Here is a 57,671-nt window from a genome sequence, read left to right as displayed (position 1 = left end):
ATGCCCAGATATTAACGAAAAAGTTGCGCAATTTATATCTAAGCTTACTGCGCGCGATATGAACGATCGACCAGATAATGCTATAGAAGCGTTAACGCAATTGCGAAATCTTTCAAAACAATTAAGTGCTGAAGACTGGCAATATAAAATTGATGCTGTTAAGGAAGAGCAAGATTCCGACTCGTTATCTCCTCTAGACAATCTGCGCCTTAAAGATATTGATAAGTCCGATAGCGATAATAAGACTAAAGATTATAAGTATTCTCAAGATTCAGATGATTCTACAAGCGATTTAGATGCTACTCAAGCAATAAGCACTGCCGCTGTAAAATCTGAAGAAAATACTGACTCTGATTCTCAAAGCAATCCGCTTGAAGAATTTGACGACAGCAATATGCCAACTATTGCAATTGATTCACACGAGCTTAATCGCAATAAGACTTCTATAAATCCACTAATTCCAACATTGCAACCTGCAAGCTTTAATTCAGACTCTAAAAAAGATTCCTCTTCTAAAAAGCGAGTAATTGCTATTGCTGGAGGAAGTGTTCTTGCAGTTCTAGTTCTTGGTGCTATTGGAAGCTTCTGGTACTTCCTAGGCCCTGGCAGCTACTGGACGCTTCCTAAGCCGGATGATCTTCGATGCGCAAATCAAGCAGCTTGCAAAGTTAAAGATGTTAGTTGGCAAGAATATGAGCATACTTTGAAGGTTGCTGGAATTCCTTACACGGTTTCCAAAGACTACAGTGATGATGTTGATTCAGGAAAAGTTCTTGCCACTGTGCCTGATGTTGTTGGAAGTCACATTAGTAAGCACTCGAATAGTAAGCTTCGTATTATACTTTCGCTCGGTATTAAAAAAGCTACAATTCCTTCTGATATTACTAATCCAAAAACTCGTAATGGTAAGAAACCATTGCAAGCACTTCGTAAAGCTGGATTTACTCATATTATTCATCGAACTTCACTCGACGTTTACTCTATTGAAATCCCAGAAGGAAGCGTTGTTGACATTACTCCTAAACCGGGCACGCGCATGAATCACAATGAGGAAGTTAGTTTGCTTCTTTCTAAAGGACCTATGCCTGTTCAAATGCCGGATATTGTTAATCACACTAAGGATGATGCTGACGTTGCTCTTAGTGGTGCTAAATTAGACGTAAAGTACGAAGAGGAAAATAGCGATACTGTTGCAAAAGGTAGGATTATTAGTGCTTCTGTTGAACCCGGTACTCAAATGCACTGGGGAGACAGCGTAAAAGTTGTTGTTTCAAAAGGACCTAAATCTGTTACCTTACCAAATGTTTGCGGCAAAAACACTGCAGAAGCTCGTAGGATTATTGAAAGCCTTGGTCTGCAGGTTAAAATATCTGCTCCTCTTGGAGATTATATGCATGTAGTTAGGTTCCAATCCCCTGGAGCTGGCAGCGAAGTTCCTTTGAAGGATTCACACGGAAATCCTTCTGTTATTACTCTTACAGTAATCTAAGATACAGTTTATTTACTGCTTTAAAATACAGTTCATTCACTGTTTCCGCTATTTTTACTGGTTCTTGAGCTTACAGCTTTACAACTGTTACTAACTTGTATTAGTGCACGTTATTGCTTATTAGCTTGATTATCTTTTGCAGCTTGACGCATACGTTCTTTTACAGTTTGAGCATATTCGTCAACGTACTCTTGGCCGCTCATCTGTTGAATTGCTTTCGTTATTTGATCAGTAATTTCACGAAGACGCTCGTGAGTAATCTCACTTTCGTCTTTTACACGCTCTACTTGAATAGGCTCACCATAAATTGCCTGCGTTTTGCCTTTGGCAGGAATTACTTGACCTTGAACCTGCAAATCTCTTGTGCCAATAATTGCCACAGGAATGATTGGGCATCCAGTTTCAAGAGCGAGACGAGCAGCACCAGTGTGACCTCTATATAGTCTTCCGTCTGGGCTTCTTGTGCCCTCAATGTGAATACCGAAAAGCTGACCTTTTTCTATAATCTCACGAGCATGATTTAAAGCTCCAAGCGATTTTGAACCACCAGAACGATCAACTGGGAACACACCAACGGAAGTAAACCACCACTTCTTAAAACGTCCCTTTAAGCCTTTCCCTTCAAAATATTCGGCTTTACCCATAAAGTGAATCATACGTGGGCAAGTTAAAGGAAGTAGCGCATCGTCAATAACAGCAAGATGATTCGCTGCAATAATTGCTCCACCTTTTTTAGGAACATTATGAACGCCTTTTGCTGATGGATGAATCCTCATGCGGGCAATACCCCCAAGACCCTTCACGAAGAACCAGTACAACATAGCATATCCTTTCTGCAAGCAAGCAGGCACTCGCTAATTTACGCACCAAGAATCAGGCATACTTGCTAGAGTATAATTCATGACTTCTTCTAAGGATACCAACGACCCTCACCGTTACGGAAAAGGAATGTCACAATCATCAAATAATGAGAATGAAAAGAATAGTAAAAATTTTGAAGATGATTGGCTGAATTTTATTACGGATCATTCGGATGAATTAAAAGATATTTCTAATTCTCGCGACGCAAAAAGTTTTGAAAAGCATGCTAAGAAGAAAGAGAATGCGCAGAATTTTTATTTGATTGCAAAAAATAGTAGAGGCCCACGCGACAATACTCGCACAAGTTGGCTTGACGTAGATACGACTATGGACGAGTATGGCGATGATTTTGTGCCTCCTAATCCAAAGTTGGAAGATATTTCTCCAGTTACATTTGTTTTATGGACTGTTTTTGCTGTTGGTATTGCTGGTATTATTTTGAGTGCTTTTCTTCCATCTTTCGCAACTATTGTTGGAATTATAAGCGCAATATTAATGCTTTTAGGCGGATTAGGGATATTTTTAAACCGTAAAAAACCAGATCCTTATAAAGAAGATTATAGAGATTATGGGAGTGGAGCTAGAGTGTAACAAAAGCATAAAACGTGTCTTAGAATAAACGCTTTTATTAGATTGCAAAAGTATTTTGAATAAAAATAAAAGTAGAAGGCCAATACAAAACGTATGTAGCCTTCTACTTTACTTTTAGCTTATTTATTTTTAGTTTATTTTTTTCTAAGCTTAAATTTTCACTTAAGTTCTAGCTTAAGTTTTGCTTAGTTTTCAGCTTCATTCTGTCCATGGCAAAGCTTGTACTTACGTCCAGAACCGCATGGGCATTCATCATTCTTGTTAGTTCCTGGGAACGTACGACCATCGGACCAAGGGGTCTTCCACTCTTCGTTCTTTGGTCGCATGCTTAACGGAACATCGCCTTCAGCATGGCTCAAAGGTGCAGGTCCAACAATTCCAGATGGCTGATCTTGAGAATCAACTTCGGCTTCTGCCTGAGCAACATCCTCATCGACAGAAGAATCAGAAGAAGTATCTTCTGTAGAAGCAACCTGCTCAAGATTAATGTGGAACAGAAGCTGCACACTTTCTTCCTTGATTGCTTCAATCATGGAGTTGTACATCTGATAGCCTTCACGCTGATACTCAACAAGAGGATCGCGCTGGCCCATGCCGCGAAGACCAATACCATCCTTCAAGTAGTCCATCTCATAAAGATGTTCACGCCACTTGCGATCAAGCACAGCCAGCACAACACGACGCTCAATCTGACGAATTGCGTCAGATCCAATGCGCTTTTCAAAGATATCGTAGAAATTGTTTACGTTATCAACAATCAAATCTCGCAAAGCAATAACAGCTTTTTCACCTTTAAGCTTAGAAATTGTTTCACGAACCTGATCCCAATCGAGAATAACAGGCATAACTGCTAACAAAGCGTTCTGCAAGCCGTCCAAATCCCAGTTCTTTGGCTTATCAGAACCGTTCATTGCGCCACGAACATAGCTTTCCACAGTGTCACTAATGAACTTCAAGATGTCCTCATGAATATCTTCACCCTTAAGAACCATCTGACGTTCTGCATAGATAACAGTACGCTGCTTATTCATAACATCGTCATACTTCAAAACGTTCTTACGCATTTCAAAGTTACGAGCTTCAACAGTCTTCTGCGCCGTGCGCACACCGTTAGAAACATACTTAGATTCGATTGGTTCGCCCTCTGGCAATCCCTTAGCCATAACACGAGCAACAAGCTGAGTGTTGAATAGGCGCATCAAATCATCTTCCAAGCTTAAGTAGAAGCGGGACTCACCAGGATCACCCTGACGACCAGAGCGGCCTCGAAGCTGATTATCAATACGGCGAGATTCGTGACGCTCAGTACCAAGCACATACAAGCCACCAAGCTTCTTAACTTCTTCGTGCTCGTCCTTAACCTGCTCTTTAACTTCGGCTAAAACGCCTGGCCAACGCTTCTCATACTCTTCAGGAGTATCGTCTGGAGAATATCCTTCAGCCTTCAACTTAGCGTCTGCAAGGAACTCAACATTGCCGCCGAGCATAATATCAGTACCACGGCCTGCCATGTTAGTAGCAACAGTTACAGCACCCTTACGGCCTGCAACAGCAACAACAGCAGCTTCCTTAGCATTCTGCTTAGCATTCAAAACCTGGTGAGGAATGCGAGCAACGTCAAGAAGCGAAGAAAGAATTTCTGAAGATTCAACAGAAGCAGTACCAAGCAATACTGGCTGACCCTTTGCATGACGTTCTGCAACATCGCGCACAATAGCAGTAAGCTTTTCTTTCTTAGTGCGGAAGATTAAATCATCCTTATCCATACGAATAACTGGACGATTAGAAGGAATTGGAAGAACACCAAGCTTGTATGTTCCCATAAATTCTGCAGCTTCAGTTTCTGCAGTACCAGTCATACCAGCAAGCTTGTCGTACATGCGGAAGTAGTTTTGCAAAGTAATCGTAGCAAAAGTCTGATTTTCTGCCTTAACTTCCACGTTTTCCTTAGCTTCAATAGCCTGATGCAAGCCTTCACTGTAACGACGTCCTGGAAGAACACGACCAGTATGCTCGTCGACAATCAAAACCTCACCATTAGTAACCACATAATCGCGGTCAAGAAGGAAGAGTTCCTTAGCTTTAAGAGCATTGTTCAAATAACCAATAAGAGCAGTATTAGCTGGCTCGTAAAGGTTATCAATACCCAAGTAATCCTCAATCTTAGCAATACCAGAATCGAGAATACCTGCAGTTTTCTTCTTTTCGTCAATCTCGTAATCAGCATCGCGATTAAGCTTCAAAACAAGCTTTGCAAACTCGCGATACCAGTGAGTTACGTCGCCTTCAGCAGGACCGGAAATAATCAATGGTGTACGAGCTTCATCAATAAGAATGGAATCAACCTCATCGACAATAGCATAGTGATGACCGCGCTGCACAAGCTCGCTCTTTTCCCAAGCCATGTTATCGCGCAAGTAATCGAAACCAAACTCATTATTTGTACCGTAAGTAATATCAGCATTGTATTGCTTACGACGCTCAGGTGGCTGCTGATCGGTAATAATGCAGCCGACGCTCATACCGAGGAATCGGTAAATACGACCCATAAGCTCACTCTGGTAGCTTGCAAGGTAGTCGTTAACTGTAACAACGTGAACGCCCTTGCCTTCCAAAGCATTCAAATAGCTTGGCAAAGTTGCAACCAGCGTTTTACCTTCACCAGTTTTCATTTCTGCGATATTGCCCCAATGCAATGCCGCACCGCCCATAAGCTGAACATCGAAGTGACGCTGGCCAAGCGTGCGCTTTGAAACCTCTCTAACAGTAGCGAAGGCTTCAGGCATCAAATCATCCAGTTTTGCACCATTATCTAAGCGCTGCTTAAATTTAGCGGTTTGCCCCTTCAATTCTTCATCGGAAAGCGCAGAAATTTCATCTTCTAACGCATTCACAGCCTTGGCAACGTTCTCAAGGCGCTTTAACTGACGGCCTTCACCCATACGCAAGGCTTTATCGACGATATCTACCACGTTTTGCTCCCTTAGGTCATGTCTATGAAGACGGCCTAGCCAACATAGACGTAAACTGTGCCTATATTACGCGACGGCAGCGATTTTTATAAGCACGCGAGTCGATGTAACAAATAAAATGCCCGCCTAGCCATCTAGCAGACGGGCATTTTGTTAATCTAACTTAATTTTTACAAACTCCTAAATACTTTATTACTTTTCGTAATTATTTTATTATTACTTTTTCTTAGCAACATTTTCAGGCGTATCAATCTCAAACACGCCATAGCTCCATCCATGCCTACGATACACAACAGATGGTCGCATTGTTTCTTTATTAACAAACAGGAAGAAATCGTGACCGATTAATTCCATCTCGTACAAAGCTTCATCAATGCTCATTGGCTCTGCAATATGAAGCTTGCGTCGAATAACAATAGGCGTATCACCAACGCTAACTTCTACAGACTCACCAGGGCCTAAATCAGAAGCAACAGCTGCATCCGCACTATTGACAACATCCTCACTAGGCTCCTCAATTTTCATGTCAATTTCTGGCTCAACAGCGCCCATATCAACAGGAACCATTTCCGTGTATCCGCGGCGATGATCCTTGCGGCGATCACGCGTGCGGCGCAAACGTAGCGTCAACTTATCTAGAGCCATGTCAAGAGCACTGTACTGATCAGTGCTAGAAGCTTCTGCGCGAATCACGGTGCTACCTGCAACAACAGTAATTTCAACTCGCTTTGCAGTATCTGCCTGCCTTGGATTACCTTCATGAGTCAACACAATTTGAACGCGCTGCGCATCAGGAGCAATAGCGGTTACGCGATTCATCTTACTTTCTACAACGTCACGGAACCTTTGATTAATCTGCGTATGACGACCAGTAATGACGATTTCCATGCGAAACCTCCCCATGTAGATTCGAACTTTAGGTTCGATTTGTATCAGCCGACTGCCACGATGCCGTCGGTGCTTCTATTATATCTGCTAAATCAATAAGAACCTAGCAAGTTATTAAATTTAAGCAAAAAAATTTCATAATTATTTCGAAAATTTACGCAAAACAACTAATTTTTTACGAGATGAACAATATCTGCTATACTTGGGAAGGTTGAGGTTTCACGATGGCCGCGGTCACAATGTTCATTCGGAGTGACTGAGGAACTTCCGGGCTCCACAGAGCACAATGGCGGATAACGTCCGCCCAGGGCGACCTGAGAGATAGCGCAACAGAGAATAGACCGCCCGAACGTTTCGTTTGGGTAAGGGTGAAACGGCGGTGTAAGAGACCACCGGACTTCTGGTAACAGTTAGTCGCATGGCAAGCCTCATTGGGAGCAAGGTCAAGCAGAAGACGCTTAAAGGCTGCTCGCCTGAGTCTTCGGGTAGACTGCTAGAGTTTGGCGGTAACGTCAAATCGAGATGGATGGCCATCCGTGTGCACTTGTGTACGCGACAAAACCCGGGGTATGTGAAACCTCATCAACTTTTTGGAGCATCTTCGAAGTTGGAAAATACTTCTAAGCATTTCCTAAATGGCAAATCTAAATCATTTTTTGAGCATGATTCATCTACAACACCGTATGTTTTCATTCCAGCTTGTTGAGCAGAATTTAGCGCAGTTGCAGAATCTTCAAAAACTGCACAATCTTTTGTAGCAACCTTAAGAGTTTCTGCTATATCAACATAAGTTTTATAACTGTGTTTTCCTTCTTTAGATAAATCTTCTCCAAATTGCAAAAAATCAAAACAATCTAAAATATTAAGCCTTCTTAACGCAGGCTCGCATAAAGTTTTGGAAAGAGTTGTAATAAGAAACATCTTTACTTTTTTAGAACGCAAATATTTAACATAGTCATAAGCTCCCTTTCTAAGAGGAAGATGATTAGCATAAGCATCAAACGCCATATCTGACCACTCCTTCATTAGTTCTTCAGGAGATTCACTAAAACCGTAATGTTCAATAACATAATCCGCAATTTGTCGAGGATTCATAGCTGCTGTAGTATTTGCAAAAATATCCGGAACACTTAAGCCGCGTTTTGCGAAACTCTTTTTATCAATATCATCCCAAACTCCAAGAGAATCAATAAGAGTTCCGTCAAAATCAAAAATAGCAGCCTTAAAAAACGAATTATTATTCTGCAGCGTCATCAATTATCTTTCTACTTGTTTCCAACAATTCATGCGCATGTTCAAGCGAAGTTTTAGAGTTACTTCCAGCAAGCATACGAGCGATTTCTAACTCGCGAGATTCACCTTCGAGTAGATTAACAGTAGTATCTGCTTCTTGACTTTCAAAATCACCATTATTAACAGGTGAAATATTTTTTTGCACAGCGTATTGCGCATCAGCAAAAGAGGCGACTTGAGGCAAATGCGTAACAACAATCACTTGCGAATGTTTAGCAAGTTTAGCCAAACGCTTTCCTAATTCCACTGCAGCAGCGCCACCAACTCCTGCATCAACTTCGTCAAAAATAAAAGTCATGTTTTTATCATCATGCTCGCGCATTCTTGCAACAACAAGTTCCATTGCAAGCATCAGCCTACTTAGCTCACCGCCAGAAGCACTTTTGCCCATTGGTAAATCTGGAGAAGCTGGAAATGGTTTGAAAAGAAACTCAATATCGTCAATACCGTTTGAATCGAGATCAACTAAACCATCTTGATTTTCACTTCTAGAATTTACTCGAACATTTAATTGAGCGCCATCCATTGCTAAAGAAGATAGCTCACTAGTAACATCATCACTAAGCTTTTTAGCTGCTTTCACACGAGTTGCAGATAATTTCTTAGCTAAATCAAAAGCTTCATCGTAACGCTTATTACAAGCGGCCCTAGCACGCTCAATAGCTTCTGGAGAATCATCTAAATCTTCAAGTTCAAACTGAGCTTTTTGCGCCCAATTAAGAACATCGTCTAAAGTAGGCCCCCATCTTCGCGTAAGCTCACTAAGATCGTGTATTCTTGCGTTTAAAGAATCTAAATCTTCCTCACTTGCATCAAAATCAATCTGCTGAGCAAGCTGCATTACAATATCGTCAAGTTGCGCATGAATATCATCAAGCTGTTGAGCAAGTTTACCAAAGGAATTATCAACTCTAATATTTCGCAATGCTTGAGCAGCCTGATCAATAAGCTCTCTTGCGTCTAAAGATGACGATGAAGCACTATAGTCGATTTGACTAGAGTCAAGCGAGGATAAAGCTGTGCTCACAGCGTTAATAATTTGTGCAGAATTTTCAATGCGCTCTCGCTTTGAACGCAATTCTTCATCTTCATTAGGCTTTGGATCTACTTGTTTTATTTGCGCTAAAGACTCTCGCAAATAGTCAGCTCTCTGACGAGCAGAAGATTCTTGGTTTTCAAGACGATTACATGTTTCTTGAGCATCTTTTAAAGCTTGATAAGCTTGAAAATACTTATTCGCTAATTCACTATTCTTAGCCACTAAATCTAATATTTCACGCTGTTTTGCGCTAGTTGCTATGCGTAATTGATCACTTTGACCATGAATTGTGACCATTTGTGAGCATACGTCTTCAAGCAAAGTTTTTGGAACAGCGAATCCAGATATTGTTGCTCTTGAGCGACCCTGTTTAGGAACAGTTCTTGCAACATACATATCTGACTTTGTTTCATCAATTTCTGAAGTTTCAAGCTCAATACCTGCTTGATTAACAGTTTCTTCCACTTCGCTTGATTTTGGAATGCTAAATACGCCTTGTACCCACGTTTCTTTAGCATTTGGCGAAATTCTAGCAGAATCTGATTTCGAACCAGAAATAAGTTTTATGGCACTTAAAAGCATTGATTTTCCAGCGCCAGTTTCACCTGTAATCGCAGTCATTCGTAAAGAAGGAGTAATAAGCGCGTGTGAAATTGGCCCAAGATTGCGTATTTCTAATTCTTCAAGCACACTATACCTCGTTTTTACTGCTATTAGTTAAGTAGATTATTTACGGTTTGACTGATTACTGTTATGTTCTCGCCAACCAACTACCGGTAGATCAAATTTTGTAACCAAACGCTTAGTAAAAGGCGCTCCCGAAAGTCTAGCTAGCAAAAGCTCATCTTTAGACTGTCGAACTTGAATCCTTGATCCTTGAGGAAGAGCACGCTGACGCCTGCCATCGCAGCAAATCCAGCCACCCGAAGAAGATTCTTCAAGAATATCAATTGTAAAAGTAGATCCTGAGCCAATAATAAGCGGACGAGCAAAAAGCGCGTGAGCAGCTAAAGGAACTAATTGCAAAGCCGCAACATTTGGCCACATAATTGAGCCACCGGCAGAAAACGCATAAGCTGTTGAACCAGTAGGAGTTGAAACTATTACACCATCACAGCCAAAAGATGACATTTCAACATCATCTACTCGTATTGAAAGCTCTACCATTCGCCCACGATCTGCACGATCAAGCGTAATATCATTCAAAGCCCAGTCTCTTAAAGGCTCACTTTCGCCAGGAAGCCACACGTCAACATGGGCTTCCATACGTCGATCGATTGAATAATCCTTATTTGCGATTCTTCTAATTGCTTCATCAATTTGGAAGCTTTCAAATTCTGCCAAAAAACCAACGTGACCAAGATTTATTCCAATAATTGGCACTGTAGTGCAATGCACTAATTCTGCAGCCTGAAGCATGGTGCCATCTCCCCCAAGCACCACAACGATTTCAGTATGCTCATCAACTAAATTAGTAGGCGTTTTAGAAAAATCAGAAACGGCAGCACTGTGAAAAACATCAACTAGAAAACCCGCTTGAGTAAGCTGTGAAGTAACTTGATTCACTACAGCACTGTGGCAATCAAGTCTCGCATGAGTTACTACAAGAGCGCGTCGAGGCGCAGAAGCAGTATTTTCATCGAAATGTTTCTGCATCACAAATACCCTTCGTACTGTTTTCAAATAACAGTACTATTGTAATTCTTCTACGTATATTAGGCGCAAGTATTTGTATTATCAGCCTTCAAAATGCGCATAAAGCAAATATTCTACGTTTCCGTGAGTGCCTTCAATAGGAGATTTTACTGTTGAAACAATCGTTAAATTATTATCTTTAGCACAATTTTCAACATTCTCTAACGCTTTAATACGCAAAGATTCGTCTGTTACTATTCCACCTTTTCCAAGATTTCCTTTTCCAACCTCAAACTGAGGTTTAACAAGTAAAACAACATCTGCATTATTCTCAGCAATGCGCGAAATTACCGGAATAACAAATGTTAAAGAAATAAAAGAAACATCCGAAACTATAAGATTAGGTTTATACGGCAAATCTTCTTCGTAAACGTTGCGAATATTTACTCCGCTCATTTCAATTACTCTAGGATTATTCGCAATTTTAGGATTAAGCTGCCCATGACCAACATCGAGAGCAATAATATGCTCAACTCCTCTTTGTAAAAGCATGTCGCAAAATCCGCCTGTTGAAGCGCCAATATCTAATGCTCTAGTTGACTTGGAAGTAGATAAACCGTATTTAGAAAACGCTTCAAAAGCTCCTTCTAGCTTAAGAGCTCCGCGAGAAACATATTTAGCAAAAGAGCTTACGCCTTCTGATTTAGAAATAACTATTTCTTCTGAATCGTCTACAAGAAAAGAAGATTTTTTAATAGTTTTATTATTTACGTTTACAGCACCATTTTGAATTAGACGCTTAGCTATTGTTCTACTTTCCGCTAATCCTCTGGCAACAAGAGCACAATCCAAACGTTTATGTGAAGAAGAGTTTACAAAAATTCGCAAATCTTCATTAAAACTCATAATGAAAACTCCGGAAGAGTATAGTTTTCAAGAGATTCACCATTATCTTGCAAACTCCATGTCAACGCGCATGCAGCCCTTAAAGCATTGCAATCATTAAGATTATTTACTTCAATAATGCGATTATCAGTAAGCTCAGCTTTTGCATTTTCGCAAATAAAAGTATGCTCGTCCACTTTCTCTGGGCAGTTATGAGACTCGTTGAGTCCTCGCAAATCTTTAGAAACAAAGCTTGGTCGCAAATGTTTCGGCGCAAGCATAAGCATTCTAGGATTCGTAACTCCAGTAAGAACAAGCAAAGACTCGTAGCCTCCCCTTGTTCCGGCTTCAATATCAGTATCTAAACGGTCTCCTACAGCAAGAGATTTAGAAATACTTATTACAGGATTTCCAAACTCGTCTTTTTCAGTATATTGTTCGTCCTCTGACTCAAATTCAGTTTTTGCATGTTCAGCATTTGCTGCAACAAGCAGTCGAGCCTCGTCATACATTGCAGATTCAGGTTTTCCAGCAGACGAAATAGGCTCAACCCCTGTAGCATTAATAACAGCCTGAATCATGGATCCGCATCCAGGAGCTATGCCAAGCTCTCTAGGAATTGTTAAATCACGATTTGTAACAAAATATTTAGCTCCGTGCTCTACAGCGAAAGAGACTTCTGCCATTTCTTGCCAAGTCATCTGAGGATACCAGCCTTGAATAACAGCTTGCGGATTATCTTTGCAAGAATCTACAGGCTGTAAACCTACACGCTTAACTTCCTCAAGCAAATGCTCAGCACCAAGAACTAGAACACGAGCACCTGGCTCAACATGACGCGCAACCATGCGAGCTGCAACAACAGATGAAGTAATAATCTGCCATGGTTTTACGCTCAGACCAAAACTTTCCAATTGTTTGGCAACAACAGCTTGAAAACGAGAAGAATTATTTGTTGTGTATTCAATAAACATTCCGCGTTTTTGAGCACACTCAATCGATTCAGCAGCATACTCAACAGAATTTCCACCTCTGTAAACAACACCATCCAAATCAAGCAAAGCTAAGCTAAAAGCTTCACTTAAAGGACGAGTACTTGCAGAAAAATTCTTTCTCGTTTCAAGTTGCATAAAAATAGCCTTAAATGATTTTAATCCTCAGATTCATCTTCTTCTGGAGCGAATTCGCAATCATCTTCACTTACACCAATCTCATCCATCATGGCGTCGTTCAAATGTTCCAAATCGTAGTCAATAACAATATCATCTGGGTTAATATCGTCATCGTCAGCATCAGCATACTGATTTTCAAGACTGTCAAGCAAAGATTCTAATTCTACAGCTTCATCACTTCTGCCTGCTTCTTCTAAGAAGTACTGCTCAGCTTGAACGGCACGCATACGATACTCTCCAGGTAAGCCCTTTGAACGGCCCATTGCATGAACGAGATCAATAGCTTTATCTGAATGACCAGTATCAAACAAAACACCTGCGTACACTAAGAACATTTCGGCTTTAACTTCGCCCTTAAGGCTTTTTGCTTCATCTGACATGCAAATCTCTAAAGCTTTATCGAGATTGCCCATGCCGCGCTCGCAATCTGCAATAAATGGCAGGTAGTCTAGATAACCGTTCATGCGCATTGCAGTGCGGAATTCTTTAGCTGCAAGCTTGTAATCACCTTGACGATAAGCTACAAAAGCTAAGGTTTCGCGGGCAAAATCAATTCTTGAAGCCTGCTTAGCAACCCATTTTGCGTGCTCCAAAGCAAGATCAGGATTCTCTTCCTGCAAAACGTAGGCTGCAAGAATATGAAGACCAATATTTTCAGCATGCTCTTTGGAAAGTCCACGCAAACGCTCACGGTCTTCCTTAGAAAGCATTGCCCACTCTAGGCCCTTTGGCATTTTAGGCTCGCCAGGACGGCGCGCGGTATAAGGGTTTTGTGATGGATATGAAACTGTTCCGTCAGAATTGCGACGAGGTCCATTTTCAAATCTGACATTGCCATGCGCATTGCTGTTTCGACGCTCAGAGCTGCGATGTTCGTCGAATCGACGATTTTCATTGCGATTATTGCGTTCGTAACGGTCATTGCGGTCATTGCGATCGTAACGATTATTATGACGATCGTCAAAGCGACGATTTTCGCTGCGATTATCACGACGATTATCGCCAAAATCACTTCTGGAATCTTTATGGAAATCCTTGCGGAAGTTTCCACCGCGATTATTTTCTCTGCGATTCTCGTTGTGATTATTTCGACGGTCGAAACGTTTTTCACCATCAAACTTCTTGTAGCGCGGATTTCCGCCTTCTTCACCGCTATGCTCAAAATCGCGTGAACGACGATCATCACGGCGATCATCAAAGCGACGATTACGGTTAAAACGATGTTCTCCATCGCGATTTTCAGAGCGGAAACCACTTCTCTTAGAACCACTCTTGTGGAATCCATCTTTATGGAAACCACCGCGTCTTTCGCCACTTTTACCACCGTTTCGATGGCCAAAATTACCACGATTACCAAACGACTTGCCACTACGTGATCCGCGCTCTTCGCCCATTATCGGCATACCTTTCAAATTCTAATAAACAATAAAATAATATTAATCTAATATTAAAAACAAATCATGCGCGCTCTACAGCACCAATAGCTTTCTTACCGCGGCGAAGCAAAGCAAAACGGCCGTGCAAGAAGGAAGCATCAGAAAGAACATCGTCAACGCCTTCAACACGTTCATTATTTAGATACAAACCGCCAGCTTCAATAGCGCGACGAGCTTCGGAAATCGTGCGGAACAAACCTGCAGCAACCGCAGCTTCAACAATACGATCCCCATTGTGAGACTTCGCAAAATCTAAGCTACCGTCTTCTGACTTTACTTTAACACCATCTAAAGCGGCTTCAAGAGTCTGCTCGTCAATATTCTGCAAATCTCCACGGCCAAACAGTGCAGAAGAAGCTTCAATAGCTTGGTTGGTTAAATCTTCACCATGAACAAAGCTAGTAACTTCCCAAGCAAGCACACGCTGAGCTTCACGGCTTCCTGGATCTTCCTGAATTTGCTGGGCTAAACGCTCAATCTCACTCTTTGGCAAGAATGTGAAAACTTTAAGTAACTTAACAACTTCATCATCAGGCTGATTAAACCAGAACTGGTAGAAACGATATGGGCTTAACATTGTTGGGTCGAGCCACATTGCGTTGCCTTCAGACTTACCAAACTTGCGTCCCTGATTATCCGTAATAATCGGGCTAGTAAATACGTTTACTGAAGCTCCGCGAACCTTACGAATAAGATCCATACCAGAAGTCAAATTACCCCACTGATCAGATCCACCAAGCTGCAAAGTAACATTGTAATTATCGAAGAGATACAAGAAATCGTTTCCTTGCAAAACCTGGTAACTAAACTCTGCGAAAGAAATACCTTCATCTGAGTTCAAGCGACGAGCAACAATATCCTTAGCAATCATTGTGCCAACGCGGAAGTTTTTGCCAACATCTCGCAAGAAATCAATAGCAGACATCTTAGAAACCCAGTCGTAATTGCTAACAAAACGAACAGGATTTTCGCCATCAAGAGGAAGAATACGTCCAATCTGATTGTGCAAGCGTTCAGCCCATGCAGCAACAATATCTTTAGAATTTAAAGTTCGCTCACCGCTTTGACGAGGGTCGCCAATCAAGCCAGTTGCTCCACCAACAAGCGCAATAGGATGATGACCTGCTGCCTGCAAGTGGCGCATGTTAATAAGCTGAACAAGATTTCCAATATGCAAAGATGCAGCTGTAGGATCATAGCCGCAATAATACGTTAATGGTTCTCCGTCAAGTGCTTGAGCAAGCTGTTTCTCGTCTGTAGATTGAGAAATCAATCCACGCCACTTTAGCTCTTCAAACAAAGAAGCAAAACCTGCTTCCTTGTAATTCCTGACCTGAGCCATTCGTATCTCCTTATTGCAAAAATTCCGAAATATCGGGCGCTATGCGCGTCCGCAAGCCTTTTAATTTTTGCAGTACAGGCAGACACTACTATAAAGCCGTCAAAACTATAATCACAATATTTCAATTTTGCACAATATTATTTTGAAGATGAACTATAAGCAGAACCGTCACTTGCAGAAGAAGCAAACTTACTATATTCATTTACTTTAGATTCAGCTTCATTTATTTGTTCAAGAACTCGCACAAGCGCAGTTCCACCTCTAGTGCAACGAGACGCAACAGATCCGTCACTTGAAAGCAGCTTTCTAAGATTAGTAATTTGGCTGCAATCAATAAATCCGTCTAAAATATTCGCAAAATCATCGTCGCTTAAATCAGCAAGATCTCCGCCAATTTCTTCTGCTCGCTTTACACACAAACCAGACAAAGTATGAGCATTGCGGAATGGAACACCTTGTTTTACCAGCCATTCTGCAATATCTGTTGCGAGCGCAAAACCTGTGGCTGATTGCTCACGAAGACGCTTAAAATCAAACTGCATAGTTTTTAGCATTCCCGCGAATGCTGGAAGTAGCACTTCTAAAGTGTCAATTTGGTCAAAAACAGCTTCTTTATCTTCTTGAAGATCTCGAGCATAAGCAGTAGGAAGACCTTTAAGAGTTGCCATCAATCCTGTTAAGTCGCCAATTAATCTGCCAGACTTTCCTCTTGCAAGCTCTGCAATATCTGGATTCTTTTTCTGAGGCATAATAGAAGAACCGGTTGAATAAGCGTCGTCCAAGCGCACAAAAGCAAATTCTTGCGTATTCCAAATAATAATTTCTTCACTTAACCGTGAAATATCAACGCCAATCATTGCTGAAATAAATGCAAATTCAGCAACAATATCTCTGCTTGCAGTTGCGTCAATAGAGTTTGCGCAAACAGCGTCAAAACCAAGCTCTTTAGCAACGCCGTCAGCATTTAAACCAAGAGTGTTTCCGGCTAAAGCTCCAGCACCATAAGGGCTTTCGTTTGCTCGTGAATCCCAATCTATAAGTCTCTGAATGTTGCGAAGTAGTGGCCAAACGTGAGCCATTAATTGGTGCGCAAGTAAAATAGGTTGAGCATGCTGCATATGAGTTCTACCTGGCATTACAGCATCTTTTGCATTTTTTGACTGAGTAATTAGAGCTTTGCAAACTGTTAGAAGTAGCTTTGCAATAAATCGAGCATGTCGGCGCAAGAACATGCGTATAAGCGCTGCAATCTGATCATTTCTAGAACGACCTGCTCTAAGCTTTCCTCCTAACTGGCTTCCAGCAATTTCAAGCAATCCTCGCTCTAACGCAGTTGCCTCATCTTCGTCTTCTTCAATAGGAGTAAAAGTTCCTGAATCAACTTGCTTTTGCAATTCGTTTAATGAGCAAATCAGTTCTGAATACTCTTCTTTGCTAAGAAGACCTGCACGATACAACGCAAACGCGTGAGCTCTGGATCCTGCAATATCATCATCAGCTAATCGCCAATCAAACTGTGTCGATTTGCTTAATGCAGCAAGCTCTTTAGATGGGCCGGAGCTAAAACGCCCGCCCCACAATGCAATCGGATTGCTAGCGTTTTTTGTTGTATCGTGCGAAATCATTATTACCTCAAATCCAAATTAATTGTTTTTTGAAACGCGCATGTCACGAGCTGCAGCAACAGTATTTGACAATCCGTAAATTTCAATAAAACCGTTGGAAGCACGCTGATCGAAAGTATCGGAAGAATCGTACGTAGCTAAGTTAAAGTCGTACAGAGACTCTTCGGAGCGCCTACCGGTAACAACAGCCTTTCCAGCGTACATAGTCATTCGAATATCGCCAGAAACATGTTCCTGAGTTTCGTTAATAAACGCATTCAAAGAACGCACAACTGGAGAGAACCACTGACCGTCGTAAACAAATTCTGCCCACTTTTTATCAAGATCACGCTTTAGCCTGTGCTGTTCACGTTCCAAACAGCAGTTTTCAAGCTCTTGATGTGCAGTAATAAGAGCCTGAGCGCCTGGAACTTCATACAATTCGCGAGACTTGATGCCAACTAAACGATCTTCAATAATGTCAATTCGACCGATTCCTTGAGCGCCTGCTCTTGCGTTCATTTCTTCAATAGCTTGCAAAGGAGTTACGCTATGACCGTCAATAGCAACTGGAACACCTTTTTCAAAAGTGATAGTCACTTCATCAGGCTCTTGAGACTCCATAGGATTTTGCGTGTAAGAATAGCACTCTTCTGTTGGAGCATTCCAAGGATCTTCCAAGAAACCTGTTTCAATTGCACGACCCCAAACGTTTTGATCAATTGAGTAAGGGCTTTTCTTACTTTGCTCAATTGGAAGCTGGTGACTATTTGCAAAAGCGATTTCAACATCACGAGTAAGTGACAAATCTCTAATAGGACTGATTGCTTTTAACTGTGGATCTAAGGATTTGATAGCAACTTCAAAACGAACTTGATCGTTTCCCTTTCCAGTGCAACCATGAGCAATAGTATCCGCATCAAATTCGTGCGCTGCATGCACTAAATGCTTTGTAATCAGTGGACGAGATAGCGCAGAAACAAGAGGATACACGTCTTCGTACATTGCATTTGCTTTCAAAGCGAGCATGCAATAATCGTTGGCAAACTCATCTCTTGCATCAACAACATAGGATTCTACTGCACCGCAAGCTAATGCACGCTTCTTTATTGCATCAAGAGCTTCACCGCCTTGACCAACATTAAGAGATACAGCAACAACATCTTGTCCGGTTTGTTCTTTCAAGTAAGGAATTGCTACAGAAGTATCCAAGCCGCCTGAGTACGCCAAAACAATGCGCTTATTAGTATTCATGTTACCTCCATATGCAGCGCTTTGTATAACTAAACAATATAGAGCATATTATACACACAAGATAAACGCAATAGACATGTCGAAAATTGTTGTATTTTTATTTTTTTGTTAAATTACTTGAAAAAATACATAAAAATTTAGAAATTATACTTATACATATAAAAACGTGTACAGCCCAACTCGCACTGTACACGTTATAAATATAAATATTCACGAATAAATTTTCGCAAATAAATTTTAAGCTAACATCTTTTATAATTAGCGAGATGCAACAGTAAGCATCCAGTTTGCTCTTTCTTCCGCTTCTTCATTGGAAACGCAAACCATAATAACAGTGTCATCTCCTGCAACAGAGCCCAAAATACCCTTCAAAGGCTGGCGATCTATAACACTAGCAACATACTGTGCGGCTCCAGATGGAGTATGAATTACAACAATATTATTTGCGTGAGCAACTTCCGTAACAAGACCAGATAACGTTCGAGCAACCTGCTGATCTATGCGAACCGTATCCATTGCGTGACGATTTCCAGTGCCATCGCCCAAAACGTAAGCAATCCTGCCGTCTGTTAAACGAATCTTAACAGCATTCATCTCATCCAAATCGCGGCTTAAAGTAGCTTGAGTAACATTAAAACCGTGAAGAGCAAGAACCTTAGAAAGCTGAGACTGAGACGTAATAACCTCAGACAGCAAAGCTTGCTCAATAGCATCTAATCTAGCAGCTTTTGTAGAAGGACGTTGTTGCTTAAAAACAACATCTCCGTCATCGTCCACTTCAGCATCCTGTCTAGAATTAATCATAATTTTTTACAGAACCTTTCATAAAAAACATTTATACATAAATATATACGATTACATGCGTAAATATCTACGAAATATGAAATTTATTTCAAAAAATTTGTTATAACAACAGAATAATGCGACTGCAAAACCAATAAAATATGGAATTACAATCGCATTATGCTATTTAATACAGTTTTATACGCGCAAAGTTGCATGCAATGCTGCAGCGGACTTTGTAATCTCCTTACGAACTGCTTCCATTTCTTCACCAGAAAGAGTTCTATCTGCAGCTCTAAAGGTTACAGAATATGCAAGAGAACGCAAGCCTTCACCTAACTGCTCGCCTTCATAAACGTCAAAAAGCTCAACAGATTCGAACAAATCGCCTGAAGCTTTTTCAATTACATCTTGCAAAACTTGAGCCTTCAGAGAAACAGGAGCAGTGAACGCAAAATCTTGCTTAACTGGTGGGAATGTAGAAATCGGCTTAGCTTGAACTGGCTTCATTTGCATATTGTTAAACAAAGAAGTCAAATCAAGCTCGAACGCTGCAGAATGTTTTGGAAGATCCAAAGCGTCGCACACATGAGGATGCAATTCACCAACAACGCCAATAGAAACTTTAGAGCCGTCTTGAGCAATTACACAAACGCTAGCACTGCGGCCTGGATGCCAAGAAACAGGAGCATCTTCAGCGTTAAATTGATCTAGCACAAATTGAACACCAATGCGCTTAGCTAAGCGTTGAACTGCTTCAACAGCATCGCTCCAGTCAACATCGCGATGAGTTCCAAGCCAACCAGTTTCTTCAGCATGACCTGTAAGCAGAGCAGCAACATGCAAAGGCTGATCCGGCAAACCTGCATCTAATGCAGCAAGTTCCGCATTAGATGGTCGCACAGAACCAGGAAGAGCAGGAATTGCAGGAGCGTTTGGATCACTAAAGTAAACATGACCAAGCTCATACATTGAAATATTATCTAAGCCGCGACGAAGATTACGACGAACAGTTCCCGCTAAAGTCATAAGAACTGATCTGCGAAGCCAAGGACGATCTCCTGCCAAAGGATTGGCAATACGAACACTTACCTTGTCAACTTCATCAACATCTTCGCGGAAGGCTTTAATATCTTCTTCACCAACAAATGGGTAGCTTAAAGATTCAACTAAGCCCATTTCTGCAAGCTCATAAGCAATGGCGCGACGAGTTGCCTGCTTTTCTGTTAAACCAGTTCTTCCAACAATAGGAACTGCAGGTACTTTAACAGGAATCTCGTCGTAACCAACAAGTCGAGCAATTTCTTCAACCAAATCGCAAGGCTCATTCAAATCTGGACGCCAAGTTGGAGGAAGCACTGAGAATGAGCCATTCCCGCCACCTGCAACAGAGCAACCAATATCTGTGAGAATGTCACTAATACGGTTCAAATCAAGATCAAGACCAGCAACACGCTTAACTTCATCAGCTTTGAAAACAATCACATTGCGAGACTGAGTATTATTAACATCATTTGGATAAGAAGATGGCTGAGCGCCACCAAACTGTTCCAAAAGGTTTGAAGCCATCTGAGCTGCAGCAGGTTGCAACTCAGTGTCAACCCCTCGCTCAAAGCGACGCGAAGCTTCAGAAGGAATCTTATGACGACGAGCAGTTCGAGCAATAGATACAGGATCAAAGTGAGCTGCTTCAATCAAAACATTCTTAGTTTCACTGGTTACTTCGCCATACATGCCGCCCATAACGCCAGCCAAACCAAGAACACGAGATCCGTGATTTCCACGAGGAGAATCACAAATAACCAAATCCTCAACGTGCAATTCGTGATCTTTACCGTCTAAAGTCGTAAGATGTTCACCAGAATGCGCACGACGAACAACAATAGGACCCTCAATTTTATCCAAATCGTAAGCATGCAACGGCTGACCTAAGTCAAGCATTACGTAATTAGTAACATCAACAGCAAGAGAAATGCTACGCATTCCTGCACGAGTTAAACGACGCTGCATCCAATGAGGGCTTTTAGCATCTGAGCTGAAATTATTAACAGCACGAGCATAGTAACGATCGCATCCAGGAACACCGTGAATTGGGTTCGTATCTTCAATGCTTACCTCAATATCTGCAGATTTATGGTCCTGAGATTCCATAACTTTTGCAGCTTGCTCATTAAGAGCTATTGCAGGATCTGTGTAAGATGCGCCGGTTGAGTGATGGTATTCGCGAGCAACACCCCTATATGAAAAAGCGTAACCGCGATCTGGCGTAATATTAATCTCCAAAATTGGCTTATTAAGATGAAGCAATTCCATAGCGTCATCGCCAGGCTTTAAAGCATCATATTCAGCCTTGGAGAATCCATATTCACGCAACAAAATAATGCCGTTATGACTATCTCCTAAACCAAGTTCACGCTCAGAAGCGCACATTCCGTTAGAAATGTGACCGTAAGTCTTACGAGGCTCAATCTTAAAATCGCCAGGAAGAACAGCGCCAGGAAGAGTTACAACAACCTTTTCACCTGCAGCCATATTTGGAGCGCCACAAATAATGCCACGAGGAACTTTATTACCGTTCTCATCAACATCGTTGTATTCTTCACCAACATCAACATGGCACCAATTAATAGTTTTGCCATTTTTCTGCGGTTCGGCAGTGGCATCTACTACGTAACCGACAACAATCGGGCCGGTAACCTGAGAAGTATGAATTTCTTCCTCTTCCAAACCTACGCGCACTAAATCCTTAGCAAGCTGCTCGTAAGTTAAACCTTCTGGCACTTCAACATGATCTTTAAGCCAGTCAATATCTACCATTGGCATGAGTTTTACTCCCCCATTACAAACTGTTGTGCGAAGCGCTTATCGCCTTCAACCAAATCATGCATATCGTTAATATCGTGACGAAGCAGCAAAGTGCGTTCCAAACCAACACCAAAAGCGAAGCCAGTGTAAACTTGAGGATCTAAACCTGCAGACTTCAAAACATTTGGGTTGACCATACCGCAGCCACCCCATTCAATCCAACCTGGGCCACCCTTTTTATCTGGGAACCACAAATCAAGCTCAGCGCTAGGCTCAGTAAATGGGAAGTAGCTTGGGCGCAAACGGCTTTTAGCATCTGGGCCAAACATTGCAACAGCCAAACGGTCAAGAACACCCTTTAAGTCAGCCATTGTCAAGTTCTTATCTACAGCCAAAGCTTCACACTGGTGGAATACTGGAGTGTGAGTTGCATCAAGCTCATCTGTGCGGAATACGCGACCAGGGGAAGCAATATAAAGAGGGACGCCTCGCTCAATTAATGCGCGAACCTGATCCGAAGAAGTCTGCGTGCGCAAAACCATGTTTGAGCCAACAAAGCCTGCAGCATCCTTAGCTTGATTTCCCTGAACGTAGAAAGTATCTTGCATTTGGCGAGCAGGATGATCTGGACCAAAATTCAAAGCATCGAAATCAAACCATTCAGTTTCAACTTCTGGTCCTGCAGAAATTTGCCAACCCATAGAAACGAAAAAGTCTTCAAAATCTTCAATAATGCGAGCTATTGGATGACGAGCACCAAGAGGCTTGCGATTCACCGGAAGAGACATATCAACCGTTTCAGCAGAAAGCATACGTGCTTCTTCAGCAGATTTAACACGCTCCGAAGCTTGAGCAAACGCGCGCCCAAAATCAGCTCGCAAAGTTGACATTACTTTGCCAACTTCCTTCTTTTGATCTGCAGGCAATGAACCAATAGCCTTGCTTGCAAGAGTCATCACTGACTGAGCACCAGCATATTGAGTTTTCACCGCCTTTAACTCGTCCATGTTCTGAGCTGCAGCAGCACGAGCAATACCTTCTTTGACTGCTTGAGTTACAGCTTTAACGTCGAATGGCTTATTATCGGTCACAGCACCCTTCCTATCTGTATTACGCGTATCACACATGTTTCGTTATGTTCTATGCACTGTTAAAAATACTGCCCAAAGCTATATTTTTCGCTCATGACTAGACATAGCCAAGCCCATAAGCATTACTGCTGCGCTTGTTGCAAGGTTCATTGATTCCGCTTTACCGTAGATTGGGATAATCGAAATATTGTCAACTTGCTGCAATATTTCTTGAGGAAGGCCACGCGCTTCGTTGCCAAATAAGATTGCTAAAGAAGAGCTGGTAAGCTCAGTATTTGCAAGAATCTTTGGAAAAGGCACAGGTTTTAGCTGATCAGTTCCGTAAATATCTGCTGCAATAACGCGAATATTTGATTTTTTAGCGTAATCAAACCAGTCTTGAACGCTTAATTGCACTACAGGAAGATGAAATAGCGAGCCTGCAGTAGAACGCACAAGCTTAGTATTCCAACGACTTACGCAATCGTCAACAAAAACAACAGCATCGCAGCCTGCAACATCTGCAACACGAATAATCGCACCCGCATTACCAGGATCTCTTACCTGCCAGCAAGCTGCAATTAAAAGAGGATTATTTGTATTGCCTGCTAACACAGAGTCTTCTGTACGAACGGACTTTTGCAAATTCTTAAACTCGCCTAAGTAAGTCTCATCTAAAAATTGCGCGTCACTAACAGCGACAATTCCCTGCGAATCAGAACTTATTTTTTGCATAATACTTGATTCAACAGGATGAACATATAAATCTTTAGATAACGCTTCTTTAATAATTGCTTGCAAAGAAGAAGATTGGTTAGTTTCTTCTTCATTATTTATACAAGCATCTTTAGTAACGTAAATATCACTTATTGAATCTGAAGCGTAGCGAACAGCCTCACGCACACTTTGCGGACCTTCAACCAAAAAACGCTTAAAATCATGCGAGTTGCCTCGGCCCAACGCTACAAGCCTACGCACGCGCTCGCTGTGCGGATTATCAATTAATTCTTTTAAAGGCATATTTACACTTTACTTCAAAAATGAATACAACACAGTTAAATAGTAGCTAAATGGCATTTAAATAGTAGCTAAATGCTTCAAACTATTACTCGTGATGCTCAGAAGCGCTTGAAGTAGTATAGCCTTCTGGTTCCAACTGGAATGTAGTGTGCGAAACAGAAACAGGAAAATGCTCGCGCAAGCAGTCCTGAAGCTGGGAAAGCACCTGAGAACATTGAGCCATAGTCATGTTAGGATCGACAACAACATGAGCCATAAAAATAGGCAAACCAGTAGAAACGGTACTAGCATGCAAGTCGTGCACTGCAAGAACATGTGGCACATGCTCTAAATGCTCACGCACTTTATCTAAATCAAGACCTTCTGGAGTTTGTTCAAGAAGAACCTTAATAGCATTCTTAAGTAACTTTAGAGCGCGAGGAATCATAAGAATAGCAATAATCGCGCCGGCTAAAGCATCAAAACCAGACCAACCGGTACTCATCATAACGATTGCAGAAATTACAACCGCCACAGAACCTAGAGCATCGTTCATAACCTCAAGGAAGGCAGCTCGCATATTCATATTGTCTTGCGATTGAGACATAAGAATTACAAGCGAAGCAAGATTTGCAGCAAGGCCTAGAATACCAAAGAAAAGCAGCTGATTTACATCGTGAATTCCCTGGTGACCGTTGCCAAAAAGACGCATTCCAGCTTCAACAAGAGCGTATACGCCAACAATTAGCAAAATAAGAGCACCGGCTGCAGCAGTAATAACCTCAAGACGAGCCCAACCCCACGTGCGCTTACTGCTTGGACGGCGGCGCATAAGAATTGCAGTAACAGTTGAAGCTGCAAGAACGGAAATATCCGTAAGCATGTGACCTGCGTCAATAAGAAGCGAAAGAGAATTCGTGAGGAAAGAGCCTATTACTTCGGCAAAAAATACGATTGAAGTAAGAGAAAGAGTAAGAAGTAAGCGATGCTGGTGAGTGTGACTTGCATGGATTGCAGCTGCTTGGGAAGCTGCGTTTGCGTTGAAAGTGGTTGTGGTGTTGGTGCTCGCGTTGGTAGCGGAAGCGGTACTTGCGTTGGTGTTGACGCCAGCGTTGGCAGCGGTACTTGCGTTAGTGTTGGCGCTTATTGAGTGCGAATCAATGCTGTTAGTTGAAGTTACTCCGTTATGACTATGCACTTGCTAAGCCTCCTCTAAATGCTGGAACGATATTATTTCTCAATATCATTCGCATTTTCTCTTATAAGCAATAAACCCCAGCCGAAGCCGGGGTTCAAATTGCTAAACTATCATATCTACAACTATGTAATCACACGCTGTCAACATAAGTGTGTAAGCGGAAGCTGACAAGCGGAAACTGGTCATTTCCTTAAACCTACGGAGTATAACAAGTTGCCAACGCGCGTCTAATTTGTATGCTTTCAGACACTAGTGCAGTACGGTTTCTGCAGCAGAGTCCCATAACCCCAATCTTCAGACACTAACGCAGTACCGTTTCTGCATTAATGTCTCATTTTGTTGATTTTTAAGCACTCGCGTAGATTGCATGATGCGATATGGTCTCTCACATATTAACTCAATCTTATTTGACCATCATCATCTACGATTTGACCAGATTTCAGCAACATATCCAAAGCATTATCTAAAGCTTCAGTATCAGATCTTCCTAACCGCTTCTTTCCATATTGCCCAATCATAAAGCGATATAAACCATCCTTTGCCACACTAATATTTTTGCTAATAATCTCAAGCATCCCTTCACCAATCTCTTCAGGTGCAATTTGCTTAAAATCACGGAGAATATCACCAGGCAATCTGAAAGCAATATGGGCATCCTTTAAATACATAAAACCATTACGACGAATGATGCCAAAATCTTCACAGCCTCGCATTTTTATGTCAAAACTTTTTTGCACAGCTGAAGAAACTTTTTCACGCTGGAAATACCAAACAATTCTCTGCAAAAGAAGGTTTTCTGAAAGAGGAGCTTCAACTTCTAGAATATCCTTAACAATTTCTTTGAAACCTATGCTCTTATGCTTGTCAAAAATATCTTTACAATCTTTAGTACTGCCAGCCATCTTATATTTTTCAAAAGAAAAATGATTATTATCAACAGGTTGTGCAATATCATCAAGATTTTCCACAGATTTTTCTTTTAAACTGTTCATGTTTTCTTCACATTTATCAGAAAGATCTGCATGCATAACATGTTTTCCATGAATGGAATCATTCATATGCAAGTCATCTGAGCAGCTATTGGACAAAACTGTATCTTCGTCAGATAGTAGTAAGTTATTATCTGACGAATTCAATTCATGAATATGCTGAATTTTTACAGCATCATTAGCAGCATGCAGAAGCTTCTCCTGCTCAACTAGTTTATTTCTAAACCACTCAGTTGACCAAATTCTATAGAATTTCCAACCCATGTTCTCCAAAATTGTTTGTCGCAGCCTATCGCGATCACGAGCATTCTTGGAAGAATGATATGTAGCGCCATCACATTCAATAGCCAAAAGATAGTTAGAACTATTGCGCATTTTCAGACCAAGATCAATCCTGAATCCAGAACATCCTACCTGCGTGTCTACCGAGAACCCATGATTTCGCAAGAATTCACAGACTTCATATTCAAAGTCTGAATCAAACTGATCCGTACTTCCAACACTTTCACTGCGTTGTAAAGCAATCTCACCATTTTCCGCAAAATCTAGATACTCTCTTAGCAGCCTCACACCTTCTGATTCAGTGCGGCTTAGATCTATATCCATCGCATGCATGGAAGAAACAACTTGAATATTATATTTTGCTCTTGTAACAGCAACATTCAAGCGTCTTTCGCCACCTTCTTTATTTAAAGGTCCAAAATTAAGCGAAAGTATACCCTTAGAATCAGGACCATACCCAATGCTGAATATGATAGTGTCGCGCTCATCTCCTTGTACAGTTTCAAGATTCTTTATGAAGAACGCATCCTCTTTGTTCTCATCAAAGAAAAACTCTTTTTCTGGAGTAGATTGACGCCTCCTGAACAACAATTTGTCAATAAGATTTTGCTGACTTTGACTAAATGCAACAACGCCCAAACTTCTATTAGGATATTTATCAATGTTCTTATAAATCAAATCAACAACGTACTCAGCTTCTTTCCTATTGTTATGAGAAGAACGATCAAATTCTCCATTAACATAGTAATAATCAATTCCTAGACCCTCAGAATCAAACTGAGAAGATGGAAAACTTATAAGCTTATTATCATAAAAATTCTTGTTAGAAAATGCAATAAGCTGCTCACAGCGACTGCGATAATGCCAGCTTAATCTGACCTGCGGCAAAACAACAGAAGCTAAATCCAATATAGAATCAAAGCTTCTTACATCGTCATCATCTTCGTCATCATCTTCACCATTATTTATAACAGTGCTAAAGAAATTAGTAGGTGGCATTTGCTTAGAATCGCCAACAATAACAGCTTGCTTGGCACGACTTATTGCACAGATCGCATCCCAAGGGAACATCTGTGAAGCTTCGTCAAATATTACAATATCGAATTTTATAGAATCATAGTCAAGATACGTACTCACACTTAAAGGTGACATCATAAAGCACGGCTTAACTTTCTGAACAAGCGCTCCAGCTTCTTCAAGAAGTTCGCGTATATTCTTTTTACTTCTTGATTTCTGATTTTCGCGCAACAGTATGCTTAAAGAACTTCCAGATGCAGCGTAATTAGACTCAGGGCATGCAGATGAAAGCTTCTCACGCAACTTTATTTGATTTATTTTAAACTGCTCAATGTCCTTCTCTGCAAATTCTTTTACTGCTCTATCTTGTGAGAGTCTACTAAATTGTGACAGAGTACTATTCTGCCTAATAAGTAAATCAATCCATTGCAAATAGAATTGCTTTTTAAAAGTCCCTACAATGCTATCTTCATTAACATTATTCTTTATAACATCGTTAATAAATGTAAGGATACCAATCTCTTTAATATCAACAAGTAAATCTCTAAAACCGCACCAATACTTCAGTCCATTAATAGATGAAAGACAGCAGTTCAGTCTAGTTTTAGCATCTTCCAAAGTTAAAACATTAAAATCAACAATCTTCTTGTCAAAACTATTGAAAATATAATTTAGATTTTGAAGATTATTTTCACTTAGAATACCAGCAATCTGATTAGAATATTCAATGAAAGATTTATTCTCAGATAAGAAACTTGAATATTTTTCTAATGACTCAAATGAGTATCCTCTATCAATAAGATTTTTAAGAGCTTCCATTTGGTTATTAACATAATTCCAGTTAGTATAAATTCCTTTATACGCTGGACCAAGCAATGATTTGATAGAAGATTCAATATAAATATATTCACTCATTGCATTCTGATAATCAGATAAGCTCTTCATTAAAAGAACAGATTCATAATATTTAGGCTTTTTATTTACTTTTTTGCACAATCGTATATCAGAAACAATCTTTTTATAATTCGAGTTAAAAATCCTAGATAATGCACCACTAAAGTGTTTCAGGTCACTGTAATTCTCTACACCATTTAACTTATAAATATCATCATTGCAGTCAGACAGATTTTGCATCGAAGCATGTATCCAATTGCTAATTGACTGCAATTTTTGCAAAGAATCATAAGCTATATCAAAATTACGCTTATTTAGAAGACCAGGAGTAATTAAATACGAACCACCAACAAGTTCAAAGAAACTTCTCCAGAAGAAAATATCTGCCAAATTTTTGCAGCAAATATTATAACGCTTAGAAATATCATTCGATATTTGCGATAACTTTTCTAACGTATCAACAGAAGAAGAAACACTATTCTTTATCCGCATTTCTTCCATAATGGAAAGATTTCGATTCAAATACCCATACCAAGGATTGTCATGATAGTCATATCCGATAGTAGGAAGATAATCTACATATTTTGTTAAAAGATTAGTGGCATTATCGAGATAATCTGATCCTAATTTAGATATATCTTGAACCTCACATATAACATCAGGATATTTATCAAATTTTGCAAGACGCTCATATAAATCATATAAACTCTTATTAATTACAGGATTTATTTTGTGAAGATTGTAATCATAAGAATCCAATTTCTCTTTTGCTTTTACTTTAACATTTATTTCCTCATCAACTTTTAGTTGATTAATTTCATTCTTTTGAATATCGAAGTTATTACATATATCTTTAATAACATCTTTCTTATTGGCTTTATTTGAATGAAGTTGAAGGCAGAAGTCAGCAATACCTGTCTGCTGCATTTTGTTATATACAACTTTTAGCGCAGCAAGTTTTTCTGAAACAAATAATACTTTTTTACCATCATTAAGGCACTCAGCGATGATATTTGTTATTGTTTGACTTTTACCAGTTCCTGGAGGGCCTTGCAAAACAAAGCTTTTACCAGATTTAGCCATTTCTATAGCATCAATTTGGCTAGAATCAGCGTCAACAACATTGCATAAATCAATTATTGAATCCTTTCCAACCTCAGACTCATCTATATCTTCATCAGATTCGTCATAAGAATCTGTAGAACCGCCTAAAAGCTTATTGACAATTAAATTATTAAGAATCTTATTTTTGTTATTCTTAAGATCCATATACATATTTATTTTTGCGAAAGAAAAAAGTCCGATTTTACATTCTTTGGTTATTTCCCAACCTAATTTAGAAACTAAATCTTGAACACTTTCAAAATATTCTTCTAGAGTTGTTCCATTTTTATATTCCGGAAGAGTTATGCCATACTCATTATTGAGTTTGCACGAAAATGTTTTATTTATAAGAATTTCATCATCAAATACAGATATTCTGTACGGATCAGCAAGAGATTTATTTGTTATCTGTATAGGAATTAAAAGTATAGGAGCATAACGAACAGTATCAGCGTAATTAGTATCTTTCCAATGAATAAATCCAAATGCTATATACGCAACATTTATACCGGTTTCTTTCATAATTTCATTAGAAGTTTTCATAATATTTCTTACAGCAGATATAGGCTTACCATAAGTGCTGTAAGCAAGAACTTGTGAGGAACTTATTTCATTAGAGAATCTATTAAGAAAATCGTTTTTGTTATAAATACGTTTATTTTCTCTACTATCTGAATTTGTATCTGACACAGAAGAATCGTCATAATCATTATTCTCATTGTCAAGAATCTGCGCTGGATCAAATATTGTAAAAGGATTTGGATTACCTGAAGAAAATTCTTGGAAAATCTCTTCTGCACTTGGCTTCAATATTTCTATAGACAATTTACGATCTTTAAAACTTACAAGATTATTTCGCTTGCCAGTATCCAATAATTGTTCTGCCCACTTATCTATACGCTTAGATAACTCAACTAATTGCCTGGCTTCCATCTTCTATTTACCTCACAAGTGATTTTAAAATAAATCAATAAGAACAATTCTAACTCTAAATACTTTCTTTTTCTCTATAAAAGTAGAGTCTAAGAAAAAATAATATATAAATAACCTTGATGGACAGTAGCAACCACTACTGTCCATCAATAGATAATTTAAAAAAAAATAACTTGTAAAAACTATCCTCTTCTCCAACGAGGCCTATCACCATCACGGCTTATACATACCATTGGAGTTCCTTTAGTTGTTACACCAGTAGCACCTTCTTGTGAGCAGAAAGATCCAGGATGCACATAATTTTGAGATATCTGAGCTTGATTAGTTTGAGGCTGCTGCTCCTGAGGCTGCTGCTCCTGAGGCTGTGGATTAACGTTATTTGTAGGCTGCTTCCTTACGGTAGTTGGAAGACGCTTTTTCTGAGATTCTTTACGAGCCTCTTCATCTTCCTTGTTTTTTGCCTCAATACTTTCATTAACAGCTTTTACAGCATCAGGAATTGCATCAATATCGTTGTTGTTTATTGCTTCATTAAGATTATCAATAACTTTAGGATCTTTAACTTTACCTACTGCATCATCCGCAATTTTTTTCGCTTCACTGAGAACATGCTTTCTATATGAAACCTGAACATCATCGGAAGCTTGTTGCAAATGCTTTGTTTTATCTTTATAGTTTTCTAAACGATTATTAAGTTCTTTATTTGATTTTTTAATATCATCAGCATTATCTGCTAAGCATGAAATTGTGGAAAAATCTTCATTCTTAACTTCATCAAATAGAGAATTCAAGTTATCAAGCACTGAAGAATCTTCTACATCCCCGGCAGAAATCTGACTAGTTTTATTTTTTGCATCATTTACAGCATCTTTTAGAGACTTACTCGCAGCATTCACTTTAACTTTCAAATTCTCACAAGTTTTCTGTAATGATTTAAATTCTGCATTTGAATCCGCACATCCACTGAAGCAAATTAAAGAAAAAGAAATTAGCATTATAAATGCAATCGAACTTAACCGACGTAATTTCCCAACTTCAGAACAAAAAACGTTATTGCACTTCCTTAGTGCCTTATTATTATCACTAATCATTGTAATTCCTAATGTAATATCACTGTATCAAATAAATTTGCATTAACAAATCACGCTAAAATTTTAGCACAAACCAAGCATAGGTTGTAACTGGATTATAGGACAAAACTGTGTAAAAAATAAGCTCATAACCCTTACGGTAGTAAGGCTCGTGGTATATCGAATGTGGGTTATTTCTTATGCTAAGTGGCGTTCGAATTAGGTATTAGCTGAATGTTTAATAATAAATCGTCAAACGCTATTACTGGTGCAGTCTACGTATTGCACCAGTAACATATAACCCCGTTTATTCGTTACTAACGCAGATTACGTACTGCGCGAGTAACGATAAATCACAATTATTCGTTATTAACGCAGTCTACGTACTGCACCAGTAACACATAACCGTTGTTTTCTCAGTCTGCTGACTGAGTTAGTAACGGTATTTGGGCTATCAGTGTTACTTTCTCAGTTTGTTGACTGAGTTTTTAACAGTGTTGAGGCTTGTGGCTTGTGCCGCAGAATATTCATCAGCTTAGCTTTACAAACTTTTTGGCCTATAACCCCAAATAACAGATACACTTTTGCCGCTTACCCAAAAACTCAGAAAACCAAAAAGCGCCGCACAGCTAAAACTGTACAGCGCTTTGTTTGTGCCTCCGGTGGGACTCGGACCCACAAGCCCGTAAGGGCGTCAGATTTTAAGTCTGATGCGTATGCCAATTCCGCCACAGAGGCAGCAATCAATTATTATGCCATACATCACTGCAAAGAACAAGCCAGCGCGTGGCGAAAACACTTTACTAGAATGTTCAAAAAACACAGTTATATTTAAAACATCCTCAGCGCGTGGCGAAAACACACACTCCACTCAGCGTTCTAAACCAAGCAGCCTGCGCCCTAAATCAAGCGTAATGCCATCAAGCAAACCATGTTCACTTGCCACAAAAGTATCCAGCACCCCGCCATGATCCTCGTACGCAGCTTTTGCCAAACGCTCAAGAACGCGGCTCCACACCACTGCTCCGCCGCCAACAACATCAACGCGCCCAGGGTGAATCGTCGCATACGAGCGCCTACGCTCACGCGTCATGCGCAAAAATCGGTTATTAACCGCGTACGCCTGATCAAGCCCAATTTTAACTCCGTCAACAGCTGAATGATCATAATGCTTCAAGCCCATTGTCAATGCAGCCATTGTAGTAACAGTTCCAGAAACGCCAATAATAGTGCGCACTCGACCAGCAGGCACAACTTTGAAAGCTTCGTCAATATGCTTGTCAACATCATCAATTGCAGCTTGGATTTCGTCTTCAGTAGGCGGATCAGTATGCAAATGACGCTCAGTCATTCGCACAGAACCAACATTCATCGAATATGCGGCAGCAACCTTGTGAGCAGGCAAACTATCTCCATCCCCTCCAAGCACAAGCTCAGTAGAACCTCCGCCTAAGTCAACTACAAGATACGGCGGCTGCAAATCATCGCGCGAAACAACGCTAGTTGCTCCAAGAAAACTAAGCGACGCCTCTTCCGTACCACTAATAACTTCCGGTCGAACACCTAGCTCATCAACCATCATCTGCTCAAAAATTTCACGATTTTCAGCATCTCTCGTAGCCGAAGTTGCCACAAAACGAATCGCATCAACCGGATGCTCTTTTAATACCTGCGAAAATTCGTGCGCAGCATCCCGAACTCGTGCTAAGGCATCGTCCGCAAAACGGTGCGTTTCGTCAATTCCCTGCCCAAGTCTAACAACGCGAAGCATTCTAGGAACAATATCTTTCATTCCATGCTCGGAAACTTGCGCAATTTTAAGACGAATAGAATTAGTTCCACAATCAATTGCAGCAACAGTCACAGATTTTTCTGCACTATTACTACCAACATTTTTTCTAGTATTTTTTCTAGTATTTTTTTCGTCCAAAACAACTTCCGTTTCTTCAGCATCACAATCATCACTCCATGGAGTTGTGCAGCGGCACACGCTAGGATCAAACTCATCCTTAATTCGCTCCAACACCATATCACCAATAGGATTCACACCCTTGCCCATTACCAAAGTTTGTGCAATCAAAGCATGCAAGCATTTCACGCGCACAGGCATACCGCCTGCACTCATATCGCTAATATGCTCTTCACTATCCCCCAACGAAACAGCCAACGCATGGCGGAATGCCAAATAATACTTATGCGCCTGCTCATACTGCTTCTTAACAACTTCGTCAGTTTGTAATAATGCGTTAAATTCTCGCATAAGACCGTTTGCCTCTACATGAGACACTGCTTTTACAGCTTCGGGACTCGTTAAATAGCAAGTAGTTGGAAATGGTGTGCCATCTTGCAAACACGGCCTTGTTATAACCGCAAGAGGCCTGCCACAAACGCAGCGCGCACCAACAGCAACCATTCCCCTCGGAAATCTTCCAAGCTGCTTCTGAACAATCGCACGTTCAGCATCGCTTGCTGGCTTTTTAAGTAAACGCTTTACAGCATCTTCTGGAGAGTAATGATTATTGTCATTTTTTTGCATAATATTTGAACTTTCTGGCATATTTATTTTTCCCAGCACAGCTTTCTGTAATTTTATTGCAATGGCAAATTATCGGGCTTGTCTGCTTTGTGTAGTGCATACATCAAATCACTATACCAAGGTAGAACGGGACGATTCTTAGTTTCACTATTTTCCTGCGCAAACGCATTAGGCAATGTGCCTGTTACAGCTTCAGGATGCTCCACTCTAACTGCCTGTTCCCCTGGAAAAACAAAACCAAGACGATCTCGAGCCTGAGCTGCAATATATGCTTTATCTTTCCAGCGTTCAATATTATTGTTGAGTGTACGTTTTCTCTCTTTTAACGTGCTCTCTTCGCGCTGCAATGCGTGGAGTTCTGCCAAACTTAGCGCATAATTTCTAACTGTAGAAATGCACTCAATTGAACCAACTGTAACTATAAAAACCATGAGTAGAAAAACAAGCGGTCCTGAAAATAGTCGACGCTGCTGCATCGGTGACTGTGTTTCTTCACCTGCTGCTTTCGTACGGCGCTTCCTCATAACCATACATTCTAAATTACTTGATGTATTCGACGTGAAAAACACAATAATAATGGTCAGTTACTAAACAGCAACTGACCATTCATACCTAATTATTTAGTTAGATTACTTTTATAATATTTCGATATATTACTTCGATATATTACTTTTAGATTATTTTTATATTATTTTGCTTGAGCTTTACTTAAGATCGTATCTGCAGAATGCTGCAACTTTTGCAATTCTTCTTCAGTTAGATCAAGCTTGCACTGCTTTACAATACCTTCGCGACCCACGATTGCTGGGTAAGAAAGATAAGAATGATATTCCTCGCGATAGTTCGAAACAGGCATCTGCTCTTTAGAATCCGAAAGAACAGCGTTCACCAAGCGCACTGCAGCGGCAGCAATACCGTAATTCGTGTACTTCTTGCCATAGAACACCGTAAAGCCACCTTGGCGAGTTTCCTCATCAACAGCGTTCAAATCAATATTCTTTTCTTTTGCAAGCTCAGCAATTGGCTGTTCGAGAACCTTAACTGTTGACCACGCAACAAACTGTGAATCGCCATGCTCACCCAAGCTATAGCCCTTCACTGCTTTTGGATGCACTCCGAAGAATTTACCAACAGCGCGATGAAGTCTTGCAGAATCAAGCAAAGTTCCGGTGCCAATAACTTTTTCATAAGGAAGACCAGTTGTTTCTTTATAAATCTGGCAAATAGCGTCGCAAGGGTTCGTAATATCAACTAAAACACCATGGAAGCCAGAAGCTTTAATCTTTGCGCCAACTTCTTCAACTTGAACACGATTATGTTTAAGTTCTGCGAAACGATCAGGATTTGGAACGTCTAAAAGCTTAATATTGCCCATAGCACTTACAATAACTTCAACATCTTTCAAAGCATCGTAATCATTGACAGTAATGTTTACATTAAAAGGCAAATTATCCATTGAATCTTCAAAATCCAATGCATCAGCCTTAACCTTAGCTTCATTCTTGTCGTACAGGTATAACTCGTCGGCATAACCGCCAACAACAAGCTGGTGAGCAACAGCTGCACCAACATTTCCCATACCGATAACTGCTACTTTTCGCATAATGAAACATCTCCTTCTGTTTCGAGTTTCTCACAAAAATATCACTATTATGGCGAGAATAAAAGTAAATTCAAAAAAATTTTTGCGTGTCTTGATTTTTTCAAAAATATTTAACAAAAAACGGCCAGCCGTAAACACGACTGACCGTTTAAACTTAAAGACTTAAGAAGATTTAAGTTACTTAAAATAGAAAGTTACTTCATGTACTTCTTGCAAGCCTTGAATGCGCTGTAACCAGCATACTGAGCGGTAGAACCAAGCTCTTCCTCAATCTCAAGCAAGCGGTTGTACTTAGCAATACGCTCGCCACGAGCAGGAGCACCAGTCTTGATTTGGCCGGTGTTCTTAGCAACGGCAAGATCAGAAATGGTGGTATCTGGGGTTTCACCAGAACGGTGGGAAACCATAGAGGTGAAGCCATTCTTGGTTGCAAGCTCAATAGCGTCGAGAGTTTCGGTGACGGAACCAATCTGGTTCAACTTCACGAGCAAGGAGTTAGCTGCACCGAGCTCAATACCCTTAGCCAAACGCTTTGGATTGGTGACGAGCAAATCATCGCCAACGAACTGCAAACGATCACCAAGACGCTTGGTGATTTCTGCCCAATCATCCCAGCCTTCTTCCTGGAATGGATCTTCAATGGAAACGATTGGATACTCGTTGATGAGCTTCTCATAGTAATCAAGCATGTAAGCAGATTCGCGCTCTTCGCCGTCGAAACGATACTTACCAGTTTCCTTGTTGTAGAACTCAGAAGAAGCAACGTCAAGAGAAATACCAATCTGCTTGCCTGGCTCGTAACCAGCGGCTGCGATTGCATCCATGATGTACTTCAAGGAATCCTCATTGGACTTCATCTTTGGAGCGAAGCCACCTTCGTCGCCAAGACCAGTAGCCAAGCCTTCCTTCTTCAAAACATTCTTCAAGGTGTGATAAACCTCAACACCAGCGCGCAAAGCATCGCTGTAGGTTGCGAAACCGTATGGAGAAATCATGTATTCCTGAATATCGGTTGCAAAATCAGCGTGAGCACCACCGTTCATGATGTTCATGTTTGGAACTGGAAGAATGTGACCATTGGTGCCGCCAATGTAGCGGTACAACGGAAGCTGAGCAGACTCAGCAGCAGCGTAGAGAGCAGCGAGGGAAACGCCGAGAATTGCGTTAGCACCAAGCTTGCCCTTGTTTGGCGTGCCATCAAGCTCAATCATCGTTTCATCAAGAGCGCGCTGATCGGTGGCATCCATGCCAATAACCTTAGGAGCGATTACTTCGTTGACAGCCTTAACAGCTTCCAACGTGCCCTTTCCCTGATAACGGGACTTGTCGCCATCGCGACGCTCCCAAGCTTCTGCTTCACCAGTAGAAGCACCAGAAGGCACTAAACCAATACCCTGAGCGCCATCTTCGGTCTCCAAATAGACCTGAACAGTAGGATTTCCACGAGAATCCAAAATTTCGCGTGCATATACGCTTTCAATAGCTGCCACAACTACTCCTTTATACCTATGGGTTGTGATGACTCTTTTAAGATTAGTGCGTTTTATGGACGTTATATTCTATTGGCAAGTGTTTATGCCGAGAAAGTTCACGTGTCGCGAATTTGTAAGTTTTGTCCATGCCTGTGCGCCATAATAGCGAACTGACACGGGGTGCAACCTTACGCATTCATATGATTTTGCGGATATTGCTGAGAACATACCCGTCGAACCTGATATAGCTAGTACTATCGAAGGGATGTCGGATGAATATCCATTTTCGCGAGCGCAAAACTGAGTATGTTGCAAACAGCAAGCAAGCGAATAAAAAGGCAAATAAAAAGGCAAATAAGTCGTTAAAATCTTTTAGCGCTTGGCTTTCTACAATAGTTATAGTTTTTTGCTGGTTTATTATTACTCTCGGCCCTGTTGAAAACCGCGCTTTGCCTTCCCCATTCGAAGTTATTAAAGCTTTCGTAGATTTGCACAATGAGGGAATACTGTGGCCGTCTCTTGCAATAAGCATTTTTAGGGTTGTTGCAGGTCTTCTTTTGGGTATTGCGTTTGCTCTTCCTGCCGGAATTCTTTCTGGAGGAAGCGCAATAGGTGAAACAATAATAAACAAGCCTAGCCACATGATACGTTCAATACCGTTCCCTGCTTTAGCTCCTCTTCTTATTATTTTTCTTGGCGTTGATGAGCTTATGAAGATTATGCTTATTGCGGTGGGCGTTTTTGGTCCTATGTATGTAAATATTCGCGATGGTGTTCGTAATATTGACCCTCGCCTTATTGAACTAGCTAAGGCTTATCATATTAAAAAATCAACTGTTTTCACCACTATTTTTATGCGCGGAACTCTTGCCAATTTTATGACTGGATTGCGTTTTTCGATTTCCGTAGCATGGGTTGCGTTAGTTACCTGCGAAACAGTTAATTCTTCTATTGGAATCGGCTATATTCTTTCGAGAGCGCAACAATTCTTTAGACCGGATCAGATGATGGCCTGCATAATCATGTACGCAATTGCAGGTCTTGGATCCGAAATTACGGCGAATATTTTCGAATACTTACTAATGCCAGAACGAAGAATTTCCTAAAAATAAACACAAGAAACAAGAAACACAAAATAATAAACACAAAAAAGGAGCCAACTATGGTTAATCTCAAATTAAAAAGCGCAAGCAAGCGCGCTATTTGCGCATTGTGTGCTCTTTGTGCAGCAGTTGCACTAGCTTCATGCGGAAGCGCTCAGAAATCTTCAAGCAACGCGTCTTCTACAAAAGAAGATACTGGCACTATGCGTGTTGCTTATCTTTCTACAGCAAACTATTTAACTACATTGAAGAACGAAAAGTTCTTACAGGAAGAGTTTGGAAAGTCTAAGGTTACTTACACTGGTCCTTATACTCCAGTTGATGGTCTTACTGCAGTAATGAGCGGTAGCGCAGATGCAACAACTACAGGAACTGGCCGTTTTATTGATCTTATTGCCGAAGGTCAGCCTTGGGTTGCTTTTGCTCTCGAATACTACAATGGTGATTCCCAGGGAATTGTAGCCTCTGCAAAAAGTGGCGTAAAAAGCTTAAAAGACTTGTATGGAAAGAAAGTTGCTATTATTCACAATGGCGACACTGGCGACTACATGCTTCATCGCGCTTTTGATAAAAGCGGTTTAGACGTTTCTAAAGTTAAAAAAGTTGAGATGAATCCTCGAAACTTCCAGGCTGCTTTCTCTTCTGGTCAGATTGACGCAATTTCTTCGTTCGACCAGAATCTTGCAGCAGCTATGACAACTCCTGGATCTAAGTTGCTTGTAAACGCTAAGAAGTACGGCAATATGAACGTTACTATTCATATTGTTTCCAAGAGCTTCGCTAAGAAGCATCCTGAGCTTGTGAAGAAAATGTATAAGGCTCTTGTGCGCGAAGCAAAGAAGTCTCACAAGGAAAAGAATGTTATAGGTAACGCTTATAAGCAGCTTGGAGCATCTGACACGATTATTAAGCAGATTGAAAAGTTTGATAATCCAACGATTCGCCCAATTGACGCTAAAGGCTTGGAAATGATGAAGGTTCAAGCTAAAGAATACGTTAAGTACGGTTTGATTAAGCAGGCTCCAAAGAATTTGGATGATTCTGTAATGGACTGCAGCAAGTAAACATCTACTAACTCATAAACAATGACTAGTTTCAAGAACATGTTTCAAAAGCGCACTGCAGAAAACGATACTGTGGAAGTTTCTAAAGAGACTTGTGAAGTTTCTAAAGAATCTTCCACACAAACTCTTGCATCTAACGCGAAAAATAACACATACTGCGTTACTATAGAGAATCTTGGAATCTCTTTTAACAACGACAAAAGTAGCAGCGCAATTAAGAATGCTGAAAATAATTCTGCAGATAACTCTACTTTCGTGTTAAAAAACGTTACGATGAGCATCAAGCAAGGTGAGTTTGTTTCTCTTGTAGGAAGATCTGGCTGCGGGAAAACAACGCTTTTGAAAATAATTTCAGGACTTCTTACTCCTAGCGAAGGTAGCATTAATGCCACAAGTCGTCAGGCTATTGGTTTCCAGGACGCCAGATTAATACCTTGGCTTTCCGTAAGCCAAAACGTTGTTTTTGGTATGGAAGCTAGTAAGCAAGAACTTAAAGATATTGCACATTTAGCACTTTGCCAAATGCAGCTTGAAGGCTACGACAACAAGTGGCCATCTCAGCTTTCTGGTGGACAGCAGCAGCGCGTATCTTTAGCTCGAGCTTTAGTTAGAAATCCTGAATTATTGTTGCTTGACGAGCCTTTTGGCGCTTTGGATGCTCTTACGCGCTTTGATATGCAAGATTTGCTTAATAAGCTTCAAGCAAAATACGGCTGGAGTACGCTTATGGTTACGCATGATATTGCGGAAGCTGTAAGACTTTCTAACCGAATTCTTATGATTAAAAATGGTGAGATTGCTAAGCAATGGCATATTAATCGCGAACATCTTGACGCTCAAAATCGTCCAGTAAATCATAGTGAAATAGAAGATGAGCTTAGAGAAGCGTTGCAATAAGTAAACGCAAAAAAAAATTGATAAAGGCGACTGCAAAATAAGCGGCCGCCTTTATTTATAAAATAAACACAAACAAATTTACCAAGCTATGTCATCAAGAAGCTGACGCACCCAGGAAAGTATTTCATGCTCGCTCATTGCGCTAGACCCAAGAGAAGATTCAAAAGGCGCTGGAATAATAAGCATATGAGTAACCGGACGGTATTGCATTGATCGATAAATTCTCTGCATTCGCATTAGCACAGAATCTTTTGGATTAACACCAACTACCCTAACCGTTTTTCCTTGAGAAGTAATTTGACTAATACCAAGCTCTCTAGCCTTAAAACGCAAGCGCGCAACATCACACAAAGCGCCAAACGCTTCAGGAGGATTACCGAAACGATCCAACAACTCGTCGTGAATATCATTCAAATCGTCATCATTACTTGCGCAAGCAAGCTTGCGGTACACTTCCAAACGAAGCTTGTCGGAAGCAATATAATCAACCGGAATCGAAGCTTCAATAGGTAAATCAATAGTTACTGCAACAGGCTGAACACGCTCCGGCTCCTTATACTGCTCAACAGCATCTGAAACCATGCGCACGTATAAATCAAAACCGACGCCTTCAATATGCCCACTTTGCTCATCTCCAAGCAAATTTCCGGTTCCGCGCAGCTCCAAATCTTTCATAGCAACGTCAAAACCAGATCCCAACGCCGTGTGCTGAGCAATAGTTGCAAGCCTATCGTGAGACTGCTGAGTCATTGGCTTAGTCGGATCATACAAGAAGTAAGCGTATGCGCGCTCACGTCCTCGTCCAACTCTACCGCGAAGCTGATGCAATTGGCTTAAACCAAATCTGTCGGCATGATCAACAATAAGCGTATTCGCATTAGAAATATCAAGACCAGTTTCAATAATCGTAGTGCACACAAGCACGTCAATATCTCTATGCCAAAAATCGCGAATTACAGCATCAAGCTGCTTTTCACCCATTTTTCCGTGCGCAATAGAAACGCGAGCATCCGGCACAAGTTCATGAATTTTATTCGCGACAGAAGTAATATCTTCTACGCGGTTGTGAACGTAAAAAACCTGTCCTCCGCGCAACAATTCTCGCTTAACACAAGCAGCTACTTGCGCGTCTTCGTACGCTCCAACAAAAGTAAGCACCGGAAGACGGTCTTCTGGAGGCGTAGCAAGAGTAGACATTTCACGAATACCGGTTACAGCCATTTCAAGCGTTCTAGGAATTGGCGTTGCCGAAAGGCTTAATACGTCAACGTTTGTGCGCAAAGCTTTTAATGTTTCCTTATGCTCAACTCCAAAACGCTGCTCTTCGTCAATAATTACTAATCCTAAATCTTTAAACTTAATACTAGGGTTTAAAAGCTTATGAGTTCCAATAACAACGTCAACGCTTCCGTCTTGAAGACCGCTCAAAGTTTCTTCAATTTCTTTAGTTGTTTGGAATCTACTCATTGCAGCAACTTTTACAGGGAAGCCTTCAAAACGATTCGTAAAAGTCTCATAATGCTGTTGAACAAGCAATGTTGTTGGAACTAGAACAACAACTTGCTTGGAATCCTGCACAGCTTTAAAAGCTGCACGCAACGCAATTTCAGTTTTTCCAAAACCAACATCGCCACAAATTAAGCGATCCATCGGCATTGGTTTTTCCATGTCCGCTTTTACTTCGTCAATAGTTGTCAGCTGATCTGCAGTTTCTTGATAAGGAAATGCGTCTTCCAACTCTTTTTGCCAAGGCGTATCTTTACTAAACGCAAAACCGCGTGAGCGTTGACGTGCGGAGTAGAGTTTAATAAGATTTTCCGCAATTTCGTGAACATGCTTTTTAACTTTGGCTTTAGTTTGAGCCCAATCTGAGCCACCAAGCTTATTAAGTTTTGGTATTTCTGCACCAATATATTTGCTAACTAAATCAAGCTGATCTGTTGGAATAAATAATTTATCCGCTGGAGCGTTACGTTTACTTGGCGCATATTCGATTACTAAATATTCACGAGTTGCACTACCGCCAGAAACCGCAATATTTCGCTGCTTCATGCCAATAAAACGCCCGATACCATGCTGCTCGTGTACTACGAAATCTCCAGGATTTAGTTCCATTAAGTCAATTGCTTTACGCCTGCGTTTTGGCGTTTTTAATTGTGTTGAAGCAGAAGATTTACCAGTTAAATCGCGCTCTGTAAGAACAGCTATACGCGCTTTTGTATCAATAAAACCGTCGCTTAAAGAAGAACGTACCGTATTAAAGCTTGCAACTCCTGTTGTTCTAACAGCTCTGCTTAATCTAGAAAGAGTACCGGAAGCTGCTGCAGTAATAGTTACAGCAAAACCGTCATCTATAAGAGATGATATTCCTCCTGAAACTTTTGAAGCATCTCCCCTAAATTCTTCAGGAGCTTTAACAGGTAAAGAGATATTTCCAGCAAGAGTATCGTCTACTCCAAATGATGTTAATTTCCAAACATCATGATTAGAAAATTCTAATGCAGAAACAGTTTCGTCAAAATCTAAAAAGTTTGCTTGATCGAAAGTAATAGGAGCGCCAGAACCTAATCCTGAAGCTGCAACATGCCAGCTAGCAGCCAAAAACTCGTTTGCTGTGGATGTAACATCTTCTGCTGCTCTTCGGCATTTTTCCGGGTCAGATAGCATTATTACAGCATTTTTAGAAAACATGTTTTGCACTGATTCCATGTTGTCAACTAATGCAGGCAGCAAGGATTCCATACCTTCTACCGGTATAGAATTTGCAATGGATTCAAGCATGTCATCAGCATTAGGAATAGCACCAATAAGAGAGCGAGCACGCTTACAAATTTCTTCCGTAAGCTGCAATTCTCTACAAGGAGTTGCCCAAAGTTTTTCAATATTATTTCCGTAGGTACGCTGATCTGAAGCATGAAATTGTTTCATAGTATCAATTTCATCGCCAAAAAATTCAATACGCACAGGATGCGTCATAGTCGGCGAGAAAACATCGATAATTCCGCCTCGAACAGCAAATTCTCCGCGCTCCATAACCAAATCAACGCGCGTATAAGCATTTTCCACCAACCGCTTAGTTGCGTCTGTAATAGAAAGTTCTTTTCCGCACTCAAAAACCAGCGGATCTACGTCTCCAAGTCCTGAAACAACTGGCTGAATAAGAGATCGAACAGGAAGAACAAGAACTCGAATCGGCCCAAATAAAGAACTACCTTCTTCTGGATGGCGAAGCCTACGAAATACTGCAATTCTGCTTGCAACAGTATCTGCGCGAGGTGAAAGACGCTCGTGAGGCAAAGTTTCCCATGCTTCTAGTTGCGCAACGTCTTGCGGATTACCCTTATACCAGTCGCGAAGAGATTCAGTGAAATCTGTCGCATCTTTGCTAGAAGGAACAATAACAACAACAGGCATATTTTCTGCAAGAGAAGCTGCAAGAGCCGGTCGCACTCCAAGAGGTGCTGCAATATTAAGCTCGCAACTTTCTGCAGTTTTTTGAAACTCGTTAATTGAATCAATATTATTTTTAGATAATGCACTAAATATTTCATCTTTACTGCATAAATCTAGCAAAATATCATGCAAATTGATTGACGAGTCTTCTGTTTCAATATTTTTTGAGTTTTTTGCAACCATTTTTATTGACCTGTTATTAGCGGCCATTAAAATGCTCCTGAGTTTCTGCTAGACCATGGAAAATAACACTTTCTGCAGCATCTGCTCCGTCTGCTAAAAAGTTTGGAAGCTCGGATTTTTGAGCTCCAGCAAATCCGCCAAGCACCCAATTAACGGTATTGTCGTGTGCATGAGCACCGCGCTGAGCATGACCTACACCCATTCGAACGCGAGCATATTGCTGTGTTCCAAGAGAGCGATCAATAGACTTAATTCCATTATGTCCGCCTGCAGAACCGCCGGCCTTTACTTTAATGCGCCCAAAATCTAAATCCATATCGTCGTGAATGATCACAATATGATCCGGCTCAATCTGATAGTAGGAGCTTATAGATGAAATAGCAGCTCCTGAATTGTTCATAAATGTCAAGGGTTTGGCAAGGAAGAACTTAGCAGTTCGACCATCAAGATTCATAACACCTTTGCCGAGTTTAGAAAGACCTTTATGATCGGAAAACTGAACAGACCAGCGTTCAGCAAGCACATCCGCAACCATGAAACCCATGTTATGGCGTGTTCCCTCATATTTTGTTCCAGGATTTCCTAATCCAGCAATAAGCCAAAAATCCGACGCCATGGTATACCCACTCCCCATTCATAAAGGCAACAGAACAACGAAATGGGCGTATCGATTGTAGTTGACGTAAATGCACAACTACCCGATACGCCCTCATATACTGAAAACTATTCTACCAAGACTTACGCCATTGGTGAAATTACTTTAGGAATTTGTCTGTAGACAACTCTTTAGCTTGAGGAGTTTTGTTTGTTACTTTGCCTTTAGCATCAGTATAAGCGCCTTCTTTACTCAAGAAGTCAAAGTAAGCCTGAGCTCCCTTTACATCGCTAGTGCCAAAAACAAACTTTCCACTCTTAATATCGGCACGATTGCCCCAATATTGTCCGTCGACAATCATCTTCATGCTTCGCTTAACAAACTTTGGATCAAGGTTTGCATCTTTTGCTTCCTTAACCAAAATATCCGAAGCTTCATCCGGGTGAGCATAAGCATACTCATAACCACGCTTTGCAGCCTGAACGAATGCACGAACAAGCTTAGGATCCTTAGCAATAGTGCGTTTATTAGTAATTATGCCAATAGTGTCTGGTTGGCCAGGAACACCATAATCGCCTTCCATAAAGCAGCGAAGCTTAGGTCCAAACATCTCCGACTGAACACCTTCCCAAGTGCCGTAGAATCCACCAAAATCAGCCTTACCTGATTCAAGAGTGCGGAATGTAGAAGTACCAACTGTTACTTTATCGAACTTGCCTTCGCCACCATCATGCTGAATCATTCTGCGAATAACAGCATCACCTTCAGCGGAACCAAATGTTGCAAAAGTACGTCCGTCAAAGTCTTTTGGAGAATGAATCTTATTGTTTTTTGCAAGCGAACACCAAATAGCACTTGGCTTTTGCTGAACCTGCATAACCTGCTCAAGATTTGCTCCCTTAGTGGAAAAATCAGCAGCATTAGTTAAAGTGCTAAGCGCAAAGTCTGCAGCACCACTATCTACAGCATGTTCAGATCCGGTTTGAGCAACAGCAAGAATATTTACATCTAAACCTGCATCTTTAAACCAGCCCTTATGCTTTGCAACATAAATACCAATATGATTAGTATCCGGCGCCCAAAATAGCATAAAAGATACTTTGCGAAGATTAGCGTTATTATTAGCGCCAGTAGATCCACATGCCGAGAAAGAAAATGCACAGCATGCAGAAAGAATAACAGCAAGAGTACGCTTAAAAATACGCATATTCATGAGTTCCCTACTTTTGTTCTAGTACCGTTCTTCTGGGAAAGTGACACGAACTTGGCAGAAAACGGTATCAAGGGCCTAGCCCGCGCCGTTCAATGCCCCCGAGCAAAGAAAAACTTTGCTGCGGTTTGCCACACATTGACTCACGAAACATTTAGATTATGCACGAAATAAGCGACAAATAAGCAAAACTTACTTAGGTACATCTTAAGTTGTGCGGTTCTAATAGAATATACGTGCTAATCTCGTTTTATTGTGGCGATTGGGGCAGCAATCGCATTTTTAAGCGAAAGGAATTGAATTTATATGACGCAATCGCGTTTAAAACGCATGCTTTTAAAGTATCTGCCAACTATAATATCCGTAATAATTCTGCTTATTTTGTGGCAAATAGCATGCACATATTCTGGAATATCACAAAATTTGATTCCTACACCAACTTCTATTGCAGAAGCCACTGTTGAAGCTTTACCAACATTGTGGCCTGCAGCTTTAATAACAACGCAGGAAACACTTATTGGTTTTGCGTTAGCTATTTTAGTTGGCATTCTTTTAGGCGTTGCTTTCCACGTTTTTAAACTTATAAAATCTGCACTTTTCCCACTTTTATGCGCAGCTCAAACCATGCCGCTTATTTCTATTGCACCAATTTTTCTTATTTGGTTTGGTTTTGAAATGTCTGGCAAAATTGCAATAGTTATGATTTTTAGCATGTTCCCTATTGCGGTGCAAACAATTCGCGGATTAGATGCTGTGCCAAGCTTTTATAGCGATGTTGCTTTAACGTGCGGAGCTAGTCAAACATGGACTTTGTGGCACGTTAAGCTACGAGTTGCAGCACGACAAATTTTTGGCGGAATTCGAATCAGCGCAGCATACGTTTTTGGAACCGCAGCAACAGCAGAATATTTAGGAGCAAGAAACGGATTAGGTATTTGGCTACAGTTTGCTTATAACTCGTTTAGGACTCCGCTTATTTTTTCTGCAACAATCGCAATAATTGCTCTTACTACAATTCTTATGACCATTATCAATGCTTGCGAAAATATTCTTCTAGGCCCTGTAAGCGATGACGAAGATCCAGACAACCAGCTTTAAACACCGTTAAAAACTCAGTCAACAAACTGAGAAAGTAACGGTAATAAGCAAAACACCGTTAAAAACTCAGCTAACAAACTGAGAAAGTAACGCACATTTAGCAATTTCCGTTATTATCTCAGCTGCAAAACTGAGATAATAACGGATAAGTAACGGCAATTCTACTACTTTGCAGATTCTTCTTTCATAGCCTCGCCAATAGCATCGCTTAATTCCTTTTGAGCTTTGCCATACGCTTCCCAATTACCTTCACGCATTGCAGCATCGGAATCTTTCAGCGCTTGAGCTGCTCGCTTAAGAGCAGCCTTTACTTGAGGATTCGTATAACCTTCTTGCTTATTAGAAGGCTTATTCGTTGAGCTATTGGAACCTGAATCTTTTTGATTAACAGCTGCAGAAGATTTGCCAGTCTTCTCTCCATTTTCGCCAGATTCTCCAGGTTTATTAGACGCATCTCCTGCCAAGGCTCCGGAATCTCCTCCGAATACTTGATCAAGAGCTTCATCTAATGTATCTGCAAAACCAACCTGATCACCGAAAGCAACTAATACCTTCTTAAGCAACGGATAGCTTGTAGAACCACTTGATTGCACATAAACAGGTTCTACGTAAACAAGTCCTCCGCCAAGAGGCAAAGTAAGCAAGTTTCCTCGCTTAACTTTTGTAGAACCAGATTCAAGCAAATTCAGCTCTTTAGAAACATTCGCGTTAGCGTTGAAGTTGTTTTGAGCTTGACCAGGGCCTGGAACGTTAGAAACCTTAGGTAATTCCTGCAAGCGAAGCTTACCATAGTTTGGTCCAATCTTTCCCGGAGTATCCCCGGCATCTGAATCAACAGACAAGAAACCAGTTAAAATTTCGCGAGTAATCTTACCTGCAGGAATATATGTAGAAACTAGTGAAAATACTGGCTTCTTTGCATCTCCAGTTTGCAAAGTCAAATAGTAAGGCGGTTGCAAAATATCCTCACGCTGAAGACTTTGAGATTCTGTAGGATCTACTGGAGTCTGCCAAAAATCTTCGCCAGAGAAGAACTGACTTGCAGTATCTACATGGTACTTTGCGAGCAAATAACGCTGAACCTTAAACAGGCTTTCCGGATAGCGCAAATGCTTCATCAAATCGCCAGAAATCTTAGAAATATCGTGATAATGCCCTGGGAATATTGATTTCCAAGCTTTAATCACAGGGTCTTTGGTATCCCAAACGTACAAATCAACCGAACCATCGTATGCATCAACAGTGGCTTTTACTGAATTGCGAATATAATTTGCGCGCTGATTAGTTAAGCCTTTAATTGAGCGAGATGTTGTTGTAGTTGAATCCTGCGTAATACTGCCAAAATCAGTCATTTTAGAGTATGGATAAGCGTCAGAAGTAGTGTATCCGTCAACAATCCATTTAACTCGGCCATCTACAACAGCAGGATACACTCGGCCGTCCAAAGTCAAGTATGGTGCAACTTTAGACACACGCGTCTTAGGATCTCGATCGTACAAAATTTGCGAATTTGCAGTCACGCGATCCGAGAAGAGAATCTGATCTGACTCAAAACGAATAGCATGCATCAGCTTTGAGAAGAAGTTTCCAAGACGAGGACCACCATTGCCCTTAAAAGTAGTTAAAGCACCTTGAGAACCAGTTGGATAATCAAACTCCCACGGAGCTGTGCCCTTTGGTGAACCGACAATGGAATATTCTGGAGCATTTGGAGAGAAGTAGATACGAGGCTCATATTTTTGCAACTTCGTAAGCTTACCTTGAGTTGGAATACCATACTCCATAAATTGCGGCTGACCGTCTGCAGTTACTTTATTTCCATAAGCTGCCACAATTCCATAGCCGTGAGTGTAAACAGTGTGATCATTAACCCAGTTACGATTGTCATTTCCGGCTAAATCTAGTTCTCGAGCAGCAATAACAGTATCTTGACTCACTCCATCAATATCATACTTGTCTACTGCAAGAGTATCTGCGAACGTATAGTATTGCTTTGATTGCTGAAGCTGACGGAAGGTTGGAGAAGTAACTTGAGGATCAAGCAAACGAATTTGCGCAGTAGATTCTGCTTCTGCAGATAATGCCCCAGATTTTCCGTGAGAAGTTGCGTTATACGATTCTTTCTTTACATTGTTTAAACCGTAAGCAAACTTTGTAGCATCAATATTTCGCTGAATATAAGGCGCTTCCATTTCCTGAGCGTTAGGAGCAACCTTAAAACGCTGCAAAAGTGCAGGCCAAGCAAAAGATATAACAATTGAGCAAGCAATTAAAGAAGCCAAAGCAATTGTTGGAGTTTTCCAAGCTTTAACAGCACTCTTAAAACGTTGCGCTATTGGAGCTTCACCAGAAAGTGCATGAGATTTCATAAACCAGAACGCAAGAACAGCACCAACCAAAACTGTTACAACTGCCATTACTATGCTTCCAGGCACTACAGCGTTCATATCCGTGTATGATCCACCAGTAATTCTTGAACCATCAAGAGTTACTACAGAGAACATGTCTAAAATTTGCAAAACTGCCCAAGATAAAATCACAAGCATAAACCATATTGCAATTTGCCTGCGAGCACGGTTAGTAATATTCAATATTCCATTGCCAGCAACAGGCATAGTAAAGCGAATACCACCCATAAGCAAGTGCGAAACAATAGAGAAAATAAGGGATATTACTAAAAGAAGAACAAAAGCACGGACAAATAACCTTAGTCCTGGAAGCACAAACACGTAAAAACCATTGTCGATTCCAAATTGTGGATCTTTAATTCCGAAAGGCTGAGCGTTGAACATAAGTAAGATTTGCACCCAGTGATTGTAGAATTGGAAACCAAATATTGCGCCAACAATTAGCGAAACAATACCAGCAGCATGTAACGCAACTTTAGAGCTTATTCCATGCTTTAAGTCAATAACATTTCCACGCACGCGAATATAAGAGCCATCTGCATTAGTCGGACGAGCTTTAATCGCTAAAGCTGCAGACAAGTAACCGAAAGCGGACATCAGTACAGCGTATAGTACCCAAACTCCTACTTTTGCAGCCAATTGAATCCAAATTACGCTTTCGAAGCCGAGTTGAGCATACCACATGCAATCAGTAATAAACTTTGAAAGACCAAAAACTATTGCCACTACGAAAGCTATTGCTATTACTATTGCAACAAAAAGCCAGCGCCATCTTCTTGAGCCACCAATAAATTTACCTACGTTAAACTCTAATCTCATAAAATGCTTATACTCCTTATTTTTTGCGCCTTCATCATCGCTTTTATTGCTTTTACTATCTTTACTATCTTCACTAGTATCGCTATTTTCGCTAGTATCGCTATTTTTTGGCGAATCGCCTTCGTCTTCTAGTTTCTTCTTAGCTTCTAATATATCGCTAAAGAGGTCACCGAGGTCATCATCGTCACTATAATAGTCTGCCAAATCTTTTATTTTTTTTGCAAACTTTGAAGAAGTCTTATCTTTGTTTTTACTATTAGACTCATCTTTAGACTCATCTTTAGCAACAGCATCATCACTGTTATTATCTTCATCAATGCTTTCTATAACTACATCTTGATCGCTGGAATCGTCCGTAGAAGCATCGTCAGAAGTATAGGCAGAATCATTATTTTGATCGCTCTTTTTCTTTCCATCGCTTGAATAATCGGAACGCTTATTCACTTTAGTGTTTTTAGGTTTTTTAGCCATATACGCGCCAAAAGCAACCCATGCAATGCCAATAATTATTTCTATGATGACTTTCAACATAAGGTTAATAATACTATACTAATTATTCCCAATCTACATATTGTGTAGTCAAAAGTAATTACAAAAAAGCGCGCTCGCAAAAGTAGCGAACGCGCCTGATTTGATTAAATTAAATCATGTAAGCATTTAAAGCTAAGCAACATCTGGATCATCTTTAGCGATAGTTCCGGTAAGCTTACCAATAGCCTTCATCAGATGGTATACAACCAACACCACAACAGTGCCAATCGCAATACCGTTGAACTGAATTCCGGAAACAGCAAACTGGAAGTTAGCAATACCAATAATCATAACGATTGCAGCAATCATAATGTTAACTGGCTTGTCGAAGTTCACCTTGTTTTCAACCCAAATGCGCACACCAATCATGCCAATCATGCCGTAAAGCAAAGTGGTTACACCACCCAAAACGCCGGCTGGAATGGAGTTTACAACCGCACCGAACTTTGGGCAGAGGCTCAAGATAAAAGCAAACGCTGCTGCACACCAGTAAGCTGCTGTTGAGTAAACCTTTGTTGCAGCCATAACACCAATGTTTTCACCATATGTAGTTGTACCGCAGCCACCGAAGCAACCTGCAATTGCAGTACCTAAACCGTCGGCGAACAAAGCTGTACCAATCTTGTCATCGTAATTTCGACCAGTCATTTGAGCTACAGACTTAACGTGACCAACATTTTCTGCAATCAAAACAAGAACCACAGGCAAGAACATAAGCAGAACTGAGAAATCTACTTGTGGAGTGTGGAACTTAGGGAAACCAATCCAAGAAGCATTCTCAATCTGACTAAAATCAACTTGTCCGCGCCAGCATGCGTACGCGTAGCCAACAAGAACGCCAAGTAAAATATTCAATCGTCCAAGAAGACCGCGGAAGATTACTGCAATAAGCATAACTGCAACCAAAGTCACCAAAGCCGTATCTGGAGCCTTTTGGAAGTTATTCCAAACGGCTGGGCCTAAGTTAAAACCAATAATTGCAACGATTGCACCATTTACAACAGGCGGCATAATAATGTCAATCCACTTAGCGCCCGCAAAATGAACAAGCACACCAATAAGCGCAAGCAAAATACCTGTGCACATAATGCCAAAGCTTGCAACAGCAATGCCTTTATTAGCTGAAGCTACAGCCATAACAGGTGCTATAAGACCAAAAGAGCTTCCCAGATAACTAGGAAGCTTATTTGCGTTAATCAATAAGAACAATGCCGTCGAAAGAGCTGTGAACATCAAAGTAGTCGACGGATCAAAGTGCGTTAAAATAGGCACTAAGAATGTGGCGCCAAACATTGCAATAACATGCTGAGCACCAATACCAGCGGTGCGAATCCAAGTTAAGCGTTCATCTGGCTCAACTACTTCGCCAGGACGCAAAGTCTTACCGTCACCGTGACGCTGCCATGTAAACAAAGAATTCATTTCTTCTCCTCGTAAAAACAAGTTCTGCAAGAGGTATGTAAACGAGTGTCGTTAAAAAAAAAACAAGCACTCGCCGAGCGCTGGGATGGCAGCTTCTGGGGGTCTCCATTACACCACCGACCCATATGCCAAAGAGAAATTCTAACGCGCAAAAAGATATGTGTCGAACATAAGTAGAAAATCATAAAACTACTTTTTATTTTTGTTGAAATATCAAGCAAAATCGGTGTGTCGAAAAGAGCGCAAAAAGCACCAACCGAAGTTTACACTTACTCACTTATGTTTAAGAAAGAACTAAAATCACGCAAGTAAGTTTTGCAGATATTCTTGCAAAACTAACGCGTGATTCACTTTTGGATCTTTAGCAGCATACAACAAAGTCACTGTTGAGTATTTAGTAAACAAAGCAGTAAGCATATCGACAGCTTCACGGTTTGCATCAAGTTCTTCGGCGTAGCGATGCGCAAATTCTTCAAAACGTTCAGGATCGTGATTAAACCATTTTCGCAATTGAGTGCTCGGCGCTATATCTTTGAACCACTCATCAACCTGAGCGCGCTCTTTGCTTACCCCTCTAGGCCACAGCCTATCCACTAAGATTCGCAAACCATCATGTTCATCAGCTATTTCATAAATTCGCTTAATCTTTACCGTATATTTACTCAAAGCTGCCACCTTTTCCATACATATCTATAATGGCATTGTATTTTCAAAATGCAATATCAAATGCACCACTCTTAAAGATAGATAACGGTGTGTTATGTTCGATTATGTGATTTTATGTCAGCGTGTCGCGTTTATTTGCAGCAAAATTATATAAAATTTGCTTAATTTTTTAATTTATGTTCACTTTTGTCCGATTGTGAGAGAATAATGAGCTAAATGGTTAATTTCTTTAATACATGGAAAAAGAAAATCTGCACCATCGATATGGCTCTTATTGCCGTATTGACGCTTCTAGCTTCCTTTATTGGTAGCTGGCTTAAGCAATACCCAGGCTTAAAACTTCTGGGTGCTCTTATTATTGCGTTGCTCGTTGGCATGGCTCTGCAGCTGCCATTGCACGCATACAAAAAGAATAATGATTCACGACGCGCAGGCGTTAAAAGCGCTGCCGGCTTGATTGCAAACAAGCTTCTTCGTCTTGGCATTATTCTCCTCGGCTTTAAGCTGAATTTGCACGATTTGTTTACCAAGGGCATTAAGTGCTTGCCTATTGCAGCCGTGTTAGTTGCAGTAATGGTTTACGTAACTTATAACATTGCTAAACTTTTGAAGGTAAATCCTCAGCTCGCAATGCTTACTGCAGGAGGCACAAGTATTTGTGGTGCTGCAGCAGTTATGGGTCTTTCTGGATCAATGCCTGTTCTTCCAGAAGAGGAAGACGAAAAAGAGCAGAACGAAGTTATGGCCGTTGCAACAGTTGCAATTATGGGCACTATTTACGCTCTTGCTGAAATCTTCATTCTTCCTCACTTCGGCATGACTAAGCAGCAGCTTGGCATTACAGCAGGTGCCTCACTTCATGAAATCGCACATGCTGTTGCAGCTGGCGGAGCATTCGATAGTATCGATGTTGCAACAATCATGAAACTTTCACGAGTTCTTATGCTCGTTCCAGCATCAATCTTTATTGCAATCTGGTGGAATGCTCGTCACAGCAAAGTTGAAAATGGCGGAAAGCATAAGATTAGCTTCCCATGGTTTATGCTTGGCTTTATTGCAGCATCCGTTATTGGAACTTACGTTCCTTTCATAACAGCTCACGCATCAACTCTTGTAGAAGCAGGATACGTTTTCCTTGGAATGGCAATGGCAGCTCTTGGAATTAACGTAAACTTCAAAGTTATTTTCAAACAGGGTCGCACTGCTTTCCTTGCAAGCTTCCTAGCTTCTATTGTTTTGGTAGTATTAGCCTGTTTGGCTGCTGTACTATTCTTCTAAACAAAATATTTCAAGAATAGTTTGCTAAAAAATGAATATGTGAGGGCCTTCCAAACGAGGGCCCTCTTTTTTATTTGCAACATTTAAACAATTACTTAAATCAGACTACTTAAATATTGCGTTTATACAGTTTTTGCAAGATTATCCAATATGAACAGACGTTCCGTCAGGAATATTTTCATAAAACCATTTTGCATCCGCAACGCTTAAACGCACACAACCATGAGATGCAGGCTTTCCTAACTTCATACCTTCAGACCTAATATAATTTCCAAACTCATGGTTAGTTGGCACAGAGTGGAACAAGTATTCTGCATCAATAAAACCTACCCAATAGTCGGCGCCAACTTTTTCATTCTGATTGTAGAAATGCTTGTTGCGCATGCCGTTAATATGATAATCGCCATGAGGAGTAGAGTCATTTATTCCAGAACTCATAATCATTGAATAAACAGTTTTTCCTTTAGCAATAATATATACGCGCTGCTTTTTAAGATTTACATCAATATGTAAGTCAGAAACCTTTATTCCAGTAAGATTAGGGTACGCTCCCCCTGTAGGATACTTCCAAAAATCAGATTTAGCATTAGCTTTTTTAGAAGAATTTTTATTGCAATACTTATAAATATTATTTAGATTTTTTCTCTTACTGCTATTTTCACTACCGCCGCAATTATTCTTGATCTTTTCAATAAGCGCATTTTTACGTGCTTGCACACCGTATTGATACGTAGTAGAAAGCACATTTGATGTTTCAAAACCAACAAATAACAGGAAAATTACTATCAATATTGCAAGTATGCTCGCAGATATATAGCGCATAGTTTTCGAACTACGAATCCACCATCTGCGCATTTTTGCAAAAAATCGCGCACATTTGCGTATATCACTAACAAAGTCACGAATAAATTGCATCACTATCTCCGGTTATAAAAATAAAAAAGTTGCTACTAATAGTTTAACAGCAAACTACTAGTAGCAACGCTTGAAAAACAAAATTTCGTTTAATTCGCAGAAATATCACACGTTGAATTTAAATTCAACAATATCTCCATCTTGCATAACGTAGTCTCGGCCTTCAAGGCGAAGCTTGCCTTCTTCCTTAATTTTTGCCATAGAACCTTGAGCCTCAACGAAATCATCGTAAGATACGATTTCTGCTTTAATAAATCCGCGCTCAAAATCAGTGTGAATAACGCCTGCAGCTTGAGGAGCAGTCCAACCTTTATGAATCTGCCAAGCGTGAACTTCTTTAACACCAGCTGTTAAGTAAGTTTGAAGACCTAAAATATCGAATCCCACGCGCGCAAGCTGATCCAAACCAGATTCCTTCAAACCAGCATCCTCAAGCATTTCGCGAGCGTCAGCTTCGTCAAGCTCTGTAAGCTCGGACTCAAACTGAGCATTCAAGAAGATTGCTTTTGCAGGAGCTACAGATGCAGAAAGTTTAGACTTCAAATCTTCATCAGCCAACTCCGAATCATCCACGTTAAACACGTAAATAAACGGCTTAGCAGTAAGCAAGTGCAAATCATACACGTCGTTTTTATCAATAAGCTTTTCGTTATGAGCCTGGTCAATAGTCTTGCCAGAAGCAAGAATTTCCTTAGCTTTATTCACTGCATCAACATATTCTTGCGTAACTTTCTTGCCACGCAAATCCTTTTCCAACTTCGGAAGAGCATTTTCAATAGTTTGCATATCGGCAAGAATAAGCTCAGTATTAATAGTGTCAATATCGTCAGCAGGATCAACTTTTCCGTTTACGTGTACGATATCGTCATTGTTGAAAGCGCGCACAACTTCACAAATTGCGTCTGCTTCGCGAATATTAGCAAGGAACTTATTACCCAAACCTTCACCCTCGGAAGCACCCTTAACAATGCCTGCAATATCAACAAAAGTAACTGTTGCTGGAACAATCTTTTCGGTATTAACTAATTTTGCAAGCACTGGAAGTCGACGATCCGGAAGTGGAACAATACCAGTATTTGGTTCAATAGTTGCGAACGGATAATTCTCCGCCAAAACGTTATTGCGAGTTAAAGCATTAAACATAGTGGATTTGCCCACGTTTGGCAATCCAACAATTCCAATAGTTAAAGACATATTAACCTAGTTTAGACCAGCGCCGGGAAAGCCGACACAACTTGATTTTATTTACTTTATATTTTCTATGGCATCCACTGCAGAAATTACATCTCCCCTAAATCCGCGAGATTCTAGCTGCGCAACGCCACGAATAGTAGTTCCTCCAGGAGAGCACACTGCATCTTTCATAATCCCTGGATGAGTACGCTCGTTCATATATAACGCGCCTACTCCTTCAATCATTTTTGCAGCCAAACGGTAAGCACAATCTCGTTGCAAACCGTACTTCACTCCAGCATCTCCCAACGCTTCCATGTACATTGCTGTAAAAGCTGGAGCACAGCTAGAAATGCACATTGCAATATTCATATTTTCGCCATCCACTCTCTCTACTAAAGAAATTGGCTCAAATAAAGCGTTAAACATAGAAAGCTGAGAGTCAGTTAGAGTGTTATTCGACTCAGCTAAAGTAACTCCTTGACCTACCGAAATAGGAGTATTAGGAATAATGCATTGCACATGAACATTATTGCCCAGCAAATCCTTGTATCGCTCAAGATTCCAGCCGGCTGCAACAGAAATAATAGCTGTACCACGTTCGTCAATAAGACCAGCAATAGGTTTAAGAACTTCAGAAATCTGATAAGGTTTTACAGCAACAATAATGACGTCACTTGCTTCACATACTTCTTTAGCAGTGCGCATAGCGCGAGCGCCAATAAGCGAAGTGTTACGCTCAAGTTTTTCAAAATTACGAGCACATGCAACAATATTTTCGCCTTGCAATACGCCTGCATTTACAGCACCCTTAGCAATTGCTTGTGCCATATTGCCGTAGCCTATGAAGCCAACAGTACCGAATGTTCCACTACTCATTCATAATCCCCTTTTGGTGCATTTCATAAATAAAGCACTATTTATTACGCAAATTATTACTCAAACAGATGTATAGCATATCAAATAGTGCTATATTAGACGATACAAACACGCAAATTTTAAGAATTACAGCTTATTAACGCTTGTAAATTCCCTCTAAATCACCGCGATTTAAAGCCTCATCAAATAGATGACGGAATACTACATCTCCATGCAAACCATCATGCTCAAACTCATTCGTTGTCCAATAATGTGAGTTTGCAATACGAGAAAGCGTATCTAACTGAAGACCAGAATCAACATACATGTCGTCAAAGTAGACTGCAGACTGTAATGGAACTTCATTATTAGCAAGCTGCTCTTGATCATAAATCTTGCCAAACTGCTTGTCGCTCATTAAGCAGTCAACTGCTGGCAAGAATGGCTGCAAAGCTTTTTCTTGATCAAACATCCAAGGAAACATAGCTTCGCCCGTAAAAAGAAGCGGACGTGCAGAACCAGAAAACTCTGGCATTGTTTCCCTAACCTGCTGGGCAGCCCACAAAATTGGGTGCTCTAATTCACCGTCAGCATAAATAAATTCTTGCAGAGGCCAATAAAGCGGGCTTGAAGCCGTTGAATCCATTACACCGTACACAAACTCGTCGCTTAAACTTCCAGCAGAAGCTCCACCACCATGCTTAAACGCTTTCAAAGAACCATCACCATCTGCAAACGCAGAATCAAGAAGCCAGTGCACTCGCTCAAAACTTGGTTTCATA

The 57,671-nt window shown here is 40.7% G+C and carries 40 protein-coding genes, 1 tRNA gene, 1 other RNA gene and 1 riboswitch (2 of these 43 cut by a window edge); of the genes, 8 read left to right on the top strand and 34 right to left on the bottom strand.

The features are described 5' to 3' along the window. Nucleotides 1-1,489: the 3' portion of a protein kinase domain-containing protein gene (locus tag NG78_RS01810; protein WP_004134919.1), read on the top strand. It extends 725 nt beyond the left edge of the window; 1,489 of the gene's 2,214 nt are visible here — the last part of the coding sequence; its start codon lies beyond the left edge, outside the window; the stop codon is at nucleotides 1,487-1,489. Between the two features lie 110 nt (nucleotides 1,490-1,599). Here the strand turns inward: NG78_RS01810 and NG78_RS01815 are convergent, their stop codons facing one another. Continuing rightward, a complete protein-coding gene (locus NG78_RS01815; RefSeq protein ID WP_004134917.1) occupies nucleotides 1,600-2,310 on the bottom strand; it encodes a lysophospholipid acyltransferase family protein in 711 nt (236 codons plus the stop codon). 79 nt (nucleotides 2,311-2,389) lie between these two features. On the opposite strand from NG78_RS01815, the gene NG78_RS01820 reads away from it, so the two are divergent. Then, nucleotides 2,390-2,941: a hypothetical protein gene (locus NG78_RS01820; RefSeq protein ID WP_004134916.1), complete on the top strand. Its 552-nt coding sequence runs from the start codon at nucleotides 2,390-2,392 to the stop codon at nucleotides 2,939-2,941. 185 nt (nucleotides 2,942-3,126) lie between these two features. Here the strand turns inward: NG78_RS01820 and secA are convergent, their stop codons facing one another. Both secA and hpf read right to left on the bottom strand, forming a co-directional pair. After that, a complete protein-coding gene (secA, locus tag NG78_RS01825; RefSeq protein ID WP_004134915.1) occupies nucleotides 3,127-5,913 on the bottom strand; it encodes a preprotein translocase subunit SecA in 2,787 nt (928 codons plus the stop codon). A gap of 216 nt (nucleotides 5,914-6,129) precedes the next feature. Continuing rightward, the gene (gene hpf, locus NG78_RS01830; protein WP_004134914.1) at nucleotides 6,130-6,801 is read right to left on the bottom strand and encodes a ribosome hibernation-promoting factor, HPF/YfiA family; all 672 of its coding nucleotides are present in this window, start codon (nucleotides 6,799-6,801) and stop codon (nucleotides 6,130-6,132) included. A gap of 212 nt (nucleotides 6,802-7,013) precedes the next feature. Between hpf and rnpB the strand changes: the two genes are divergently transcribed. Then, an RNA gene (gene rnpB / locus NG78_RS05930) (RNase P RNA component class A) lies at nucleotides 7,014-7,387 on the top strand. Here the strand turns inward: rnpB and NG78_RS01835 are convergent. From NG78_RS01835 to eno, 21 genes are all read right to left on the bottom strand, one after another. Further along, a complete protein-coding gene (locus NG78_RS01835; protein WP_004134913.1) occupies nucleotides 7,384-8,055 on the bottom strand; it encodes an HAD family hydrolase in 672 nt (223 codons plus the stop codon). The genes rnpB and NG78_RS01835 overlap by 4 nt on opposite strands. Next, a complete protein-coding gene (gene recN / locus NG78_RS01840) occupies nucleotides 8,039-9,823 on the bottom strand; it encodes a DNA repair protein RecN (RefSeq protein ID WP_004134912.1) in 1,785 nt (594 codons plus the stop codon). Before recN ends, NG78_RS01835 begins: the two co-directional genes overlap by 17 nt. A gap of 36 nt (nucleotides 9,824-9,859) precedes the next feature. Then, on the bottom strand, nucleotides 9,860-10,789 hold the full coding sequence (locus NG78_RS01845; protein ID WP_004134911.1) for an NAD kinase: 930 nt from the start codon (nucleotides 10,787-10,789) through the stop codon (nucleotides 9,860-9,862). An 81-nt stretch (nucleotides 10,790-10,870) separates the two neighbouring features. Continuing rightward, on the bottom strand, nucleotides 10,871-11,674 hold the full coding sequence (locus NG78_RS01850) for a TlyA family RNA methyltransferase (RefSeq protein WP_004134908.1): 804 nt from the start codon (nucleotides 11,672-11,674) through the stop codon (nucleotides 10,871-10,873). Next, nucleotides 11,671-12,783: an HAD-IIA family hydrolase gene (locus NG78_RS01855; protein ID WP_004134905.1), complete on the bottom strand. Its 1,113-nt coding sequence runs from the start codon at nucleotides 12,781-12,783 to the stop codon at nucleotides 11,671-11,673. The genes NG78_RS01850 and NG78_RS01855 overlap by 4 nt, the downstream gene beginning before the upstream one ends. Nucleotides 12,784-12,803: 20 nt before the next feature. Then, nucleotides 12,804-14,219: a tetratricopeptide repeat protein gene (locus NG78_RS01860; protein WP_004134903.1), complete on the bottom strand. Its 1,416-nt coding sequence runs from the start codon at nucleotides 14,217-14,219 to the stop codon at nucleotides 12,804-12,806. A gap of 64 nt (nucleotides 14,220-14,283) precedes the next feature. Beyond that, nucleotides 14,284-15,603: a tyrosine--tRNA ligase gene (tyrS, locus tag NG78_RS01865; RefSeq protein WP_004134900.1), complete on the bottom strand. Its 1,320-nt coding sequence runs from the start codon at nucleotides 15,601-15,603 to the stop codon at nucleotides 14,284-14,286. Nucleotides 15,604-15,740: 137 nt separating this feature from the next. After that, entirely contained in the window at nucleotides 15,741-17,228 is a 1,488-nt protein-coding gene (argH, locus tag NG78_RS01870; protein WP_004134898.1) for an argininosuccinate lyase, read from the bottom strand. 18 nt (nucleotides 17,229-17,246) lie between these two features. Continuing rightward, nucleotides 17,247-18,461 (bottom strand): argininosuccinate synthase, encoded by a 1,215-nt coding sequence (locus NG78_RS01875; protein ID WP_004134896.1) that lies wholly within the window; start codon nucleotides 18,459-18,461, stop codon nucleotides 17,247-17,249. A gap of 258 nt (nucleotides 18,462-18,719) precedes the next feature. Next, nucleotides 18,720-19,265, bottom strand: a complete 546-nt coding sequence (locus tag NG78_RS01880; protein WP_004134894.1) for an arginine repressor — start codon at nucleotides 19,263-19,265, stop codon at nucleotides 18,720-18,722. 177 nt (nucleotides 19,266-19,442) lie between these two features. Next, a complete protein-coding gene (pheT, locus tag NG78_RS01885) occupies nucleotides 19,443-22,067 on the bottom strand; it encodes a phenylalanine--tRNA ligase subunit beta (protein WP_004134892.1) in 2,625 nt (874 codons plus the stop codon). Nucleotides 22,068-22,072: 5 nt separating this feature from the next. After that, nucleotides 22,073-23,176, bottom strand: a complete 1,104-nt coding sequence (pheS, locus tag NG78_RS01890) for a phenylalanine--tRNA ligase subunit alpha (protein ID WP_050543424.1) — start codon at nucleotides 23,174-23,176, stop codon at nucleotides 22,073-22,075. Between the two features lie 42 nt (nucleotides 23,177-23,218). Further along, entirely contained in the window at nucleotides 23,219-24,139 is a 921-nt protein-coding gene (locus NG78_RS01895) for a TrmH family RNA methyltransferase (RefSeq protein WP_004134889.1), read from the bottom strand. An 85-nt stretch (nucleotides 24,140-24,224) separates the two neighbouring features. Beyond that, on the bottom strand, nucleotides 24,225-25,130 hold the full coding sequence (locus tag NG78_RS01900; protein WP_230454156.1) for a cation diffusion facilitator family transporter: 906 nt from the start codon (nucleotides 25,128-25,130) through the stop codon (nucleotides 24,225-24,227). Between the two features lie 578 nt (nucleotides 25,131-25,708). Further along, complete coding sequence (locus NG78_RS01905) at nucleotides 25,709-30,535, bottom strand: DUF4011 domain-containing protein (RefSeq protein ID WP_004134886.1); 4,827 nt, start codon at nucleotides 30,533-30,535, stop codon at nucleotides 25,709-25,711. 182 nt (nucleotides 30,536-30,717) lie between these two features. Beyond that, complete coding sequence (locus NG78_RS01910; RefSeq protein WP_230454154.1) at nucleotides 30,718-31,443, bottom strand: hypothetical protein; 726 nt, start codon at nucleotides 31,441-31,443, stop codon at nucleotides 30,718-30,720. An 816-nt stretch (nucleotides 31,444-32,259) separates the two neighbouring features. Then, nucleotides 32,260-32,343, bottom strand: a tRNA-Leu gene (locus NG78_RS01915). A gap of 133 nt (nucleotides 32,344-32,476) precedes the next feature. Further along, nucleotides 32,477-34,141, bottom strand: coding sequence for a DUF501 domain-containing protein (locus NG78_RS01920; RefSeq protein ID WP_050543428.1), 1,665 nt, complete (start codon nucleotides 34,139-34,141; stop codon nucleotides 32,477-32,479). Nucleotides 34,142-34,194: 53 nt separating this feature from the next. Further along, nucleotides 34,195-34,671: an FtsB family cell division protein gene (locus tag NG78_RS01925; protein ID WP_004134881.1), complete on the bottom strand. Its 477-nt coding sequence runs from the start codon at nucleotides 34,669-34,671 to the stop codon at nucleotides 34,195-34,197. Between the two features lie 158 nt (nucleotides 34,672-34,829). Next, the gene (locus tag NG78_RS01930) at nucleotides 34,830-35,744 is read right to left on the bottom strand and encodes an L-lactate dehydrogenase (RefSeq protein ID WP_004134880.1); all 915 of its coding nucleotides are present in this window, start codon (nucleotides 35,742-35,744) and stop codon (nucleotides 34,830-34,832) included. Between the two features lie 194 nt (nucleotides 35,745-35,938). Beyond that, a complete protein-coding gene (gene eno, locus NG78_RS01935) occupies nucleotides 35,939-37,234 on the bottom strand; it encodes a phosphopyruvate hydratase (RefSeq protein ID WP_004111411.1) in 1,296 nt (431 codons plus the stop codon). A 148-nt stretch (nucleotides 37,235-37,382) separates the two neighbouring features. Continuing rightward, nucleotides 37,383-37,499: riboswitch (TPP riboswitch) on the top strand. Between eno and NG78_RS01940 the strand changes: the two genes are divergently transcribed. The 3 genes from NG78_RS01940 (at nucleotide 37,489) to NG78_RS01950 (ending at nucleotide 40,280) form a co-directional block, all read left to right on the top strand. After that, nucleotides 37,489-38,322, top strand: a complete 834-nt coding sequence (locus NG78_RS01940) for an ABC transporter permease (protein WP_004134879.1) — start codon at nucleotides 37,489-37,491, stop codon at nucleotides 38,320-38,322. (Overlaps the previous riboswitch by 11 nt.) A 56-nt stretch (nucleotides 38,323-38,378) precedes the next feature. After that, nucleotides 38,379-39,383: an ABC transporter substrate-binding protein gene (locus tag NG78_RS01945; protein WP_004134878.1), complete on the top strand. Its 1,005-nt coding sequence runs from the start codon at nucleotides 38,379-38,381 to the stop codon at nucleotides 39,381-39,383. A gap of 21 nt (nucleotides 39,384-39,404) precedes the next feature. Further along, nucleotides 39,405-40,280 (top strand): ABC transporter ATP-binding protein, encoded by an 876-nt coding sequence (locus NG78_RS01950; RefSeq protein ID WP_004134877.1) that lies wholly within the window; start codon nucleotides 39,405-39,407, stop codon nucleotides 40,278-40,280. Nucleotides 40,281-40,358: 78 nt separating this feature from the next. On the opposite strand, the gene mfd is transcribed toward NG78_RS01950, so the two are convergent. From mfd to NG78_RS01965, 3 genes are all read right to left on the bottom strand, one after another. After that, nucleotides 40,359-43,916: a transcription-repair coupling factor gene (gene mfd, locus NG78_RS01955; RefSeq protein ID WP_155114961.1), complete on the bottom strand. Its 3,558-nt coding sequence runs from the start codon at nucleotides 43,914-43,916 to the stop codon at nucleotides 40,359-40,361. Nucleotides 43,917-43,932: 16 nt separating this feature from the next. Next, a complete protein-coding gene (gene pth / locus NG78_RS01960) occupies nucleotides 43,933-44,532 on the bottom strand; it encodes an aminoacyl-tRNA hydrolase (protein ID WP_004134875.1) in 600 nt (199 codons plus the stop codon). 139 nt (nucleotides 44,533-44,671) lie between these two features. After that, the gene (locus tag NG78_RS01965) at nucleotides 44,672-45,724 is read right to left on the bottom strand and encodes an ABC transporter substrate-binding protein (protein ID WP_004134874.1); all 1,053 of its coding nucleotides are present in this window, start codon (nucleotides 45,722-45,724) and stop codon (nucleotides 44,672-44,674) included. Nucleotides 45,725-46,027: 303 nt separating this feature from the next. Between NG78_RS01965 and NG78_RS01970 the strand changes: the two genes are divergently transcribed. Continuing rightward, entirely contained in the window at nucleotides 46,028-46,819 is a 792-nt protein-coding gene (locus NG78_RS01970) for an ABC transporter permease (protein ID WP_004134873.1), read from the top strand. 164 nt (nucleotides 46,820-46,983) lie between these two features. Here the strand turns inward: NG78_RS01970 and NG78_RS01975 are convergent, their stop codons facing one another. The 3 genes from NG78_RS01975 to NG78_RS01985 all read right to left on the bottom strand — a co-directional run bounded on the left by NG78_RS01975 (nucleotide 46,984) and on the right by NG78_RS01985 (nucleotide 52,683). Next, nucleotides 46,984-50,577 carry a UPF0182 family membrane protein gene (locus NG78_RS01975; RefSeq protein ID WP_004134872.1) on the bottom strand — a complete coding sequence of 1,198 codons (3,594 nt, stop codon included), beginning with the start codon at nucleotides 50,575-50,577 and terminating at the stop codon, nucleotides 46,984-46,986. A 132-nt stretch (nucleotides 50,578-50,709) separates the two neighbouring features. Beyond that, nucleotides 50,710-51,999 carry a uracil-xanthine permease family protein gene (locus NG78_RS01980; RefSeq protein WP_004134871.1) on the bottom strand — a complete coding sequence of 430 codons (1,290 nt, stop codon included), beginning with the start codon at nucleotides 51,997-51,999 and terminating at the stop codon, nucleotides 50,710-50,712. Nucleotides 52,000-52,299: 300 nt separating this feature from the next. Further along, nucleotides 52,300-52,683, bottom strand: coding sequence for a DUF488 domain-containing protein (locus tag NG78_RS01985; protein WP_032834814.1), 384 nt, complete (start codon nucleotides 52,681-52,683; stop codon nucleotides 52,300-52,302). Between the two features lie 198 nt (nucleotides 52,684-52,881). Between NG78_RS01985 and NG78_RS01990 the strand changes: the two genes are divergently transcribed. After that, nucleotides 52,882-53,943, top strand: a complete 1,062-nt coding sequence (locus NG78_RS01990) for a YeiH family protein (RefSeq protein ID WP_004134869.1) — start codon at nucleotides 52,882-52,884, stop codon at nucleotides 53,941-53,943. Nucleotides 53,944-54,084: 141 nt separating this feature from the next. Here the strand turns inward: NG78_RS01990 and NG78_RS01995 are convergent, their stop codons facing one another. The 4 genes from NG78_RS01995 to NG78_RS02010 all read right to left on the bottom strand — a co-directional run. Continuing rightward, nucleotides 54,085-54,660, bottom strand: a complete 576-nt coding sequence (locus NG78_RS01995) for a L,D-transpeptidase (protein ID WP_230454152.1) — start codon at nucleotides 54,658-54,660, stop codon at nucleotides 54,085-54,087. 303 nt (nucleotides 54,661-54,963) lie between these two features. Then, complete coding sequence (gene ychF / locus NG78_RS02000) at nucleotides 54,964-56,052, bottom strand: redox-regulated ATPase YchF (protein ID WP_004134867.1); 1,089 nt, start codon at nucleotides 56,050-56,052, stop codon at nucleotides 54,964-54,966. 51 nt (nucleotides 56,053-56,103) lie between these two features. Beyond that, a complete protein-coding gene (gene proC / locus NG78_RS02005) occupies nucleotides 56,104-56,910 on the bottom strand; it encodes a pyrroline-5-carboxylate reductase (protein ID WP_004134866.1) in 807 nt (268 codons plus the stop codon). A gap of 136 nt (nucleotides 56,911-57,046) precedes the next feature. After that, on the bottom strand, nucleotides 57,047-57,671 hold the 3' end of the coding sequence (locus NG78_RS02010; protein WP_004134865.1) for an alpha/beta fold hydrolase. The gene runs 758 nt beyond the window's last position; only the last 625 of its 1,383 coding nucleotides appear in the window; its start codon lies beyond the right edge, outside the window — the gene reads right to left on this strand; its stop codon occupies nucleotides 57,047-57,049.

This window comes from Gardnerella greenwoodii 00703Dmash, from assembly GCF_000263635.1.
Classification (GTDB): domain Bacteria; phylum Actinomycetota; class Actinomycetes; order Actinomycetales; family Bifidobacteriaceae; genus Bifidobacterium; species Bifidobacterium greenwoodii.
The sequence above is the reverse complement of the archived record's forward strand: the minus strand, read 5'-3'. Positions and strand labels throughout refer to the sequence as shown.

Excerpts from the sequence above, each read along its gene's own strand:
- NG78_RS01845 (WP_004134911.1), bottom strand. The coding sequence starts at position 10,789 with ATGCAGAAACATTTCGATGAAAATACTGCTTCTGCGCCTCGACGCGCT.
- pth (WP_004134875.1), bottom strand. The coding sequence starts at position 44,532 with ATGGCGTCGGATTTTTGGCTTATTGCTGGATTAGGAAATCCTGGAACA.
- tyrS (WP_004134900.1), bottom strand. The coding sequence starts at position 15,603 with ATGGCTCAGGTCAGGAATTACAAGGAAGCAGGTTTTGCTTCTTTGTTT.
- pheS (WP_050543424.1), bottom strand. The coding sequence starts at position 23,176 with ATGTGTGATACGCGTAATACAGATAGGAAGGGTGCTGTGACCGATAAT.
- NG78_RS01875 (WP_004134896.1), bottom strand. The coding sequence starts at position 18,461 with ATGAATACTAATAAGCGCATTGTTTTGGCGTACTCAGGCGGCTTGGAT.
- NG78_RS01950 (WP_004134877.1), top strand. The coding sequence starts at position 39,405 with ATGACTAGTTTCAAGAACATGTTTCAAAAGCGCACTGCAGAAAACGAT.
- NG78_RS01880 (WP_004134894.1), bottom strand. The coding sequence starts at position 19,265 with ATGATTAATTCTAGACAGGATGCTGAAGTGGACGATGACGGAGATGTT.
- NG78_RS01860 (WP_004134903.1), bottom strand. The coding sequence starts at position 14,219 with ATGGGCGAAGAGCGCGGATCACGTAGTGGCAAGTCGTTTGGTAATCGT.
- NG78_RS01855 (WP_004134905.1), bottom strand. The coding sequence starts at position 12,783 with ATGCAACTTGAAACGAGAAAGAATTTTTCTGCAAGTACTCGTCCTTTA.
- NG78_RS01895 (WP_004134889.1), bottom strand. The coding sequence starts at position 24,139 with ATGCCTTTAAAAGAATTAATTGATAATCCGCACAGCGAGCGCGTGCGT.
- NG78_RS01945 (WP_004134878.1), top strand. The coding sequence starts at position 38,379 with ATGGTTAATCTCAAATTAAAAAGCGCAAGCAAGCGCGCTATTTGCGCA.
- NG78_RS01970 (WP_004134873.1), top strand. The coding sequence starts at position 46,028 with ATGACGCAATCGCGTTTAAAACGCATGCTTTTAAAGTATCTGCCAACT.
- argH (WP_004134898.1), bottom strand. The coding sequence starts at position 17,228 with ATGATTTCGCACGATACAACAAAAAACGCTAGCAATCCGATTGCATTG.
- NG78_RS01980 (WP_004134871.1), bottom strand. The coding sequence starts at position 51,999 with ATGAATTCTTTGTTTACATGGCAGCGTCACGGTGACGGTAAGACTTTG.
- NG78_RS01975 (WP_004134872.1), bottom strand. The coding sequence starts at position 50,577 with ATGTTGAAAGTCATCATAGAAATAATTATTGGCATTGCATGGGTTGCT.
- NG78_RS01990 (WP_004134869.1), top strand. The coding sequence starts at position 52,882 with ATGGTTAATTTCTTTAATACATGGAAAAAGAAAATCTGCACCATCGAT.
- NG78_RS01815 (WP_004134917.1), bottom strand. The coding sequence starts at position 2,310 with ATGTTGTACTGGTTCTTCGTGAAGGGTCTTGGGGGTATTGCCCGCATG.
- pheT (WP_004134892.1), bottom strand. The coding sequence starts at position 22,067 with ATGCCAATGGTAGATATTGACTGGCTTAAAGATCATGTTGAAGTGCCA.
- NG78_RS01905 (WP_004134886.1), bottom strand. The coding sequence starts at position 30,535 with ATGGAAGCCAGGCAATTAGTTGAGTTATCTAAGCGTATAGATAAGTGG.
- NG78_RS01920 (WP_050543428.1), bottom strand. The coding sequence starts at position 34,141 with ATGCAAAAAAATGACAATAATCATTACTCTCCAGAAGATGCTGTAAAG.
- NG78_RS01930 (WP_004134880.1), bottom strand. The coding sequence starts at position 35,744 with ATGCGAAAAGTAGCAGTTATCGGTATGGGAAATGTTGGTGCAGCTGTT.
- hpf (WP_004134914.1), bottom strand. The coding sequence starts at position 6,801 with ATGGAAATCGTCATTACTGGTCGTCATACGCAGATTAATCAAAGGTTC.
- NG78_RS01985 (WP_032834814.1), bottom strand. The coding sequence starts at position 52,683 with ATGGAAAAGGTGGCAGCTTTGAGTAAATATACGGTAAAGATTAAGCGA.
- NG78_RS01850 (WP_004134908.1), bottom strand. The coding sequence starts at position 11,674 with ATGAGTTTTAATGAAGATTTGCGAATTTTTGTAAACTCTTCTTCACAT.
- NG78_RS01925 (WP_004134881.1), bottom strand. The coding sequence starts at position 34,671 with ATGGTTATGAGGAAGCGCCGTACGAAAGCAGCAGGTGAAGAAACACAG.
- NG78_RS01835 (WP_004134913.1), bottom strand. The coding sequence starts at position 8,055 with ATGACGCTGCAGAATAATAATTCGTTTTTTAAGGCTGCTATTTTTGAT.
- ychF (WP_004134867.1), bottom strand. The coding sequence starts at position 56,052 with ATGTCTTTAACTATTGGAATTGTTGGATTGCCAAACGTGGGCAAATCC.
- proC (WP_004134866.1), bottom strand. The coding sequence starts at position 56,910 with ATGAGTAGTGGAACATTCGGTACTGTTGGCTTCATAGGCTACGGCAAT.
- NG78_RS01820 (WP_004134916.1), top strand. The coding sequence starts at position 2,390 with ATGACTTCTTCTAAGGATACCAACGACCCTCACCGTTACGGAAAAGGA.
- NG78_RS01965 (WP_004134874.1), bottom strand. The coding sequence starts at position 45,724 with ATGAATATGCGTATTTTTAAGCGTACTCTTGCTGTTATTCTTTCTGCA.
- NG78_RS01940 (WP_004134879.1), top strand. The coding sequence starts at position 37,489 with ATGAATATCCATTTTCGCGAGCGCAAAACTGAGTATGTTGCAAACAGC.
- mfd (WP_155114961.1), bottom strand. The coding sequence starts at position 43,916 with ATGGTTGCAAAAAACTCAAAAAATATTGAAACAGAAGACTCGTCAATC.